This window comes from Amycolatopsis sp. 505, from assembly GCF_031625235.1.
GTDB lineage: Bacteria > Actinomycetota > Actinomycetes > Mycobacteriales > Pseudonocardiaceae > Amycolatopsis.
Map to the genome: position 1 here is coordinate 339065 of NZ_JACKQP010000004.1, position 55353 is coordinate 394417.

The following is a 55353-nucleotide window of genomic DNA, read 5'->3' on the forward strand; positions in this document are numbered from 1 at the left end:
CGGCGTGGAGGACGCCCTTGATCAGCACGGGCAGTTTGGTCTTCGAACGCAGCCACGCGATGTGGTCCCAGTTCAGCCCGGCCGACATGACGATCTCGCGGACGTGGCTGGTGTTCCCGCCGCTGCGGTTTTCGCCGATGTTGCGGAGGTTCTCGACGAACAGGCCCGGCGGCAGGTCGTGGAAGGCGTTGCGGTCGTCGCGTTCGCGGCGGCCGAGCACGGGCGAGTCGACGGTGACGACGAACGCCTTCACCCCCGCGGCTTCGGCGCGCCGCACGATCGCCTCGGTGAACTCCAGGTCCGGCTGCAGGTAGAGCTGGAACCACAGGCCCGGGTCCGGCGCGACCTCCCGGGCGGCCGCGGCGACGTCCTCGATCGCCGTGGTCGAGGCCATGCTGACGATCAGGATCGTGCCCGCCCGGGCCGCCGCCCGCGCGGTGGCGAGCTCGCCGTCGGGGTGCGCGAGCCGGTGGAACGCCGTGGGCGCGACGAGGATCGGCATCGAGGACGGGGTCCCGAGCAGCTCGATGCTCAGGTCCCGTTTGTCGCTGCCGCGCAGCACCCGGGGGACCAGGCGCAGGCGTTTGTAGGCTTCTTCGTTCTCGCGCAGGGTGATCTCGTCCTGCGCGCCGCCCGCGAAGTAGTCGTAGTGCGCCGGGTCGAGACGCTCGCGGGCCGCCGCCTCCAACTCCGCGACCGTGCGCATCAGAGCTCCCGCGTGAAGAAGGCGGTCAGCGGCTCGACGTGCACCTCTTTGTCCCACTCGTTCTCGAGGTTCTCGGTGACGTGGTGGGTGGCGACCAGCTCGCCGCGGCGGTAGTGCCGGACGATCGGGTGCAGGTAGTGCCCTTCGCCGTGGTCGTTGGCCTTGTCCTGGGCGGCGCGGGCGACGAAGTCGAACGGGTCGATCTTGTCGTGGTCCGGGCCGTAGTCGAGGGTGACGACGTAGGCGTCGGCCGGCGGGTTTTCGAGGACCCGGTCGACCGGCACCTCTTCGAGGTAGCGGGCGGTGTCGCCGTCCACGACCAGGACGTCGCCGAGGAAGCCGAACTGCTGGTACAGCGCGGAAGTCCGGTTGATCCGGGTGATCACGGCCTCGGTCAGGGCGTCCGGTTTGGCGGGCAGTTCGGTGTGCGGCCACGGGACGTCGTGGTAGCGCTCGTTCAGCACCTTGGCCAGCGCGCGGACGCCGTAGCGGAAGCCGTGGATGAAGGCGCTGGTGGCCTTCTTGAAGTCGCGGACCTGGGTGATCGTGCCGGCGAAGTGGAGGCCGGGCACGTTGACCGACTCCCAGCTCGCGGTCTGGGCGGGGAACCGGTCGTCGATCGTCAGTTCCGGACGGCAGTCCTCGTCGAAGAGCGAGGCGTCGAACCGGAAGCCGGTGCAGCCGATCACGCGGTCGTAGCGGATTTCCTTGACGACCTCGTCGGCGCGGGCGAAGGCGAACTTGACGTGGTAGCCGTCGGCGTCCTTGCGGACTTCGCGGACGTCGCCGTCGAGGATCGCGTGCTGCAGCTTGAGCTGGTACATGTCGAGGATGCCCGCGTTGTAGGCGCGGAGGTGGCCGACGAAGTGCGTGCGCCAGGCCAGCTTCACCGGCCGCGGGCCGCCGACGTGCACGACGGCGGCGGTTTCGATCAGGTTGTCCGCGGTCTCGAAGGCGGAGTTCCCCTTGCCGAGCACGAGGACGCGCTGGTCGGTGAAGTTCGCCGGGTCGACGTCGACGTCCACGTACTGGTCGATCAGCTCGACGCCGGGGAACTGCGGGAGGTACGGCTTGGTGACGCCGGTGGCCATGATCAGCCGGTGGCCCCGGAATTCGGCTTCCCCCGCGCTGAGGACGAAAGTTCCGCCTTCGCGGCGGATGCGCGTCACCCGGGTGTCGTAACGGATGTTCAGGTGGTACTTCGCCGCGTAGTCGGCGAGGTAGCGGAGGAGGTTCTCGGCTTTGGGGAAGAGCTTTTCGCTGTAGTCGGTGAAGAGGACCGGGTCGTCGTCGCCGTCGGCGAGGATCGAGTTCCAGTCCATCCGCATGCGCAGCTCCGGGTCGGCGTACCCGGTGTGCTTCTTGTTGATGGAGATGAGCGTCCGGTGCCGCGGGAAGGTCTCGAAGAAGTGCCCGGGCGCGGACCCGGCCTCCAGCACGAGGTACCGGTGCCCGGCGTGGCCGAGGTGCTGCGCCAGCTGCAACCCGGCCGGCCCGGCCCCGACGACCAGATAATCGAGCACTTCCTCCGCCACAATGACCTCCTGGAGCTCGGCACCGATCGCATGATCGGCGCCGAGCCTGCTCCGGAGATCTCAGAAAAGCCTCAGAAGCCGTAAGTTACTTCCCGGCGGCGCGAGCCAGGCGTTCCGGGTAGCGCTCCCCCGCGATCGCGTCGGCCGGGGCGGCGGCCGCGATGGCCGCCAGGTCGTCCGCCGTCAGCTCCAGGGATGCCGCCGCCACGTTCTCTTCGAGGTACTTGCGGCGCTTCGTGCCCGGGATCGGCACCACGTCCTCGCCCTGGGACTGGACCCACGCCAGCGCCAGCTGCCCCGCCGTGACGCCCTTGTCCGAAGCCAGCTCGCGCAGCGCCTCGACGATCGCCATGTTGCGCTCGAAGTTGCCCTCGGCGAAGCGCGGCAGACCGCGGCGCATGTCGTCCTCCGGCAGGTCCGCCACCGACGTCACCGCGCCCGTCAGGAACCCGCGGCCCAGCGGCGAAAACGGGACGATCCCGATGCCGAGCTCGCGGCACGTGGCCAGGACCTCGCCCTCGATCCCGCGGGTCCACAGCGACCACTCGCTCTGCAGCGCCGTCACCGGGTGCACCGCGTGCGCGGCCCGGATCGTCGCCGCGCTCGCCTCGGAAATCCCGGCGTAGCGGATCTTTCCGGCTTCCACCAGCGACGCCAGTGCGCCCCACGTCTCCTCGATCGGCGTGTCCGGGTCGACGCGGTGCTGGTAGTACAGGTCGATGTGGTCGACGCCGAGCCGGCGCAGGGACTCGTCGCAGCTCTGCTTCACGTAGGAAGCGTCGCCGCGGGCACCCATCGCGCCGTCGTTCCACACGATGCCGAACTTCGTCGCCAGCACGACCTCGTCGCGGCGGCCGGCGATCGCGCGGCCGACCAGTTCCTCGTTGACGCCGTTCGCGTAGACGTTCGCGGTGTCCAGCAGCGTCACGCCGAGCTCGAGCGCCCGGTGGATGGTCGCGATCGACTCGTCGTCGTTGTCGCGGACGCCGTAGGCCTGGCTCATCCCCATGCAGCCGAGCCCCTGGGCGCCGACTTCCAGGCCGCCCAGCTTCCTGTTCTTCACGCGGAAATCTCCTCCATACCGGGTTCCACACCGAGCACGTTGCGCTCGACCTGGGCGTAGTTCTCGATCTTGTAGTCGAGGATGTCGAGACAGCCCTGCAGCTCGGCGATCCGCTCGGCGACCGACCGGCGCTGCTCGACCAGCAGGGCCTTGCGGCGGCCCGCGCTCGCGACGCCGTGGCGGCGCAGCGACGCGTACTCGCGCATGCTCTTGATGGGCATCCCGGTGGTGCGCAGCTTGGTCAGGAAACCGAGCCAGTTGAGGTCGTCGTCGGAATAGGCCCGGCGGCCCGCGGCGTCCCGCGCGGGCGGGTCGAGCAGTTTGATGCGCTCGTAGTACCGGAGGGTGTCGATGGACAGTCCGCTACGTCGCGCGGCTTCCGCTATCGAGTAGCTCATGGCCCGACAGTACGACCTGGAGTGCACTCCAGGTCAAATCCGCACCCTGGTCATCGATAACACTGTTCCGATACGCTCGGTGCATGGCGCGACCACGCACGCACGACGAAGCGCTCCGGCTCAAGCTGCTCGACCGGGCCGGCGAGCTCCTCGCGGCCGACGGGCCGAAGGCGCTTTCCCTGCGCAAGCTGGCCGCCGACGCCGGGACGTCGACCACCGCCGTGTACTCGCTCTTCGGCAGCAAACCCGACCTGGTGAACGCCCTCTACACCGAAGGCTTCCGCCGCTTCGGCGCCCGGATGGCCGGCACGCCGCTGACCGGTGACGCCGTCGAGGACCTCGTCGCGCTCGGCAGCGCCTACCGCACGAGCGCGCTGGCCGACCCGCACCTCTACGGGATCATGTTCACCAAGTCGGTGCCCGGGTTCGAGCCGAACGAAGACGCCGAGAAGCTCGCCCGCGAAACCCTCAAGCCCCTGGAGCGGATCATCCGCCGGGCGATTGCCGACGGCGTCTTCCTCGACGTCCCGCCCGAGACGGTCGCGGTCGGCTGCTGGGCCATCGTGCACGGCCTGGTGTCCCTGGAACTGGCCGGCAACCTGCCGGAGGAGTTCGACGTCACGACGTCCTACGAAGCCGCCCTCCGGGCGAACGCCTCCGGCTGGCTGCGGCCTCAGAGCGCCGGCACCGAGCCGTCGTAGACGACCGCGCCCTTCGCGTCCCGCGCCGTCACGCGGACCTTGGTTTCCGGGGAGACCTTGAAGTTCTCGGGGTCCCACACGACGACCATGCCGGCCACCACGTGGGCCTCGATCTTCCCCTCGCTCCCGAAGTCGACGACCGCCGTCGTCGCGGTCGCGGGCAGCGCCGCGGCGAACGGACGGCGATCCGTCGCCGGGGGGCCACCCGTTTCGCGGCCCAGGGTGTCCACGATCAGGGGGAACGCCGGCGGTTTCTCCGGTGACGGGCCGCTGGGGAGGGCGCGGACCCGCGACTTCCCCGGCCGCCGGTAGTCCGGCTCGGTGGTGCAGACCACGAACCGGTCGCCGCGGCGGCCGAGGACCACCCGGTAGCCGTCCGAGTCGAGCAGCGGCCCCGGTTCGAACGCCGCGGGATCGGGGATCGCCTCCATCTCCGCCGCCGCCAGGCAGTCGCCCAGCGCGCGGCCCGCCGCCGACGTCCGGTCGGCGGTCACCGGCCGGTCGACGACCGCGAGCAGGGGCGGGGGCGCCGCGGGCAGCCGCACGGCCGGTTCCATCGGCTTGCCGATGGACAGCGTCGTCCGCGCCGGGTCGCTCCGGGTCACGCCGGTGAACTGGCGGGTGACCGGGGAGAACGAAATCCGCGACATGCTGCTCTCCCCGCCCTCGGTTTCCGCGTCGAGGTAGCTTCCTTCCCCGCCCGGGGCGAGGATCCCGCCGACCATCCCGGTCGCGCTGTGGAGCAGGAGGCCCGTGCGCGTGCCCGGGGTGTAGGCGGGGGTGGCGGCCGGGTCCGACAACGTCACCGTCGTCTCGGTGGTCTCGCAGAACATCGGCTTGCCGTCGGCGGTCGCCGCGACCACCGAGTCGGTCTGGAAGACCTCGGTGAACACGGGGACCCAGTCCCGCCGCGGGGGCACGCGGCCGGTCTTGCCCGCCGCCTGCACCGCGGCCCAGCAGCGGTCCAGGGAGGAGGTCGCCACCGCCGCGTCGAGGGTGAGCGGGTTGAAGACGTCCTGGGGCGGCGGCGGGCCGGGCTCGGCCACGGGCTGGTGCCGGAACACCTGCGTCGCGACGACCGCCCCCGCGGCGAGCGCCACGACGGCCGCCGCGGCGGCGACGTACCGGACGCGGGCCGGACGCCGCTTCCCCATCCCCCGGCGGACTTCCTCCCGCAGCCGCGCGCGGACGTCGTCCGGCAGCTTCCGCCGGAGCGGCAGGCCGAGGTCGTCGCTCATTTCTCCTCCAGCAGCGTGCGCAGCCGGGCGCGGGCCCGGGACAGGTGGGCGCGGACGGTGACCTCGGCGACGGCCAGCAGCGCGGCCGCGTCCCCGGCACTCAGGTCGCCGAGCAGGCACAACTCGACGACCTCGCGCTGCGCCTTCGGCAGCGTCCGGACGGCCTCGACGACCGCGCGCAGCCGCTGCTCGCCGTCGAGCCGGTCGGCGACGGCATCGGCGTGGTCGGACACGACCGGCGGGTCCGGCATCTTCCGCAGCAGCCGCAGCCGCCTTCGCGCGCCGCGGTGCTCGTCGCGGGCCGCGTTGCCGGCGACGGTGTAGAGCCACGGCAGCGCGCTGTCGCGCACCAGCGTCACGTCGGCGCGGCGGCGCCAGGCGGTCAGGAAGGTGTTCGACGTCAGGTCCTCGGCGGCGCTCCACGAGCCGGTCAACCGGTAGGCGTGGTTCCAGACGGCCTCGGCGTGCCGCTCGAAGAGCTCGGTGAAGGCCGCTTGGTCACCCTCGGCCGCCCGGTCCCACAGAGCGCGGTCGTCCACCGGCGCCCCCGTCGCTTGGCTGGTCACACCCCTCAGTGGCCGGCCACACCGGAATTGTTGTGCGGCCGATCGGATTCCCTCGCGAACGAGGTCCCTTCGAGGTCGAACTCGTGCTTGCTGCGTTCGAACACCGCCTCGGCGGCGAACCTCGCGTGGTGGAACCGCAGGCCGCCGGTCGAGGAAGTCCGCGCGAAGCGGGCGACGCCGCGGAACTGGGCCCAGGAGAAGAAGGCACCCTCGCCGAAGTCCGACCGGTCGAAGTTCGCCAGCCCGGTGAACTCCGTGCCGTAGAACCCCACCCGCTGGTGGAAGGTGGTCTGCTGCATGTGCACCGCGCCGACGAACCGGGCGTGGCTGAAGTCGGCGGCCTGGACATCGCAGCCGTTGAACCGGAAGTCGACCAGTTCCGCGCGTTGCAGGTCGACGGACAGGCCCGGCCAGAACGCGGGGTCGTCGCGGCGCAGGTGCGTCCGCAGCAGCTCCTGGACGGCGAGCCGGACCTGCAGCTCCGCCCCGTCGTACTCGGGCGTCTCGTCCTTGCGCCGCACCGCGTCGGCACCGCGGATGCCTTCTTTCGGGCCGTCGAACGGCATCCGCAGGTACGCGCACCAGACGTTGACGATGGTCTGGCGCTGCTTCGGGTTGTCCTGCCCGAGCCGCTCGAGCGCGTAGAGCCCGCCGAGCCGCACCGGGGCCTTCTCACTGCCCAGCTGCTCGACGGCCTTCGTGTACAGCTCGGTGACCCGGCGCTCCTCCAGGTCCCGTTCGGTCACGGACGCGACGCGGGTCGTCTCGGCCAGCTGGAGTTCGAGCGTGCGCTGGCGGCGCGTCGCGAGCCACAGCGCGAACACGCCGCCCGCGCCCGCGCCGATGCCGAACGCCGTCTTGACCGCGTCGATCCGGACCGGGGCCTCGGGGCGTCCCGACCAGGCCAGGAACAGCCAGAGCAGGGCCCCGGTGACGGCCGCGACCGCGACGGCGGTCACGGCGATCCACTGCCACTTCAGGACCGGCACCGGCTCAGACGGCGCCGTACTGGCGGTCACCCGCGTCGCCGAGGCCCGGGACGATGAAGCCCGAGTCGTTGAGGCGCTCGTCGATGCTCGCGGTGACGACCCGGACCGGCAGGCCGGTCTTCTCCAGGTGCGCCAGGCCTTCCGGGGCCGCCAGCGCGCAGATCGCCGTGACGTCGTCGGCGCCGCGGTCGGTGAGCAGGCGGATCGTGTACTCCATCGAACCGCCGGTAGCGAGCATCGGGTCGAGCACCAGCACCGGCCGGTCGGCGAGCGACTCCGGCAGCGATTCGAGGTACGGCGTCGGCTTGAGCGTCTCCTCGTCGCGCGCCAGGCCGACGAAGCCCATCTGCGCGTCCGGGATCAGCTTGTGCGCCTGGTCGGCCATGCCCAGCCCGGCCCGCAGCACCGGCACCAGCAGCGGCGGCTTCGCGAGGGAGTAGCCGTCGGTGCGGGCGACCGGCGTGTGGATCTTCTCGATCTTCACCGGCACGCCGCGCGTGGCTTCGTAGACCAGCATGACGGTCAGCTCGTGCAGCGCGGCCCGGAACGCGGCGCTGTCGGTGCGCGCGTCGCGCATCGTGGAGAGCCGGGCCTTCGCGAGGGGGTGGTCGACGACGTGCACATCCATGCGGGTCAATCTAGCTGTTTCGCGAAGCTCTTCACCCAGCCGCGCTGCCAGGGCGTTTCGACGGCTCGCTCGTGGTAGTGCGCTCGTGTCCACGCGACGGCCTCTTCGACGGGGACGCCGGAAAGGATCGCCAGGCAAGCCATCACCGTGCCGGTCCGTCCGGCGCCGCCGTAGCAGGCCACTTCGACGGTTTCGGTCTTCGCCCGTTCGTGGAGGGCCTTGATCTTTTCGCGGGCGTCGGCGGGCCGGGTGGGCAGCAGGAAGTCGGGCCAGGTGACCCATTCGTGCGGCCAGCTGATACCCCCGCCGTGCTTGCGCCGCAGCCGGCTCGTCCCCAGGTAGAGGCCGAAATCGGGCGGGGGCCCGTCGGGGCGGGGGCGGCCCAGGCCACGCCCCTGCACGCGGGTGCCGTCGGGGAATTCCACCATCGGCACAGTGTCCTCCAGAAGATGGACACGCAGGGTGGTTTTCGCCGATAAGCTGCGCCGGGTGAGCGAACTGACGCCCGACCAGATGCGGGCTTCCGACGCGGACCGCGAACGCGTCGCGCAGGTGCTGCACAACGCCCTCGCGGAGGGCCGGATCACGGTGAACGAGCTGGAAGAGCGGCTCACCACGGTCTACGCGGCGAAAACGCTGGGCGAGCTGAAGCCGGTGACGGCGGACCTGCCGTCCTCGTCGGCGGCGATCGAGCCGGCGACCACGCGCGCGCTCGGCTTCCCCGACCAGCGCATCGGCGGCCACCCGGGCAGCCCGGTGTCGATCGGCGTGCTGTCGGGAGCGGTCCGCAAGGGCAGCTGGGTCCTGCCCCCGCAGCACAACAGCTTCGCGTTCTGGGGCGGCGCGGAGATCGACCTGCGCCAGGCCCGCTTCGCCGACCGCCACTGCACGATCACCGCGGTGGCCATCATGGGCGGCATCCAGATCACGGTCCCGGACGACATCAACGTGGACGTCACGGGCCTCGGCCTGATGGGCGGCTTCGTGCTGGAGGACAAGTCGGGAGCACCCCCGGCCCCGCCCACGGCCCCGACGGTGAAGATCAACGGCCTGGCGTTCTGGGGCGGCGTCGTCGTGTACCGGAAGCCGGCGAAGCGGGCCGAGCCGCCGCAGATCGAAGGAGCTTAGAGGAGCCCCTCGCCCCGCCCGGCCCCGAGCGCCCCAATGTGGCGTTCGGTGCGTCAGACGCAACCAACGCCACATTGGGGCGCTTGACGCAGGTGACACGAGAAGCCTGGAGCGTCACACCGGGTGACCCACTGCCGGACGCCGCGCACTGTCGGACCCGCCGCCTAGACTCAGGCGCATGACAGCCACGACCAGCACGTCAGCGGCGCCGGCCACCCCGGCGCCGCTGGTGGACGCGACTCGCGATGACGCGAGCCTGCGCCGCTTCCTGCTCGGGCTGCCCGGTGTCGACCAGGTCGGCGTCGAGCAGCGCGCGGCGGGCCTCGGCACGCGCAGCATCAAGAAGGACGCCAAGCGGTGGGCCATCGACACCGCCATCTCCATGGTCGACCTGACCACCCTGGAGGGCGCCGACACCCAGGGCAAGGTCCGGGCGCTCGCCGCGAAGGCCGTCCGCCCCGATCCGGAACGCCAGGACACCCCGCGCGTCGCCGCCGTCTGCGTCTACCCCGACCTGGTCGCCACCGCCGTCGAAGCGCTGAAGGGCAGCGGCGTGCACGTCGCCAGCGTCGCCACCGGCTTCCCCGCCGGGCGCACCAGCCGCGAGATCAAGCTGGCCGACACGAAGATCGCCGTCGAGGCCGGCGCGCACGAGGTCGACATGGTGATCGACCGCGGCGCCTTCCTCGAAGGCCGGTACATGGCCGTCTTCGAAGAGATCCGCGCGGTGAAACAAGCCTGCGGCGACGCGCACCTGAAGGTCATCCTCGAAACCGGCGAGCTGGCGACCTACGACAACGTGCGGCGCGCGTCGTGGCTGGCGCTGCTGGCCGGCGGGGACTTCATCAAGACCTCCACCGGCAAGGTCTCCCCCGCCGCGACGCTGCCGGTCACGCACATCATGCTGCAGGCGGTCCACGACTGGCACGTCCAGACCGGCGAGCTGCGCGGCGTCAAGCCCGCGGGCGGCATCCGGACCACGAAGGACGCGATCAAGTACCTGGTCGCCGTGCACGAGGTCGCCGGCGAGCAGTGGCTGACCCCGGACCTGTTCCGCTTCGGCGCGTCCAGCCTGCTCAACGACCTGCTGCTGCAGCGCCGCACCCAGGTGGACGGCCACTACAGCGGCCCCGACTACGTGACGGTGGACTGATGCCTGTTTTCGAGTACGCACCGGCGCCCGAATCGCGCGCCATCGCGAACCTGAAGGACTCCTACAAGCCGTTCGTCAACGGCGAGTTCGTCGACGGCTCGGGTGAGCCGCTCAAGACGATCAACCCGGCCACCGAAGAGGTCCTCGCCGAGGTCGGCACCGCGTCGAAGTCCGATGTGGACACCGCGGTGAAGGCCGCCCGCAAGGCGTACGACTCCGTGTGGTCGAAGATGCCGGGCACCGAGCGGGCCAAGTACCTGTTCCGCATCGCGCGGCTGATCCAGGAGCGTTCGCGCGAGCTCGCCGTGCTGGAGAGCCTGGACAACGGCAAGCCGATCAAGGAGTCGCGCGACTCCGACGTCCCGACGGCGGCCGCGCACTTCTTCTACCACGCGGGCTGGGCCGACAAGCTGGCGTACGCGGGCTACGGCCCGAATCCGCAGCCCCTGGGTGTCGCGGGCCAGATCATCCCGTGGAACTTCCCGCTGCTGATGCTGGCCTGGAAGATCGCGCCGGCGCTGGCCACCGGCAACACCGTGGTCCTGAAGCCGGCCGAGACGACGCCGCTCACCGCGCTCGTCTTCGCCGAGATCTGCCAGCAGGCCGAACTGCCGCCGGGCGTGGTGAACATCCTCCCGGGCGCGGGCGACATCGGCGCGTCCATCGTGGAGCACGCCGACGTCGACAAGATCGCCTTCACCGGCTCGACCGAGGTCGGCAAGGCGATCCAGCGCCAGGTCGCGGGCACGCCGAAGAAGCTGACCCTCGAACTGGGCGGCAAGGCGGCGAACATCGTGTTCGAGGACGCGCCGCTCGACCAGGCCGTCGAGGGCATCGTCAACGGCATCTTCTTCAACCAGGGCCACGTCTGCTGCGCGGGCTCGCGCCTCCTGGTCCAGGAGTCCATCGCCGAAGAGGTGCTGGAGAAGCTGCGCTACCGCGTCTCGACGCTGCGCATCGGCGACCCGCTGGACAAGAACACCGATATCGGCGCAATCAACTCCGCCGAGCAGCTGGCCAAGATCCGCGGGCTCGTCGAGTCCGGCGACGCCGAGGGCGCGCAGCGCTGGACCAGCCCGTGCCCGGTCCCGGACCGCGGGTTCTTCTTCGCCCCGACGGTGTTCGCGAACGTCCACCAGTCGATGCGGATCGCGCGCGAGGAGATCTTCGGCCCGGTGCTCTCGGTGCTGACGTTCCGCACGCCGGACGAGGCCGTGGCGAAGGCGAACAACACGCCGTACGGGCTTTCGGCGGGCATCTGGACCGAAAAGGGCTCCCGGATCCTGTGGATGGCGAACCAGCTGCGCGCCGGCGTGGTCTGGGCCAACACCTTCAACCGCTTCGACCCCGCCGCCCCGTTCGGCGGCTACCAGGAATCCGGCTTCGGGCGCGAAGGCGGCCGCACCGGGCTGGAGGCGTACCTGAATGTCTGACCGGATTTCCGTCGCCAAGACGTACAAGCTGTATATCGGCGGCAAGTTCCCCCGTTCGGAGTCCGGCCGGGTGTACCCGGTGACGGACGGCAAGGGCAAGTTCCTGGCGAACGCGGCCCACGCGTCCCGCAAGGACGTCCGCGACGCGGTGGTGGCCGCGCGCAAGGCGTTCCCCGGCTGGTCCGCGGCGACGGCGTACAACCGCGGCCAGGTGCTCTACCGGGTGGCCGAGGTCCTGGAGGGCCGCCGCGACCAGTTCGTCTCCGAGGTTTCGGCGTCGGAAGGCCTCGGCGGCAAGAAGGCCGAGTCCACTGTGGACGCGGCGATCGACCGCTGGGTCTGGTACGCGGGCTGGACGGACAAGATCGCCACGGTCCTCGGCGCGGCGAACCCGGTCGCGGGGCCGTACTTCTCGTTCACGGTCCCGGAGCCGACGGGCGTGGTCGGCGTCCTGGCACCGCAGGCCTCGTCGTTGCTGGGCCTGGTGGAAGTGCTGGCCCCGGTCCTGGCGACGGGCTCGACGGCGGTGGTGGTGTCGAGCGCGGAGCGGCCGCTGCCGGCGATCACGCTGTCGGAGGTCCTGGCGACGTCCGACGTCCCGGGCGGCGTGGCGAACATCCTGACCGGCCGGGCGGCCGAGCTGGGCCCATGGCTGGCTTCGCACGGTGACGTCAACGCGCTGGACCCGACGGGAGCGGCCCCGGCGGACCGCCCGGGGCTGGCCCGCGAAGCGGCGAACACGGTGAAGAGGGTGCTGACGGTCCCGGACGCGGAGCCGGACTGGACGGCAGCGCCGGACCTCACCCGCCTGCGGCGGTACCTGGAGGCGAAGACGGTCTGGCACCCACTGGGCGTCTGAGTCCCGACGGCGGAGGCCACCACTCGCTCCGGCGGGTGGTGGCCTTCATTCTTGTGGTGGATTCTCCGCCGCGCCCGGTCGATCTACGCTCGATGTAATCGGGCACTCACTCGACGTGATCGGGAGCTCCGTGGAGGCTCACGCCGGCTTCACGACGCTGATGGCGCTGCGCGCGAAAGCCGGCGAACTGGCCGCGCTCCGCGCGCTCGTCCGGCCCGCCCAGGTCCGGCGGGTTCAGCCACTGCTGCAGTTCGACCCGGGCCGGAAGAACCCCGCCGATCAGCTCGCCGACGTCGAACAGATCGCCCGCCACCTGCACCGGCTGGGCAGGCGCTGCTGGATCGACGCCTCCGACGTGGCGGACCAGCCCGGGTTCGGCGCCGGTGGTGCCCTCGGACGGCTGGCCGACCACCTGGCCGGTCCGGCCGACCTCTTGGACGAGGACTGGCCGGTCGCGTTCGTCCCGGTGGTGCGCAGCGACGCCACCGAGCAGTCGGCCGCGGCTCTGGGGCGCCTCGGCGCCGAATTGGGGGCCGGAGCCGCCGTCCGGATCCGGCCGGGCACGGCCGACCGGGACACCCTCGGCCGGATCATCGAGCGGCTCGGCCTCGAGCCGGGCGACATCCACATCGTCGTGGACCTCCAGTACGTCGCCGAGGCAACGACCGCCCGGGTCGAGGGAGCCGCGGCCATCCTGACCGCCCTCACCGAGGTGGGCACCTTCGGATCGACGACCTTGCTGACCGGTTCGATCCCGAAGACACTTGGGCAGACCGCGACCTGGGAACAGCCGCGAGCGGAGGAAGTGCTCTGGGAACGCCTGGTGCGTGCCGGTGCCGGGCACCTGCGATTCGGCGACTACGGCGCCGTGCACCCGGTCCCCGGTCCGGGCTTCGGCAGCAAGCACGTCGCGCTGAAGTACACGTGCCCGCACCGGTGGCTCTACTCGCGGGAGCGGATGCCGGACGAGAACGGCGGCGAGCCCGCCCGCGGCCGCGCCCTCCGGGTCGTGTGCCGCCGCGTGACCGAATCGGCGGGCTACGCCGGCCCGGACTTCTCCTGGGGAGACGGCGAAATCCACGCGGTGGCGGCGGGCGCCGGGACGGCTCTGGGCGACACCAGCAAACCGGTCGCGTTCGCGACCTCACACCACCTGGCCTACCTGGCCACCCGCGCCGCTAGCTCATCGTCACCGAGAAGTCCGACAGCGTGAACCGCGCCTTGCCGCCGCCGGTCGAGCAGAACTCGATGCCGTAGCCGATCTGGTTGATCGTCGGGTTGGGTGGGATCAGGCCCTTGCCGATCGCCCAGGCGATCATCGCCTTCAGGTCGACGCTGCCCGAATACTGCGTCGAGCGGGACACGAACGCCACGTACCCCTCGTCGTCCGCCCAGACGTCGTAGGTGAAGCCGCCCGCCGTGTACGTCGTCAGCTTGTCGCCCGCCGGGACCTGCTTGCGGTTCTCCGTCCAGACCATCAGCTCGCTGACGCCGGCGCCGTTGCCCACTCCGTTCAGCCACAGGTCGTACGCCACGTCGTAGATGCCCACCCCGGGGCCGCGGCCGGCGAACGTCGATTTGATCACCGAATAGTCGTTGAACGGTTTGCCGTTCTGGTTGTTGATGTCCTTGTGCACGTTCGGATAGGTTTTCACCGACGTCGAATCGGGTTGGGTGGAATCGACGTACCAGTTGTCGTACGCGCACGCGCGCAGTGTTTCCGGGCCCGCTTCCCCGGCGTTCCACATGTTGTTGTGGACGTAGTAGCCGCCGTCCGTCCAGCCGCCGTCGGGGTCGCTGGTGGTGAACTCCGGGGTGCGGCAGTTCCGCACCGGCGTGGCCGATGGCGGGGTCGGCGTCGGCGGAGGTGCAGGTCGGGACGTCGAAGGCGCCGGCGACGAGGAAGAAGAAACCGGCGCCGGCGACGAAGAGGACGAGGTCACCGGCACAGGCGGCGACGCGGCCGCCACGCCGTCGACGGGCGTGCCGCCGCACCCGGCGAGCACCGGGAAGGAAATCGCCAACAACACGGCCAGCGTTCTTCGTCGCATTTTCCCGCCCGCAGCTGCAATTCCGGCAGAACGAGGCGGAACCCTAACACGGAATACCGGGAAATCAGTCCGGGTCGAGGTCGCCGGAAGTGATCGGACGGCCGGGCAGCTCGGTACCCGGCCGCGCGCTGAGGCCGTCGATCATGATGCCGACGCACCGGCGGGCCGCCATCGCCGCCACCTCCGGCGTCTTCGCGCGCGCCTGACGCAGCAGCGTCGCGAACAGGATCGCGATGTCGCCCGAGCCGACGTCGTCGCGGAGCTTGCCCTCGGCCTGCGCGCCGTCGACGAAGCCGTCGAGGACCGCCAGGATCTCGTCGCGCAGCCGGCGGACCTCCGGATCGCCCTTGAGGATCACCAGCGCGCGGTGCGACACCATCGCCAGCTGCACGCTCAGCTGCAGCTCCACCGACTGCCGCAGCAGCCGCTCCAGCGCGCGCCACGACGACGTCTCCTCGGCCGCGATCATCCGCGCGTCGATCAGCACCCGCTCGAAGTTGTCCATCGCGACCGCGCGGACCAGCGCGTCGCGGTCCGGGAAGCGGCGGTACAGCGTGCCGACGCCGACGCCGGCCGCGCGGGCGATCTCCTCCATCGGCACCTCGGGACCGGAAACGGCGAAGATGGTCTTCGCGGCGGCCAGGATCTGGTCGCGGTTGCGGCGCGCGTCCGCCCGCAGGGTGGTCTCGGGGTCTGCCGTCATGCCGTTCGCCTTCCGCTGAATCGCGCGGGGTGATTCTCGCACGGCCAACCGGCCACACACCGCCTCCTCGAATGGGTAGGCGGCACCTAGTGGACGACTTCCTTCCGCTTCGGTACCTTGGGCAAGAGAACCGGACTGTAATCCTCCGCATACTTTCCGTCCGATTTAGGGGGTCCGAAATGTCTGATCTGGTCGAGCCCGCAACCCGGGACGAGACCTTCCCACTGGCCCGCACCTGCCCGTTCGCCCCGCCGCCGGCGTATGAGGAGCTGCGCGACGCCGGCCCGGTCCACCGCGTCACCCTGCAGTCCGGCCAGGAGGCGTGGGCGGTGACGCGGCTGGAGGACGTCCGGACCGTGCTCAACGACCCGCGGTTCAGCTCCGACCGGTTCAACCCGGGCTTCCCGATCCTGACGCGCGAGGGACGCCCGCAGCGCCGCCGCTTCACCGCGTCCCTGATCAACATGGACCCGCCGGAGCACGGCGCCGCCCGCCGCGAGGTCGTCGGCGAGTTCACCGTCAAGCGCATGAAGGCGCTGCAGCCGCGGATCCAGCAGATCGTCGACGAGCACATCGACGCGATGCTGGCCGGTCCGAGGCCCGCGGACCTGGTCTCGGCGCTGTCGCTGCCGGTCCCGTCGCTGGTCATCTGCGAGCAGCTCGGCGTCCCGTACGCCGAACACGACTTCTTCCAGACGCGCAGCTCCACCCTGCTCAACCGGGAGGTGACGCAGGAAGCGCGCATGCAGGCCGTGGAAGAGCTGCAGAACTACCTCGACGAGCTGGTCACCGAGAAGGAGAAGAACCCGACCGACGACCTGCTCGGCCGCCAGGTCCTCAAGCAGCGCGAAGAGCACGGCGAAGCCGACCACGACTCGCTGGTCTCCCTCGCCTTCCTGCTGCTCCTCGCCGGGCACGAGACGACGGCGAACATGATCTCGCTCGGCACCGTCGCGCTCTTGGAGAACCCGGACCAGCTCGCGATCATCAAGAACGACCCCGGCAAGACCCTCGACGCCGTCGAGGAGCTGCTGCGGTACTTCACCATCGCCGAGTTCGCGACCTCGCGCGTGGCTACCGAGGACGTCGAGCTCGGCGGGCAGCTGATCCGCGCGGGCGAGGGCGTGCTCGGCCTCAGCTACTCCGGCAACCGCGATGCCGAGGCGTTCGAGAACGCCGACGAGCTCGACCTCGAGCGCGCCGCGCGCCACCACGTGGCGTTCGGCTTCGGCCCGCACCAGTGCCTCGGCCAGAACCTCGCCCGGATGGAGCTGCAGATCGTCTTCGACACGCTGTTCCGCCGCATCCCGGAGCTCAAGCTGGCCGCGCCGGTGGACCAGCTGCCGTTCAAGCACGACTCGTCGATCTTCGGCCTCTACTGCCTGCCCGTGACCTGGTGAGGGGGACGCCATGACCGCCGTCCACGAGTTCCCGATGACCCGGACCTGCCCGTTCGCGCCGCCGCCGGCCTACGCCGAGATCCGCGAGGAGGAGCCGGTCACGCGGGTGCGGCTGCCCGCCGGCAAGCAGGCCTGGGTGGTCAGCAAGCACGAAGACGTCCGGACCGTGCTGAACGACCGGCGGTTCAGCGCCGACCGGCAGCACCCGGACTTCCCGCAGCTGGTGCCGGGCCTCCGGCGGCCGGACGACGAGCGCACCATGATCACCATGGACGCGCCCGAGCACGGGCCGGCCCGCAAGGCCGTGCTCGGCGAGTTCACCGTGCGCCGGATGGAGGCGCTGCGGCCGCGGATCCAGGAGATCGTCGACGAGCGGATCGACGCGCTGCTGGCCGGCCCGAAACCGGGCGACCTGGTCGAGATGCTGTCGCTGCCGGTGCCGTCGCTGGTCATCTGCGAGATGCTCGGCGTGCCGTACGCCGACCACGACTTCTTCCAGACCCAGACGGCGAAGCTGATCAAGCGCGACACGCCCCCGCTGGAGCGGCGCGCCGCGGTCGAGTCCGTCCGCGGCTACATGAGCGACCTGATCGCCGGCAAGGAGGACAACCCGCCGGACGACCTGCTCGGCCGGCAGATCGTCAAGCTGCGCGAAGAGGGCACCTACCGGCGGCCCGCGCTGGCCGCGACCGGGTTCCTGCTGCTCCTGGCCGGGCACGAGACGACGGCGAACATGATCTCCCTCGGCACGGTCGGGCTGCTGGAGAACCCGGACCAACTGGCCCTGGTCAAGGACGACCCGGGCAAGACGCTCGACGCCGTCGAGGAGCTCCTGCGGTACTTCACCATCGTCGACGCCGCCACGGCCCGGCTGTGCGTCGAGGACGCCGAGGTCGGCGGGCAGCTGATCCGGGCGGGCGAAGGCGTGCTGGCGCTGGGCTACGCGGCCAACCGCGACGAAGCGGCGTTCGAAAACCCCGACGAACTGGACATCGAACGCGGCGCGCGCCACCACGTCGCCTTCGGCTTCGGCCCCCACCAGTGCCTCGGCCAGAACCTCGCCCGGATGGAACTGCAGATCGTCTTCGACACGCTCTTCCGCCGGATCCCCGGCCTGAAGCTGGCCGCGCCGGTCGACGACCTGCCGTTCAAGGACGACGCGGCCATCTACGGCCTGTACCGGCTGCCGGTGACCTGGTAGAGACGAACTGCCAAACCACCACAGGAGAAGAGGACCATGAAGATCATCGCGGACACCGGCAAGTGCGTCGGCGCCGGTCAGTGCGTGCTCACCGAGCCGTCGCTGTTCGACCAGAGCGAGGAGGACGGCACGGTCATCGTGCTCGACGACCAGCCGCAGGGGGAGCTGGTCGAGAAGGCCCGCGAAGCGGTGCACGTCTGCCCGAGCCAGGCCCTCTCGCTCCAGGAGTGACGCGCGGTGAGGGCCACCCCGGGGTGGCCCTCACCGCTGCCTGCTATTTGACCGCGCCCATCGACAAGCCACGGACCAGGTGGTTCTGCGCGATCCAGCCGACGATCATCACCGGCAGCGACGCCAGCAGCGCCGCCGCCGACAGCTGGGCCCAGTACAGGCCCTCGCTGGTGATGAACCCGACCAGGAACACCGGGACCGTGCCCGCCCGCGCCGCCGTCAGGTTGACCGCGTAGAAGAACTCCGTCCAGGAGAAGATCACGCAGATCAGCGCGGTCGCCGCGATCCCGGGCGCGACCACCGGCATGATGATCTTGCGCAGCAGCGTCGGCAGGTTGGCGCCGTCGATGCGGCCCGCCTCGATCATCTCGTGCGGCACCTCGAGGAAGAACGACCGCATCATCCAGATGGCCAGCGGCAGGTTCATCGACGTGTACAGGATGACCAGCGCCCACACCGTGTCGAGCAGCTCGGTGTTCTGCGAGATCACGTACAGCGGGATGATCGCCGCCACGATCGGCAGCATCTTCGTCGAGAGGAAGAAGCCGAGCGCGTTCGACGTGCCCTTCACCGGCGCCAGCGACAGCGCGTACGCCGCCGGGACGCCGAGGAGCAGCACCAGCAGCGTCGAGAGGATCGTGACGAACGCCGAGTTGGACAGGTACGGCAGGAAGCCGCCGCCCAGGACGTTGCCGAGCTGCTCGAACGTCGGCGTGAAGAACAGCTTCGGCGGGTCGGTGTAGGCGTCCGCCTCCTGCTTGAACGCCGTCAGGATCATCCACAACAGGGGGAAGACGAACAGGATCGCGATCACCCAGGTCGCGACGGTCAGCGACCCCTTGCCGTACGCCCGCTTGCGGGGAGCCACGGTCGTCATTTGATCCCTCCGCTCACCGAGAACGTGCGGAACATCAGGCGCAGCGCGAAGGTCGCGACGATCATCGTCAGGATGACCACGACCACGCCCATCGCCGACGACTGGCCGACGTCGAAGCCCTCGAACGCGCGCTGGTAGATGTAGTACGGCAGGTTGGTGCTCGCCGTGCCCGGGCCGCCCTGGGTCATCAGGAAGATCGCGTCGAAGCTGTTCACGATGTAGATCGCGCCCAGCAGCGTCGCCAGCTGCAGGAACCGGGACAGGTGCGGCAGGGTGATGGAGACGAACGTCCGCCAGCGACCGGCACCGTCCACATTGGCCGCTTCAAGCACGTCCTTGGCCTGGCTCTGCAGGCCGGCCAGGATGAGCAGCATCATGAACGGCGTCCACTGCCACACGATCTGGGCCATCACCGACGCCAGCGGGAACTCCGAGAGCCAGTCGACGTCGGTGCCGAAGACGAAGTGCAGCAGCCCGTAGGTCGGGTCGAACATCGTCGTCTTCCAGAGCAGCGCGCCGGCCGCCGGCAGGATCAGGAACGGCGTGATCAGCAGCGTCCGGACGACGCCGCGGCCGAGGAACTTGCGGTCGAGCAGGATGGCCAGGCCGAGGCCGAGCAGCAGCGCGACGAACACGCACACCACGGTCAGCAGGACCGTGTTGAGCAGCGCGACCAGGAACGTCGTGTCGCTGAAGACGTCGACGTAGTTCTGCAGGCCGACGAAGTGCCGTGACCCCGGCCGGACCAGGTTCCACGACTGGAACGAGTAGAACACGGTGAGCAGGAACGGCAGCTGCGTCACCGCGATGACGAAGACCAGCGCGGGCAGCAGCGGCAGCCGCCGTTTGGCCGCGGTGCTCAGGCCGCGTTTCTCCTCGACCTTCGCCTGCGAGGTGGAGGTGGGGGTGGATACGGAGAGCGTGGACATCACTGCACCGCCTTGTAGGAGTCACCCACGGTTTGCGCGTAGTCCTGGGACTGCTTCAGCGCGTCTTCGACGGATTCGCGGCCGGCGATCGCGGCCGACAGCTGCTGGCTCACCCGGGTGCCCAGGTCCTGGAACTCGGGGATGCCGACGAACTGGATGCCGGGGTAGGGCACCGGGTTCGCCATGACCTTCTGCTGGTTCGCGTCCGCGATGCCGTCGAGCGTCGGCTTCGCGTAGGCCTTCGCCGCGTCGGCGTACTCGGGGATCGCGTACGTCGACTGGCGGACGCCCGGCGGGACGCGGTTCCAGCCGTAGGTCTGGCCGACCTTCTGCACGTACGCCTTGTCGGTCATCCAGGCCATGAACTTCCAGGCCGCGTCCTTGTCCTTGGCGACCTTCGGGATGCCGAGCGCCCAGGTGTAGAGCCAGCCGCTGGCCTGCGTCTTGACGACGGGCGCCGGCGCGTAGCCGGACTTGCCGACGATCTTGCTGCTGGACGGGTCCTCGTTGGTGCCCGCCATGACCGTGGCGTCGTACCACATCGCCGCGTTGCCCTGCGTGTAGCGCGTGCCGCACTCGGAGAACCCGGCGCTGGAGGCCCCGACCTCGCCGTGCTCGCGGATCAGGTTGACGTAGAAGTTCGCGGCCTGCGTGAACTCCGGCGAGGTCAGCTTGGCGTTCCAGTCCTTGTCGAACCACTGGGCGCCGAAGGTGTTCGCCACGGTCGTGAACGGCGCGAGGCTCTCGCCCCAGCCGGGCTTGCCGCGCAGGCAGATGCCCGCGACGCCGTTGGCCTTGTCGTCGAGCTTCGCGGCGAAGTCCGCGATCTGCGGCCAGGTCGGCTTGGCGGGCATGGTGAGCCCGGCCTTCTCGAAGAGGTCCTTGCGGTAGGCCAGGAACGACGACTCGCCGTAGAACGGCACCGCGTACATCTGGTTCTCGTACGACAGCGACGTCTTGATGCTGGGGATGAAGTCGCCTTCGTCGTAGCCCGGGGTCGCGGCCATGTGCGGCTCGAGGTTTTCGAGCCAGCCGTTGGCCGCCCACTGCGGGGCCTCGTAGTTGCTGATCATGACGACGTCGAACTCGCCGCCCTCGGTGGCGGTCGACGCGGTGATCTTCGCGCGGGCCTGGTTTTCCGGCAGGGACACGAACTTCAGCCCGATACCGGTGGCCTTCTCGAACTCCGGCGCGAGCGCGATGGCGTCCTTCATCTGCGGGTTGGACACGATGGCGATGACGAGCGTGCTGCTGCCGGTGCCGAGCGAGCCGGCGCCCGCACAGCCCGTGACCAGCAACGACGTCGCCGCGAAGAGGGTGAGGAGCTTACGCACGGCCACCTCCGGGGAGGACTTGCACCTTGAGGCCCGCGCCGCTGCGCATCTTGGCCAGCGCCTCGGGGTACTGCTCCAGCGGCAGGGTGTCGGTGAGCAGCGCGTCGGTGTCGATCGCGCCGGACGCGACGAGGTCGAGGGCGGCGCCGAAGCTGTGCAGCACGGCCATCGAGCCGACGACGGTGATCTCGTCGTTGTAGATGCGGAACGGCGAAAGCGCGACGCGGGCTTCGGCCGGGGCGACGCCGAAGACGAGCAGCCGTCCCCCGCGCCGGATCGCGTCGAACGCGGCTTCGATGGCGGGCGCGGCGCCGGTGCAGTCGACGGCGACGTCGAACTTCTCGCCGTTGAGGTCTTTTGTATCGGCAGCGGTGGCGACGGCGCCGAGGCTCTTCGCGCGCGGCAGCCGGGCTTCGTTGCGGTCGACCACCGTGACCTGCGCGCCCGAGCGCTGCAGCAGCTGCTGCATGATCAGGCCCATGGTGCCGGCGCCGACGACGAGGAACCGTTCGCCGGCCTCGACACCGACGCGGCGGACGCCGTGCACGGCACAGGAAACGGGCTCGACCAGCGCGCCCTGTTCCCAGGTCATCGCGTCCGGCATGCGGTAGCAGGTGGACGACGGGACGGCGACGTACTCGGCGAAAGCGCCGTTGACCGTGTCGCCGGTGGCGCCCCAGTTCGCGCAGAGGTTGCCGTGGCCGGCACGGCACGGGCCGCAGTAGCCGCAGAACAGCGACGGGTCGACGGCCACCCGGTCGCCGACCTTCCACTCGCCCGGCACGTCCGCGCCGAGCTCGACGATTTCCCCGGCGAACTCGTGCCCGGGGACGATGGGGTACGGGGTGGGCGGGAAGTGCCCGTCCGCGATGTGCAGGTCGGTGCCGCAGATGCCGCACGCTCCGACCTTGACGACGACCTGACGTTCCCCGGGTTTCGGATCGGGCACCTCGCCGACCCTGATCTCACCGGGCCGGTCGACGATGGCGGCACGCATGCCTTACCCCTTCCTCGCCGCTCATATGAGCAACATTGACCTATCGCGTCGAGAACATGTGAAGGCATTACAGGTCTGACGTCGGTATTACGTCAACCTTTCGGCTGGATTTCGCGCTATTATGCTCAGATGAGCGCTTCTCGGAAGAGTGCGTCGCTCACCGAAGCGATGCTGCTGGCCACCGTCGCCCGGCGCTTCTACGTGCAGGGACGCTCCAAGCTGGAGATCGCGGGCGAGTTCGGCGTCAGCCGGTTCAAGGTGGCCCGGATGCTCGACACGGCCATGGAGTCCGGCCTGGTCAGGGTGGAGTTCGCGCTGCCGGTGCCGGTGGACCTGGCGCTGTCGGACGAGGTGCGCTCGGCGTACGGCCTGGAGCGGGCGCTGGTGCTCGAACGCTCAACCGAGCGCGAGCCGAAGGAGGTCGTCCGGGCGAAAATCGGCGCGCTGGCGGCGCGGCTGCTGGAGGACATCGCGGTCCCGTCGGACGTCATCGGGCTGTCCTGGGCGCGGTCGGTGAACGCGATGGCGGAGGCGGTCCGGTCGCTGCCCCGGTGCCCGATCGTCCAGTTGTGCGGGGTGCAGGCCGGGATGGACATGCGCGGCCGTTCGGTGGAGACGGTCAGCCGCGTGACGTCGGTGTCCGGCGGCGACGCGTACCCGATCTTCGGGCCGCTGGTGCTGCCGGACCGGCGCACGACGGAGACGTTGCGGCGCCAGCCGGGGATCGCGGAGACGTTCGGCCAGTTCCGGAACCTGACGAAGGCGGTGGTCAGCATCGGCGCCTGGCAGCCGGGCGAGTCGACGGTGTACGACGCGCTGGACGAGGCCGAGCGGGCGGCGATCGCGGCCCGCGGCGCGACGGCGGAGGTCGCGGCCCGGCTGTTCGACGCGTCGGGAAACGCGCTCTCCACCGGCTTGGCCCACCACGTGCTGGCGATCAGCCACGAGGAACTGATGGCGGTCCCGGAGGTGATCGCGCTGGGGTACAGCCGACCGAAAGCCGCGGCGGTGGACGCGGTCCTGCGGTCCGGCATGGTCTCGACGCTGATCACCGACGCCGCCGCGGCTGTGCCGTTGCTGGCTTTGGCGGCGAAGAACCCGCCGCGCTGATACTCCCCCAGGAGTACGTCCCCACCGGATTCGTACTGCGCCGGAAGCAAACCCGCGTGTCCCGGCTCCGGGACGAAGCCCGGGTCGCGCCCGATGTGCGGTTCCCGCCGCTCGGCGAGCCTGGGACCCATGAAGACCTCTCCCCGCTGGCGCCAGGCCGTCGTCTGGCTGCACGTCGTGTCGTCGGTGGCCTGGATGAGCCAGGCCCTCGCCCTCGTCGTGCTCATGTCGTCGGGTGCGCCCGCGATGGCCGACCGGCTCGACTCCGTCCTGCTCGCGCCCATGGCCAACGTGTCGGCGTTCACCGGCCTCCTGCTCGCCGGCGCGACCGCGTGGGGCTACTTCCGGCACTGGTGGGTGCTCACCAAGTTCGCCCTGACGCTGATCCAGCTCTACGCCGGGATCTTCCTGCTCTCCCGCGCGCTGCGTGACTCCGCGGACACCGGCGCCGTCGCCTGGCAACAGGTCGCCGGGGCGTCGCTGATGGCGAGCGCACTCGCGTTCCAAGCCTGGCTGTCGGTCGCGAAGCCGTGGAAGAAGACTTCGTGGTCGCCCGCCGCGAAGCCGCCGACCGCGCCGACCTGGGTGTTCGTCGCGGGCATCGCCGCGCCGGTCGCCGACGTCGCCGCCGGCCTCGCCCTCGGCTTCCCGTCGCCCCTGGCGGAGCTGGTCATGCTGATCGTTCTGCTCGGCTTCGAGCGGCGAGGACGTCGTCGCCGTGCTCAGCGGCCCAGCGCCCGAAGCCCTCGATCGGCTCCAGCAGCGTCACGCCCAACGGCGTGAGGGCGTACGCGCCTTCGCGCCGCTCGACGAGCCCGTCGGACTCGAGGCGCCGCACGGTTTCCGTGAGCACCTTCGCGCTGATGCCGCCGATGGTGCGCCGCAGGTCGACGTGCCGCCGCGGGCCGTCGCGCAACGCCCACAGCACCACCGGGTTCCATGTGTTGGCGACGAGGTCGAAGGCGAGCCGGGTGCGGCAGTCCGCGAGGAAGTCCATGGTTACCGTTCGGTTCCTTCCCGGGCTCCTACCGTCGTGCTGGTACCAGCCAAGCACAAGGAGGACGCATGCGGATCGGGATCTTCGGCACGGGCGGGATGGCGGACGCGCTCGGCACGCAGTGGGCGCGGGCCGGCCACGAGCTCATGGTGAGCGGCCGTTCGGACCCCGGTGCCCTGGCCGGGCGGCTCGGCGCCGCGACCGGAACCTGGCGCGAGACGGCCGCCTTCGCCGACGTGCTGCTGCTGGCCGTCCCCGCCGGCGCGATCGGCGAAGTGCTCGCCGAGGCGGGCCCGCTCGCCGGGAAGGTCTTGGTCGACTGCACCAACGACCCGAGCCTGGCCGGCACGCCGGTGGCGTCGCGGATCACCACCGAAGCCCACGTGGTGAAGGCGTTCAACCTGGCCCACGTCGACGTCTGGCGGATGACCCCGCCGGTGTTCGGCGGCCGTCCGCTGTCGGTCCCGTTGTGCGGCGACGACCCGGCGGCGCTCGACGCGGTGAGCACGCTGGTCCGGGACATCGGCGCGCACCCGGTCCCCGCGGGCGGCCTCGACCGCGCGGCCCTGCTCGAAGCGACCGCGGCCTTCGTCATCGGGCTGTGGTTCGCCGGCGAGGACGCCCAGGCGATCCTGACGCCGGTGGCGTGACCACCGGGGCGGTCAGTGCGCGCCGACCTCGGTCACCCGGACCACCGCCATCCCGGCCTCGTCCGACGCGGCCAGGTCGACCTCGGCGCTGATGCCCCAGTCGTGGTCGCCCGCCGGGTCGTCGAAGATCTGGCGCACCTTCCAGACGTCCGGCTGCTGCTCGATCATCAGCAGCTGCGGGCCACGCGCGTCCGGGCCGGTGCCGAGCGTGTCGTACTCCTCGAAGTAGTCCTCGATCGCTTCCTGCCACGCGTCGGCATCCCAGCCCGAAGCCGCGTCCAGCTCGCCGAGCGGGAACCACGCCCGGCGCGCGAACAGCTCGACCCGGCGGAACAGCTCGTTGCGGACCAGGACGCGGAAGGCGCGCTCGTTGCGGGTGACGGCCGGCGGCTCGGACGGCGGGCGCGTCGAGACCGGACCTTCCTCTTCCGGGTGCCGCAGCGCTTCCCACTCGTCCAGGAGGCTCGAGTCGACCTGGCGGACGAGCTCGCCGAGCCACTCGATGAGGTCCTGCAGCGACTCGGTCTTGGCCTCGTCCGGGACCGTGTGGCGCAGCGCGTCGTAGACGTCGGCGAGGTAGCGCAGCACCAGGCCCTCGGACCGGGCGAGCTGGTAGAAGCCGATGTACTCGACGAAGTTCATCGCGCGCTCGTACATGTCCCGCACGACCGACTTCGGCGACAGCTCGTAGTCGTCGACCCACGGGTGGCCCTGCCGGTAGCTGTGGAACGCGCCCTGCAGCAGCTCTTCGAGGGGCTTCGGGTACGTGACGTTCTCGAGCAGCTCCATCCGCTCGTCGTACTCGATGCCCTCGGCCTTCATGGCGTTCACGGCCTCGCCGCGCGCCTTGAACTGCTGCTGCGACAGCACCGGCCGTGGATTGTCCACAGTGGATTCCACAACGGACACGACGTCGAGCGCGTAGCTCGGCGACTCGAGGTCGAACAGCTCGATCGCGGCCAGCGCGAACGGTGAAAGCGGCTGGTTGAGCGCGAAGTCGAACTGCAGGTCGACGGTGAGCCGGATGATCCGGCCCTGATCGTCCGGTTCGGACAGTCGCTCGACGACGCCCGCGGCGAGCAGCGCGCGGTAGATCGCGATGGCGCGCAGGATGAGCTTGCGCTGCGACGCGCGGTCCTCGTGGTTGTCCTCGAGGAGGTGCCGCATCGAGTCGAAGGCGTTGCCCGGCCGGGAGATCACGTTCAGCAGCATCGAGTGCGTGACCTTGAAGCTGGACGTCAGCGGCTCGGGGTCGGCGGCGATGAGCCGGTCGAACGTGCTCTCGGTCCAGTTGACGAACCCTTCCGGCGCCTTCTTCCGGACGATCTTCTTTTTCTTCTTCGGGTCGTCGCCGGCCTTCTCGAGCGCCTTGGCGTTCTCGACGACGTGGTCGGGCGCCTGCACGACGACGTAACCGTCGGTGTCGTAGCCCGCGCGCCCGGCCCGGCCGGCGATCTGGTGGAACTCGCGCGCCTTGAGGTGGCGCTGGCGGACGCCGTCGTACTTGGTGAGCGCGGAGAAGACGACCGTCCGGATCGGCACGTTGATGCCGACGCCGAGCGTGTCGGTCCCGCAGATCACCTTGAGCAGCCCGGACTGGGCCAGGGTCTCGACCAGCCGGCGGTACTTGGGCAGCATGCCGGCGTGGTGGACGCCGATGCCGTGGCGGACCAGCCGCGAGAGCGTCTTGCCGAAGCCGGCGGCGAACCGGAAGTCGCCGATCAGCTCGGCGATGGCCTCCTTCTCGGCCTTCGACGTCACGTTGATGCTCATCAGCGTCTGCGCCCGCTCGATGGCCGCGGCCTGCGAGAAGTGCACGACGTAGACGGGCGCCTGACCGCCGTTGAGCAGCTCGGACATGGTCTCGTGCAGCGGCGTCAGCGCGTACCGGAAGGTGAGCGGGACCGGGCGCTGCGCCGACGTGACCACCGCCGTCGGGCGGCCGGTGCGGCGGGTGAGGTCCTTTTCGAAGAAGGAGACGTCGCCCAGGGTCGCCGACATCAGGACGAACTGGGCGTTCGGGAGCTCCAGCAGCGGCACCTGCCAGGCCCAGCCGCGGTCGGGCTCGGAGTAGAAGTGGAACTCGTCGGCCACGACCTGCCCGACCGGCGCGTCGGCCCCGAACCGCAACGCGATGTTCGCCAGGATTTCAGCCGTGCAGCAGATGATCGGGGCGTCCGGGTTGACGCTGGAGTCGCCGGTCATCATGCCGACGTTGTCGGCGCCGAAGATGTCGATGAGCTGGAAGAACTTCTCCGAGACGAGGGCCTTGATGGGCGCGGTGTAGTAGCTGCGGCGGCCCTGGGCGAGCGCGGTGAAGTGCGCGCCGACGGCGACGAGGCTCTTCCCGGAGCCGGTCGGCGTCGAGAGGATGACGTTCGATCCGGAGACGACCTCCATCACCGCCTCCTCCTGCGCCGGGTACAGCTCGATACCCCGTTCGGCCGTCCAGGTCGTGAAGGCTTCGAACAGGGCGTCGGGGTCGGGATCCGCAGGCAGGAGGTCGGTGAGAGTCATCAGGCGTCCATCGTGCCATCCGCTCGTCGCAAAGTCGGCAGGGGCGATCGCATCGCGACCGGTAAACCCGTAGGCTTCGCGGTACCGCGCGTCGACTGGGTGATACTTCCCATCACGCGCGCACACGGGCGGTACTCCGGAGGGCTTAGGAATGGCACAGGACATCATCCCGATCGAACTCGGCCTGCCGCAGGGCGACGTCGTCACCCTGTGGGCGCCGCGCTGGCGGGAAGACGGCGAGGAGTGGGAAGCGTTCCTCGGCGACGAGGACGACCTGTACGCCTTCGCCGACGCAGCGCACCTGGCCGCGTTCGTCCGCACGTCCGAGCGGCACGACCTGCTGGACCACCCGGCGTGGGACGCGGTGCCGTCGCTGAACGTGCCGGAGCTGATCCCGGACGAGGACCACACGTACGACCTCGTCGGCGTCCCGGAGCTGGTCGCCGAGGAGCCGGACGTCTGGCACATCGCGGAGCTGGCGGAGATCGTCGGCATCGTGCGGTCGCTCGCCGACGTCTGCGACCTCGAAGAGGTCCACGAGATCCTCGACTCGACCGAGGGCTTCTCGCTGCTCGACCAGGGCACGCTGCCGTTCACCGGGAGCGTCGGCGTCCAGGTGTGGAACGACCTGTCCGAGACGGTGTCGCAGAAGTGGGACACCGTGCTCGACGCGATCGACGGCCTCGTGACCCAGCCGGAGGTCGACGAGAAGGTCCTGGAGCAGACGGCCGAGGAGCTGGCGGCGTTCCACGAGGAGTCCGCGGAGGCCGAAGCCGGCGCCGAGGGTGAAGAGGACCTCGAGGCGATCTCGGACGACTCCGACTCCGATTCGGAAGAAGAAGAGGAAGAGGGCCCGGTCGGCTTCTGGGGCGAGGTCGGCATCGACCCGATCAAGATCATCACGTCCGGCGCGGAGTACTACACGCTGCGCTGCTACCTCGACGACGCCCCGGTGTTCCTGGGCAGCGAGGGCGAGATCGACGTGTTCACGTCGCCGGGCGCGCTGGCCCGGGCCCTGGCGGACGGCAAGGACCTGGCCGACACGGACCTCGCGGACGTGTCCACGTGGGACGAAGTCCTGGCGAAGGCCACGGCGGGCGAGCTCGAGATCGAGGTCGACACCGAGAACACGTACGTCCTGACGGGCCTGGACGCGGACATCGCGGAAGGCCCCGAGGCGATCGACCCGACCCAGCTGGAGCTGGCGGTCGAGCTGATCACGGACGCGGCGGAGTGGGCGGGCGACGACTCGGCCGAGACGGCCCTGGCGGGCAACGAAAGCCTGGGCTGGCTGGTGTCCTTCGTGCTCCGTCCCGACCCGACACGCCTCGAGCCGTCCGCGCCGTTCGACGCCGAGCAGAGCGCGTGGCGAAAGCTCGTCGAAACTTTCGAGAACCGCCTGACGGTCGCCTGATCTCTGGTCCCACGAAGGCCGCCTCCCGGGTTCCGGAAGGCGGCCTTCGCCGTGTCGTCCCTCCAATCACGCGTGTCGTCCATCCAGGCACGCGTGTCGTCCGTCTGGGTACGCGTGTCGTCCGTCCCGGTACGCGGACCGACCGTACCCAGGCGGTCGGTTGGCGTACCCGGATCGTCGGGTCGCGGTCCCGGCTCGTGATCCGAGGGTCGACACGCGTGATCCGGAGGTCGACTCGCGTGATCCGGAGGTCGACACGCGTGATCAGAGAGTCGACACGCGTGACTGAACGGACGACACGCGTACCCCGGTGGACGACACGCGTGCCTGGGTGGACGACACGGCGTCATGGCTCGGGGTGTTCGGCGCGGACCGGGACCACCAGGACCGCCAGGGCCGGGAAGATCGCCGCCACGCAGAAGGCCAGGGCGTAGCGGCTGTCGCCGATCACCAGGCCCAGGAGGGGTGGGGTGAGGGAGGCCGCGATGTTCTGGCCCGTGTTCTGCGTTCCCATCGCGCGGCCCGACCACGCCAGGCCCGCCAGCTCGGCCGAGGCCGTGAAGCCGAGGCCGTTGTCCGCCACCGTGATGATCCCCGCCAGCGCCAGGGCCAGCAGCACCAGCCACGGCCAAGAAGCGTCCCCGAGAGCCACCAGCAGCATCACCAAACAGCTCAGCACCGCCAAAACCCGCATCGGGCGGAGACGGCTCCCGACCCGGTCCGACCACCAGCCCGACCCCAGCCGGCCCAACGCTCCCAGGACCTGGACCGCCGCCAGGTACCAGCCCGCCGATAGCGCGCTCCAGTGCTGGACCGCCACCAGGTACACCGGCGCGAACGCCGACACCGCGAACTGCGGCACCACCAGCAACGCGCTCGCCCCGTGCACCCGCCACAGCGCCGCGTGCCGGTACGGCGACGGCGGCCGCTCCCCGGAAGCCGGGCGGGGCGGCCGCGGTGGGTCCGTCACCAGCCAGGCCACCAGCAGCGCCACCAGGATCGCCAGCCCGGCCGGCAGCAGGATCGCCGCCCGGAAGCCGTAGTGCGCGGCCAGCGGCGGCAGGCCCAGCGCCGCCACGCCCACGCCGAGCGGCTGGGCCGTCTGGCGGATCCCCATCGCCACGCCCCGCTCGGACTTGGCGAACCAGCCCATCACGACGCGACCGCTCGCCGCGTTCACCGAAGCCGTACAGGCGCCGGCCGCCAAGAACACCCCAAAGAGGAGCCCGACCGGGTGACTTCCTACCCCGGCGTACACGAGGAGTAACCCCGAGATGCCCAGGCCAAGGGCCATGATGAGGCGCTCTCCGTAACGGTCCGCAGCCGCGCCCCACACGATCAGGGTGAACAGCAACCCGATGCTCGGCGCCGCGACGACCGTCCCGGCCTCGGCCAGCGTCAGCCCTTCGGCGGCCCGCATCGCCGGGACCAGGAACGGGAGGCCGTAGAGGAACGAACAGCTCGCGGTCTGCGCGGCGAGGCCGAGCGCGAGGATGAGCCAACGCCGTGAATTCGCGTGCAGCTGACCGCTCTCGACCTGCGTCATCTTCGCCACCGTCTCAAATAATGAGAAGTTGTTCCTACATAGTGAACGATAGTTGGCACAGCTAAGGACCGCAACCACGTTGCGGTCCGAAGCGGGGGAGGTCAGGCGAGCGCGGCGTACCTAGGCTTGATGACGTCGTCGATCAGCGCGAGCCGGGCGTCGAAATCGATGAACGCGGATTTCATCGCGTTGATGGTGAACCAGCGGAAGTCGTCGAGATCATAGCCGAACACCTCGTGCAGCGCGGCGAATTCGCTGGTCATCGTGCATCCGCTCATCAGCCGGTTGTCCGTGTTCACGGTCACCCGGAAGCGCAGCTTGGCGAGCAGCCCGATGGGGTGCTCGGCGATCGAGCGGACCGTGCCTGTTTGGACGTTCGACGTCGGGCAGATCTCCAGGGGGATGCGGCGGTCGCGGACGTACGCGGCCAACCGTCCAAGGTGGACCGTGCCGTCGGCGTCGGTCTTGATGTCCTCGGCGATGCGCACGCCGTGCCCGAGCCGCTCGGCGCCGCAGTGCTGAATCGCTTCCCAAATGGACGGCAAACCGAAGGCTTCGCCCGCGTGAATGGTGAAATGCGCATTGTTCTGACGCAGGTATTCGAATGCGTCGAGATTGCGGGTGGGCGGGAATCCGTCCTCGGGACCGGCGATGTCGAACCCGGCGACGCCGGCGTCGCGGTAGCGGACGGCCAGGTTCGCGATCTCGAGCGCCCGGGCGTGCTGGCGCATCGCGCAGAGCAACGTCCCGACGCGGATGCTGCCGCCGTTCGCGGCCACCCGCCGTGTGCCCTCCGTGAACCCCGCTTGAACGGCCTCGACCACCGCATCGAGTGACAGACCGCGTTCGACGAACAACTCCGGTGCGTAGCGCACCTCGGCGTAGACGACGCCGTCCGCGGCCAGGTCCTCGACCGCCTCCGCGGCGACCCTGACCAGCGATTCCTCCGTTTGCATCACCCCGCAGGTGTGCGCAAAGGTCTCGAGGTAGGACACGAGTGAGCCGGAGTCGGCCGCACGGCGGAACCAGCTGCCCAGCTCGGCGGGGTCCGTGGTGGGCAGACCGGCATAACCGGTCGCGTCGGCGAGCTCGGCGACGGTGGCCGGGCGCAGGCCGCCGTCGAGGTGGTCGTGCAGCAGCACCTTGGGTGCGCGGCGGAGTGTCTCGGTGGGCAGAACAGGGCTTTCGTCAGGCATCCCCCAACGGTAACCTCGTTGTCATTCCCCTACATGGCCGTAACTCTCAGGTTCGGGTTCACCCTCAGCGTTGACGATCATGCGACGAATCGGCCATCCGGGGGGCGGCCTCCGCAATAGCCACTTCACGGGGGCCATACGCACAGCAATTTCGCAATCGATAAGCTTCGTGGCACGTCCCTCCATTTCCCCGCCGACGAAGGACACACAGCAGTGACCACTGACAACCACATTGCCGCCCCGTCCTTCGACCGGATGCGCAACATGCTGGTGCGCGCGGCCGAAGTGCGTGAGAGCGAGCAGCAGCAGATCTTCGACGCGCTCGACGACATCTACGCCCGCCTCGCGCCGGTGGACTCGCTGGGCGCGGTCCGCAAGCGGCTGTCCGAGATGCCCGACCGCACCGAGGTCAGCGTCCTGGCCGAGCGCCTCGACGAGACGATGTCGCGCCTCGAGGCCCAGGACAACGCGATCGCCGCGCTGACCAGGGCCGTCGAGAGCATCGTCGACAAGCTCGCCAAGCCCTTCGCGCAGCTCGACGGCCGCCTCGACGGCGTCGCCGCGCGCTTCGAGGGTGTCGCGGGCCGGATGGACGGCCTCGAGGACAAGCTCCAGAACATCCACCGCCGGCTCGACGAGCTGGGCGGCCACCTCGACAAGCAGGACGCGAAGCTCGAGTCGCTGCCGCAGTCGGTGCACGGCCCGGTCCGCGAGCGGATCGAGCAGGCCGAGTCGTCGCTGCGTGAGCGCGTCGACACGGTGGACCACGAGCTGCGCGGCAAGGTCGACGAGCTGAGCCGCGTCACGCAGGAGCGCGTCGGCGAGCTGGGCCGCACGACGCACGAGCGGATCGACGCCAACACCGAGGCGCTCAAGGTCGCGCTGACCGAGACCGGCGAGATGATCGACGCGTCCGACCGGCTGGAGAACCTGGGCAACCGGCTCGAAACGGTCACCACCCGCCTCGACGACCTGGCCTCCCGCCTCGACAAGGTCGAGGACGGCTTCCTCTCCGGCATCGGCGACCTCGACGGCGCGCTCAAGGCCGGGCTGTCGAAGGTCGAGGGCACGCTGTCGAAGCAGCCGGACACCGACTCGGTCGACACGCTGGTCCGCAAGAGCAACGACGAGAGCGTCCGCCGCATCGGCGGCCAGCTCGACGAGGCGATGGCGACGTTCGCGGAGCTGATGCTCGGCGGCGGCCCGGCGGTGCAGCAGATCGCCCCGCCCCCGCCGGCCCCGCGCCAGCCGCGCCGCAGCTCCCGCAACGGCCGCGCCCCCAAGCCGGCCGACGCCAAGGCCAAGACGGGCGAAGGCGCGGAAGAAGCGTCGGAGTAAGCCCCACGCGTGAAGCAGGCCCCCGCCGGGACCCGGCGGGGGCCTCTTCGTGTCCGACGGGGGTGGCGGCCTCCGGCCCCCGGTTTCCAGCTTACGGGGCACCACCGACAGGTTTCGGCCGCTGCCATCGACGGTCGGCTTCACTCGACCGGGTGATCATCTTCGCGATCATCGTCACATCCGCCGCCGCGCGCTCCGGCATTTCGGGAGACGTCGGCGGCCGGTGATCTTCGCGCCCCTCGGTGTCCGGACCGACGAACGAGGGGACTCACCATGAAGAGACTCGCGATGATCGCCGCGGCCACCGCCGGGTTCGCGCTGGCTGTCCCGGCCGCCGCCGAAGCCGGGACCGCCACCGCCGGTCAGGTCACCCTGGCGACGAGCGGCTACGTCCGCTACTACCGCACCGGCACCTGGATGGTGGCGGCGCCAAGCCGGTCGCCGCCACCATCCAGGTGTCCTAACCCCGGATCGTCTCCACGACGATCGGTCCCGGCTCCGCTGCTGACGCGGCGATCGAGAACCCGCCTTCGAGCGCCGCCAGTGCCGCCGGGACCGCGTCCGGGGTGTCCGTGTGCAGTTCCAGCAGCGGCTGCCCCTCGGAGACGTCGTCGCCCGGCTTGGCCAGGCACAGCACGCCCGCCGCCGCCTGGACCGGGTCCTCCTTGCGGGCCCGCCCGGCGCCCAGCCGCCATGCCGCGACACCCACCGCGTACGCGTCGAGCGAAGCCAGGACGCCCGAGGAAGGCGCCACGACCGTGTGCACGTGCGCGGGCGTGGGCAGCGGCGCCGAAGGGTCGCCGCCCTGGGCCGCGATCATCCGGCACCAGACCTCGTACGCCTCCCCGGAAGCCAGCACGGCCGCGGGGTCGGCGGAAACACCGGCCAGCGCCAGCATCTCCCGGGCCAGCGCCACCGTCAGCGCGACCACGTCCGGCGGCCCGCCGCCCTGCAGCACGTCGACCGACTCCGCGACCTCCACCGCGTTCCCGACCGCCCGCCCCAGCGGGACGTTCATGTCGGTCAGCAACGCCGTCGTCGGGACACCGTGGTCGGCGCCGATCGACGTCAGCGCCGAGGCCAGCGAACGCGCCTGGTCGAGCGTCTTCATGAACGCACCGGACCCGAACTTCACGTCCAGGACCAGGCCGGACGCGCCTTCCGCGATCTTCTTGCTCATGATCGAGCTGGCGATCAGCGGGATCGATTCCACTGTGGACGTCACGTCCCGCAGCGCGTACAGCTTCTTGTCCGCCGGGGCCAGCCCGGACGTCGCCGCGCAGACCACCGCGCCGACGTCTTCCAGCTGCGCCTGGATTTCCGAAGTGGACAGTGCGGCGCGCCAGCCCGGGATCGACTCCAGCTTGTCGAGCGTCCCGCCCGTGTGCCCGAGCCCGCGGCCGGACAGCTGCGGCACCGCCGCGCCGCACGCCGCCACCAGGGGCGCCAGCGGCAGCGTGATCTTGTCGCCGACGCCGCCCGTCGAGTGCTTGTCCACCGTCGGGCGGGACACCGCGAGCGACAGCCGCTCCCCCGACGCGATCATCGCGTGCGTCCAGCGGGAGATCTCGGCCGAGGTCATCCCGCGCAGGAAGATCGCCATGGCCAGCGCGGACATCTGCTCTTCGGCGACCTCACCCCGGGTGTAGGCGTCGACGACCCAGTCGATCTGCTCGTCCGAAAGCGTCCCGCCGTCCCGCTTCGTCCGGATGACGTCGACCGCCGCGAACGCGCTCACGGCAGGTCGTCCGGGCCGAAGGCGTCCGGCAGGACGTCGGACATCGGCAGGATCCCGCTCGGCGTGTCCACCAGGCAGGTGGATCCGCCCAGCTCGAACAGGATCTGCCGGCAGCGCCCGCACGGCATCAGCAGGTCACCGGCACCCGAACGGCACGCGACGGCGACCAGGCGCCCGCCGCCGGACAGCCGCAGCTGCCCGGCCATCGTGCACTCGGCGCACAGCCCGAGCCCGTAGGAAGCGTTCTCGACGTTGCACCCGGTCACGACCCGGCCGTCGTCGACGATCCCGGCCACCCCCACGTGCAGCCCCGAATAAGGCGCGTACGCATGGGAAGCCGCTTCGATCGCCTGGGAACGCAGAGCGTCCCAATCCACAGTAGACACTCAGTCCTCCCCTCGCCGGTACGGCTGCCCGTCGGCCTTCGGCGGCCGCAGCCGCTGCGAAGCCACCGCCAGCACGATCAGGGTCACGAAGTGCGCGGTGTACGGGATCAGGTCGGACGGCAGCGTGTCGTTCGACCAGTAGATCGCGTACAGCACGCCCGCGCCGACGACGCCCAGCCCGGCGGCGATCCACTGGCGGCGGAACAACTGCACGACGACGATCACGGCGACCAGGATCACCGCGCCGTACAGCAGCGCGAGCACCGCTTCGCCGCCGCCGGCGAGCTGGAGGCCGTCCGCGTAGCCGAACAGCGCCGCGCCGCCGAGCAGGCCGCCCGGGCGCCAGTTGCCGAAGATCATCGCCGCGAGACCGATGTACCCGCGGCCGTTCGTCTGGTTCTCCAGGTAGTCCGCGCCGCCGCGCAGCAGCACCAGCGACGCGCCGCCCATGCCGGCGAACGCGCCCGAGATGATCACGGCGACGTACTTGTGCAGGTAGACGTTCACGCCGAGCGACTCGGCCGCCACCGGGTTTTCCCCGCAGGAGCGCAGCCGCAGGCCGAACCGGGTCTTCCAGAGGATCCAGAAGCTCACCGGCACCAGGATGATCGCGAGCATCGTCAGCGGCGCCACCTCGGTGACCAGGCCGCGCAGGATGCCGGCGACGTCGGAGATGCCGACGCGCTGCTGCTTCTCCAGGTCGCCCAGCCAGTCCGAGAGGAACGTCGCCGAGTAGGTGTCGAACTTCGGCACCACCGGCGACTGCCGCGGGTTGCCGGAGATCGGCGCGAAGATCAGGTTCGCCAGGTACTTGGTGATGCCCAGGCCGAGCAGGTTGATCGCGACACCGGAGACGATGTGGTTGACGTTGAACGTCACCGTCGCCACCGCGTGCAGCAGACCGCCGAGGGCGCCGAACACGATCGCGGAGATCAGGCCGGCCCACACGCCACCGTTGTACGAACCCCAGGCGGCGCCCCAGGTCCCGAGGATCATCATGCCCTCGAGGCCGATGTTGACCACGCCCGCGCGTTCGGCCCAGAGACCGCCCAGCGCGCACAGCAGGATCGGCAGCGCCAGGCGCAACGCCGTCTGCGCGGTGTTCGACGACGTCAGTGCGGCGACGCCGGTGGAGTAGGACGCCGTCGAGATGACGGCGATGGCGACCACGGCCCAGATCACGCCGCGCAGCCAGCCGGGGATCCGGCCCTTCTTGCTGCGCTGCACCGGCATGGTCGAGCCGGATTCGGGAGCGACGTCGGTGATCACACCGCACCCCCTTCGGCGACCGAGGAACCCTTGCGGCCGGCGAGCGCGCGGCCCACCCTCCGTTGTTCGGCCGCGAGGTCGGCGCGTCGCACGATCTCGTACGCCACGACGACCGACAGCACGATGATGCCCTGCATGATCGTCGCGATCTCCTTGGACACGTTGATCTGCTCCAGCGACACCGCGGAAGTGTCGAGGAACGCCCACAGCAGCGCGCCGAGCGCGATGCCGCCGGGGTGGTTGCGGCCGAGCAGCGCGACCGCGATGCCGGTGAAGCCGTACATCTGGGTCGCGGTGATGCCGTAGCTGTAGTCGCGGCCGAGCAGCTCCGGCATGGCGACCAGGCCGGCCACGCCACCGGAGAGCAGCATCGCGATCAGCGTCATCTTCTTGGCGTTGACGCCACCCGCGGCGGCCGCGGTGGTGGACTCGCCGGACGCCTTGAGCTCGAAGCCGAACCGCGTGCGGTTGAGCATGAACCAGTAGGCCCCGCCGACGATCGCGGCGATGAACACGAACCCGAAGAGCGTGCCCGAGCCGAGCGGGATGCCGGGGATCCGGCCCGACGGCTCGATCACCCGGGTGCCGATGTTGTTGCCGGTCTGCACGCCGAACTGGTCGGCGTTGATCAGGAACGCGATGATCCCGGCGACGATCGCGTTGAGCATGATCGTCGAGATGACCTCGCTGACCCCGCGGGTCACCTTGAGGATCGCCGGGATCGCCGCGTAGGCCATGCCCGCGACCACCGCGACCAGCAGGATCGCGAGGACGTGGATGACCGGCGGCAGCTGCATCGCGCCACCGGCGATGGCCGCGACGACGGCGGCGAACCGGTACTGGCCCTCGACCCCGATGTTGAAGAGGTTCATCTGGAAGCCGATGGCCACCGCGAGCCCGGACAGGTAGTAGACCGTCGCCAGGTTCACGGTGTCGACCGAGGTCGAGCCCTTGAACATCTGGCCGATCATCGTGCCGTACGCCTGCAGCGGGTCGGCGCCGGAGATGATCAGCGCGATCGCCGACAGCAGCACGGCGAAGACGATCGCCAGCAGCGGCGGCAGCAGTTTCGTGCGCCAGGACGTCATTCTTCGTCACCCTCCCCCGCGCCGGTCATCGCGGAGCCCAGTTCCTGCGGGGTCACCGTGGCGGGGTCGGCCTCGGTGACGAGGCGCCCGCGCAGCATGACCCGGATCGTGTCGGACAGGCCGATCAGCTCGTCGAGGTCGGCGGAGATGAGCAGCACGGCGAGGCCGGCCGCGCGGGCCTGGCGGATGTTCTCCCAGATCAGCGCCTGCGCGCCGACGTCGACCCCGCGCGTGGGGTGCGACGCGATGAGCAGCACCGGGTTGCCCGACAGCTCGCGCCCGACGATCAGCTTCTGCTGGTTGCCGCCCGAAAGCGCGGCGGCCGGGACGTCGATGCCCGGCGTGCGGACGTCGTAGTCGCGGACGATCCGCTCGGTGTCGGCGCGGGCGCCGGCGATGTCGAGCAGCTGGCCCTTCGAGACCGGCTCGCGGGTCTGGTAGCCGAGGATCCGGTTGACCCACAACGGTTGCGTGAGCAGCAGGCTGTGCCGGGTGCGGTCCTCGGCGATGTAGCCGATGCCGGCCTCGCGCCGCGCCAGCGTGCCCGCCTTCGTCAGGTCGCGGGCCTTGCCGTCGGCGTCGACCAGTTCGATCGTGCCGCCGGTCGGCTTGCGCATGCCCATGATCGTCTCGACGAGCTCGGTCTGGCCGTTGCCCTCGACGCCGGCGACGCCGAGCACCTCCCCCGCGTGCACGGTGAAGGAGACGTCGTCGAGGGCGTTGCGGTCCGAGCCCTCGGCGCCGAGCGTCAGGCCGGTCAGCCGCAGCACGTCCCGGTCGGTGACCGTGGACTCGCGGGTCTCCGGGCTGGGCAGCTCCGAGCCGACCATCATCTCCGCGAGCTGGCGGGAGGTGATGGTCTTCGGGTCGGCGGTGCCGACGGTGGTGCCGCGCCGGATCACCGTGACGGTGTCGGCGATCGCGCGGACCTCGTCGAGCTTGTGCGAGATGAAGAGGAACGTGTAGCCGCCCGCCTTCATCTCCCGCACGGTGTCGAAGAGCGCGTCGACCTCCTGCGGGACCAGCACCGCGGTCGGCTCGTCCAGGATGATGATCTTCGCCCCGCGGTAGAGCACCTTGACGATCTCGACGCGCTGGCGGTCGGCGACGCCGAGCTCTTCCAGCAGCGTCTCCGGCTTGGCGTGCAGGCCGGTGCGCTCGGCGAGCTCGGCCAGCCGCGCGCGGGCGGCGCGGCCGATGCCGTGCAGTCCCTCGGCGCCGAGGAAGACGTTCTCGCCGACGGTCAGGTTGTCGGCGAGCATGAAGTGCTGGTGCACCATGCCGATGCCGGCGCGGATGGCGTCCTGCGGGTTGCGCAGTTTCACCTCTTCGCCGTTGATCGCGATGGTGCCCTCGTCCGGCGGCTGCATGCCGTAAAGGATCTTCATCAGGGTGGACTTGCCGGCGCCGTTCTCGCCACAGATGGCGTGCACCTCGCCGGCGGCGACGGTGAGGTTGACGTCGGAGTTGGCCACCACGCCGGGAAAGCGCTTGGTGATCCCGGTCAGCTGGACGGCGGGGGCGCCCCGGTCGGGGACGGCCTCGGCCGGGGCCTCGGCTGTGCTCATGGGCGGGAGAATTCCATATCTCGTGTAAACGCGTGAGGGGCCCGGAGGAGAAATTCCTCCGAGCCCCGGCGCGCACTGAGTTACTTCTGCGGCTTGTCCGAAACGGTGATGGCGCCCGAGATGATCTGGGCCTTGTAGCCGTCCAGGACGTCCTTGATGTCGTCGACCTTGCCACCGGAGGTGGCGTAGCCGACGCCGTCGACCTTGAGGTCGAACCGCTTCGGCAGGCCGCTCAGGTCACCCTTGGCGACGGCCTGCACGTAGTCGAACACCGCGACGTCGACGCGCTTGAGCATGGACGTGATGATGACGTCCTTGTCGGCCTCGACGGTCTTCTGGTTGTACTGGTCGGAGTCGACACCGATGGCCAGCGCGTTGCCCGCCTTGGCGGCGTCGAAGACACCCTTACCCGAGGCGCCCGCGGCGTGGTAGATGACGTCCGCGCCCTTGGCGATCTCGGCGGCGGCCTTCGCGTTGCCCTTCGGCGGGTCCTGGAACCCGGAGAAGTCACCGGCCGGGGTCAGGTACTCGTCCTCGATCTTGATCTTGGACGAAACGGTCTTCGCGCCCTGCAGGAAGCCGGCCTCGAACTTCTGGATCAGCGGGGTGTTGACACCGCCGACGAAGCCGATGTGGCAGTTCTTGCTCTTGTACGCGGCGGCGACGCCGGCCAGGAACGAGCCCTGCTCCTCGGCGAAGACCAGCGGCGTCACGTTCGGGAGCGTGATCGAGTCGTCGTCGACGATCGCGAACTTGGTGTTCGGGTACTTGGCCGCGACGACCTTGACCGACGGCGCGTAGGCGAAGCCGACCGCGATGATCGGGTTCAGGCCCGAGGAGGCCATCTGGTCGAGGCGCTGCTGCTTGGCCGACTCGGCCTCACTGGCGGAGGCGGTGCTCTCGCTGACCGTCGTCACGCCCAGGTCGGACTTCGCCTTGTCGGTGCCCGCGGCGGCGGCGTCGTTGAACGACGCGTCACCCCGGCCGCCGACGTCGAAGGCCAGGCCGATCTTCAGCTTGCTGCCGTCGACCTTCTCGCCGGCCGCGGTCGAGCTGCTCGCGGCGGCGGGTGCGGCCGGCGGCTTCTGCGCGGTGACGCAGTCGGAACCGCCCGTCGAGGCCGCGGTGTTGTTCGAGCTGTTACCACCGCCGGAATCCTTGGCGCACCCGGCCAGGGTGAGCACCCCGGCCATGGCCGCGGCGGCCAGCGCGGTTCCACGCATGCGACGCAACGTGTGTCTCCCTCCCCGCTGATCCAGCGGATGGTCAAGGGCACGACCCGGCCCTACTGCCGGGTCGACCGCCAGACCGTACCCGCCGGACAGGAATGCGCCATAGGAAAGGCACGCTACGTAACACAAACGTTTACTCACGAGTCGCACGCGCGACGAACCGGACACCGAACGTGATCATCGGGCTTACATCGGGCTACTTTCGGGGGGTTGTTTCGCTTTGGGACGGCGAAAATGCCGGTTCGTGTCACTGAGTGTGCCGGGCTGACCGAAGGATGAGCCAGCCCGGTCACTCTGTGAGATGACAGGGAATCAGCCGCAGGTGAGGGTCGGACTCACACGGCGGGCCGGCGGGCGCGCGTCGCGAATGACTCATTGGGGACCTCCGGCGTCCCGAATGAGTCATTCGCGACCTCGGCCGAGCCGGGAGTCAGCCGCAGGTGAGCCGGGCGGCGGCCCAGTCACTCCGGTCGTACGAGTTGCCGTCGCCGCCGTCGGTGACGACCAGCCGCAGGTACTGCGCGCCGTGGAGGTCCGCCGCCAGCGGGACCGCCGGGTCCTGCCACGTCCGGACACCGGTCGACGCCGCGCGAACGCCGTCCGCGTAGACCTCGAACGTGGCCGAGCCCTGTTTGTTCGTCGCCTCGCGCTCGTCGTCGACGCCGACGTCCGCGGTGAACTCCGTGCACCGCCCGCCCAGGTGGAACACGACTTCGCTCGGCGCGTGCGCCCCGAGGCCCTTCGGGTACACCACGCCGTTGATGGTCAGCGGCTTTCCGTCGCCCGCCGGGATGCTGCCGTTGGACATGTCGCGCTCGACCGGGCCGTAGCCGTTCTTCTCCGCGGCCCAGCGCAGGTCACTCGCCCACGCCGGCGTCGCGGGCGGTGCCGCGGGCACGGTCAGCCGCTGTTCACCGGACCAGGTGACCTGCCCGAACCCGGCCGCGCGGTAGGTGACGCCGCCGCGCAGCGCCTCCGTGGAGCCTTCGGTCCCGGCCGGCGGAGTCACCCGCCAGCGTCCGGCCGCCGTCTCGCCGGTGCCGAGCACGACGGCCCGCGGCCGCGCCACCTGCTCGACGCGCCAGCCCGCCGGCGCGGTGAGCGTCACCCGCGGGTCGAACACCGGGACGCGGGCTTCGTCGGTCGCCGACACCGTCACCTCGAAGGGCCGCCCGGCCGGCGTGATCTCGCCCGGGACACCCGGCACCGGCGCGGCCAGCTCGATGCCGGTGCTCACCAGCGGCGCGTTCCGCCACCACGAGCCGCCCGCGTGGACCCGGTAGACGACCGTCGCGTGCGGCGGGACGACCGCGGAGAGCCGGCCCGCCGTCTGGAGGTCGCGGTGGGCCCACAGGTCCCGCGCCGTGTAGCCCGCGGACCGGGGCAGCCCGGCGGCGGCCGCGGTGGTGCCGATCGTGGCGCTCGACGTCGTCTCGTTGAACAGCGCGATCGCGACGTCGCCGCCGGCGAGGGGCTTGGCGAACACCCAGTGTCCGTCCTGGTTGGACAGGACCCGCGCCTGGACGCCGCGGCGGTCCTGGTCGAGCGCGATGACCTCGGTGTTGCGCAGGACGTCGAAGTTCGCCGCCGACACCTTGCGCAGGTCGGCCCCGATGAGCAGCGGCGCGGCCATCATCGCCCACAGCGAGAAGTGCGAGCGGTACTCCTCGGTCGTCATCCCGCCGTTGCCGACCTCGAGCATGTCGGGATCGTTCCAGTGCCCCGGCCCGGCGTACGGCGCGAGCGGCGCGTTCGCCTTGAGGATCTGGAGCATCTTGGCCCAGTTGTCCTTGATGTCACCGGTGGTCCGCCACAGGTGACCGACGTCGGCGCCCCACGTCCACGGCTTGTTCTCGCCCCACTCGCACAGCGAGTACACGATCGGGCGACCGGTCTTCTTCAGCGCGTCGCGCATCTTCGTGTAGCGCTCGAGCGCGGGCCGGCCCTGGTTGTTGCAGTTGTCGTACTTGAGGTAATCGACACCCCAGTCCGCGAACGTCCGCGCGTCGACGTCCTCGTGGTCGAGCGCGCCCGGCTGGGTCTTCGCGCAGGTCAGCGTGCCCGCACTGGTGTAGATGCCGAACTTGAGACCCTTCGAGTGGACGTAGTCGGCCAGCGCTTTGATGCCGCCGGGGAACCGGGCCTTGTTCGCCTGCATGCGCCCGTCGGCGTCGCGCTCCGGCTCGGCCCAGCAGTCGTCGACGTTGACGTACTCGTACCCGGCCGCCTTGAGTCCTTTGTCGACGAAGATGTCGGCGGTGTCGCGGATCAGCTGCTCGTCCACGGCGCAGCCGGTGGTGTTCCAGTTGTTGAAGCCCATCGGCGGTGTCAGCGCCAGTCCGCCGGGCAGCGCTTGCGCGGGCGTGACCGACACCACGGGCAGCAGAGCCGCGACGGCGATCACCAGGCCGAGTCGTCGCACCAGAACGTCACCCCATCGTGAGAGATCCGATGTTTGCCCGAGCGACGCTAGGGACGACACCGCGGTTGGTCAATGACACACGGATACCACCAGCCGTTCGGCGTAGCGCATCAGATATCAGATCCGATAGAGGTCAGATGACCGATGAGCGGGACGGCGGAAGCCGTCGCGCCACCGAGTGCGCTGCACCACACCGCCGGGTGGCGGCGCGGGAGTGCCGGTGTCTGGTCCATCACAGAGGGGAACCCGGAGGTGAGCCGCGTTCCGGGTGCGGGTCTAGCATCCGATTCATCCAGGCTCGATGACGTTGACTCGGCACGGCCGCCGTTCCCGCGGCGGCAGCGGACCTCACCGGCCACCGGGCGCACAGTCAGACGTTGGAGGCCGTTCACCGATGTCCACCACGGCGAGCACTGCCACAGCGGCAGGGGCGAGCGATCGGGCGGGTGCCTCACGCCGGCAGGGGACCTTCTACCGGGGCGACCCCGGCATGTGGTCCTGGGTCCTGCACCGCATCACCGGCGTGCTCACATTCTTCTTCCTGTTCGTGCACGTGCTCGACACCGCGCTGGTGCGCGTGTCGCCGAACACCTACGACCAGGTCATCGAGACCTACAAGACGCCGATCGTCAACCTCCTGGAGGTCGGCCTGGTCGGCGCGGTGCTGTTCCACGCGCTGAACGGCATCCGGGTCATGCTGGTCGACTTCTGGTCGAAGGGCCCGCAGCTGCAGAAGGCGATGACCTGGGTCATCGGCGTCGTCTGGGTCGTCGTGATGGTCCCCGGTGCGTTCTTCATGCTGAAGCGCACCGCCGAGACGCTCTTCGGGGGTAACTGACATGGCCGACCTCGCGCTCGCCAACCCCCGCACCCCGAAGCGCCCGGCCGCGCGCCGGAGCAACTTCGAGCTCTACAGCTGGCTGTTCATGCGGATCTCCGGGCTGGCACTGGTCATCCTGGTGCTCGGCCACCTGCTGATCATGAACGTCCTCGACGGCGGTGTGCACCGGATCAACTGGGGCTTCGTCGCCGGCCGCTGGGCCTCGCCGTTCTGGCAGTTCTGGGACCTGGCCATGCTCTGGCTCGCCGAGATCCACGGCGGCAACGGCCTGCGCACGATCATCGACGACTACGCGCGCAAGGACAGCACGCGGTTCTGGCTGAAGATCCTGCTGTACGTCTCGATGGTGCTGATCCTGGCCGTCGGCACGATGGTGATCTTCACCTTCGACCCGAACATGCCCGCGAACTGAAGCCCGGAGAGCTCCCACCATGCAGTTCCACAAGTACGACGTGGTGATCGTCGGCGCCGGCGGCGCCGGCATGCGCGCGGCCATCGAGTCCGGCCAGCGCGCCCGCACCGCGGTCCTCACCAAGCTCTACCCGACCCGATCCCACACCGGCGCGGCCCAGGGCGGCATGTGCGCCGCGCTGGCGAACGTCGAAGAGGACAACTGGGAGTGGCACACCTTCGACACGATCAAGGGCGGCGACTACCTGGTCGACCAGGACGCCGCCGAGATCATGGCGAAGGAGGCCATCGACGCGGTCCTCGACCTCGAGAAGATGGGCCTGCCGTTCAACCGCACGCCCGAAGGCAAGATCGACCAGCGCCGCTTCGGCGGGCACACGCGTGACCACGGCAAGGCCGCGGTCCGCCGTGCCTGCTACGCCGCGGACCGCACCGGTCACATGATCCTGCAGACGCTGTACCAGAACTGCGTCAAGTACGGCACGGAGTTCTTCAACGAGTTCTACGTGCTCGACCTCATCACCAGCGAGGACGAGAACGGCAACCCGGTCGCGTCGGGTGTCGTGGCCTACGAGCTGGCCACCGGCGAGCTGCACGTCTTCCAGGCGAAGTCGATCGTGTTCGCCACCGGCGGCGCGGGCAAGATCTTCAAGACGACGTCGAACGCGCACACCCTCACCGGTGACGGCCTCGGCATCATCTTCCGCAAGGGCCTCCCGCTGGAGGACATGGAGTTCTTCCAGTTCCACCCGACCGGCCTGGCGGGCCTGGGCATCCTGATCTCCGAAGCCGTCCGCGGCGAGGGCGGGATCCTGCGCAACGCCTCCGGCGAGCGGTTCATGGAGCGCTACGCCCCCACCATCAAGGACCTCGCGCCGCGCGACATCGTGGCGCGCTCGATGGTGCAGGAAGTGCTGCAGGGCCGGGGTTGCGGCCCGAACAAGGACTACGTCGTCCTCGACGTCACGCACATCCCCGAGGAGACGCTGAACGCGAAGCTCCCGGACATCATGGAGTTCTCCCGGACCTACCTGGGTGTCGACCCGGTGAAGGAGCCGGTGCCGGTCTTCCCGACCTGCCACTACGTGATGGGCGGCATCCCGACCAACATCCACGGCGAGGCGTTGCGGGACAACGAGAACGTCATCCCCGGCCTGTACGCGGCGGGCGAGGTCGCGTGCGTGTCCGTGCACGGCTCCAACCGCCTGGGCACGAACTCGCTGCTGGACATCAACGTGTTCGGCCGCCGCGCCGGCATCGCCGCCGCGGAGTACGCGCTGGCGCACGAGCACGTCGAGCTGCCTTCGGACCCGACCAAGCTCGTGGAAGAGCAGCTGGCGGGCCTGCTGTCGGAGCACGGCGACGAGCGCGTCGCCGACATCCGCAAGGAAATGCAGCAGACGATGGACTCGCACGCGTCGGTGTACCGGACCGAGGACACGCTGAAGCAGGCACTGACCGACGTCCAGGCGCTCAAGGAGCGGTACCAGCGGATCACCGTGTCGGACAAGGGCAAGCGGTACAACACCGACCTGCTCGAAGCCGTCGAGCTGGGCTTCCTGCTGGAGCTGGCCGAGGTCCTGGTCGTGGGCGCGCTGGCGCGCAAGGAGTCCCGCGGCGGCCACGCCCGCGAGGACTACCCGAACCGCGACGACACGAACTTCATGCGGCACACCATGGCCTACAAGCAGGGCGCCGAGCTGACGTCCGACATCCGGCTGGACTACAAGCCGGTCACCTTCACCCGCTACGAGCCGATGGAGCGGAAGTACTGATGACTAGCGTTGCCGAAGCTCCCGCCTCTTCCGCATCGGACGAGCACACGCCGATCACGGTCACGCTGAAGATCCTCCGGTTCAACCCGGAGGTCGATTCGGAGCCGCACTGGGAGTCCTACGACGTCCCGGCCCAGCGCACCGACCGGCTGCTGAACCTGCTGTTCTACGTGAAGGACTACATCGACGGGACGTTCTCGTTCCGCCGCTCCTGCGCGCACGGCGTGTGCGGGTCCGACGCGATGCAGATCAACGGCATCAACCGCCTGGCGTGCAAGGTCCTGATGAAGGACCTCCTCCAGAAGGACGGCAAGAAGACCACGATCACGATCGCCCCGATCAAGGGCCTGACGACGTTGAAGGACCTCTACGTCGACATGGACCCGTTCTTCGAGGCGTACCGGGCGATCAAGCCGTACCTGATCACGTACGGCAACGAGCCGACCCGCGAGCGCATCCAGTCCCAGGCCGACCGCGACCGCTTCGACGACACGACGAAGTGCATCCTGTGCGCGTGCTGCACATCGTCCTGCCCGGTGTACTGGAACGACGGCTCGTACTTCGGCCCGGCGGCGATCGTCAACGCCCACCGGTTCATCTTCGACTCCCGCGACGAGGGTTCGGAGGAGCGCCTGGACATCCTGAACGACGGCGAAGGCGTCTGGCGCTGCCGCACGACGTTCAACTGCACGGACGCCTGCCCCCGAGGCATCCAGGTGACGAAGGCGATCCAGGAAGTGAAGCGAGCTTTGCTGTTCAAGCGCGTTTGAGTGGTAGGCAAAAGGCCCTCCGGCAACAGCCGGAGGGCCTTTTGCTTTTCCACCAGGACCAGACGCGGACCGGCGGCCGGGAGCGCAAGGAGACCAACGACGTCACCAGACCTCCCCCGCCCCTCATCCCAGCCTTCTCTTCAGTCGGCGACCGGGTGTGTCAAGGCACGCTTTCCCGCCTTGACACACCCGGTCGCCGACTGAGAATCCCACCGGAGGGGCGGGGGAGGTCGGACCCGCCCAAACCGCGGCAGAAAAGACAAAAGCGTCCTCGCCGGACAGGCAGGCTCCGGGATGACCACCCCTTCGCGCTGTCAACCCACGTTGAGGAGGTGGGCCGCAGGGTGGCCATCCCGTCGCCTGAACTGAGGCCTATCACTTTGAGCCGGGCCCGCAAGCTTGCGTCGTCGGCCCGCTCTGCGCTGTAGGTTGCGGGCCCGGCTCAAAGCGATTTTCACGGCCTCAGGCGACGGGATGACCACCCAGCTCCTCCGATTGCGAGCGCGCCGCGCTCTACCTGCGGATTAGCTCCTCCGCCACCCACTTCGCCACTCCTTCGGGGTATGGACTCCCCAGTCCCAGCACCACATGTTCGAAGCCCGCATCTGCGGCCTCGGCTATCTTTCCGCGGGTCACCTCCGGTCGGTTGTACTCCACTGGCAGGAAGATCGATCGCGTTATCTCCGCCGGGTCGCGGCCGATCTCCCTGCAGTACCTGTCCAGCAAACGACTGCGGCTTGCCAGATCCTCGATGTCGCCGCCGCCCGGGATGTTCCACAGGTTTGCGTGCTCGGCCACCACTCGCAGGGTTGCGCCGGCCCGGCCGCCGATCATGATCGGGGGGTGTGGCTTCTGCACCGGCTTCGGGTTTCCGAATGCTCCCGTCAACGACACGTGCTTGCCCGTGAAGTCGAACGGTTCCGGTGATGTCCACAAGCGGCGGATCACCGTGCACGCCTCCGCCAGGGCCGCGACCGCGTCCTCCTGGCTGTGGTAGGGCAAGCCGTGTGCGTCGTACTCTCGCCGCGCCAGTGGGTGGCTTGGCCGGGAGCCGGCGCCGATGCCGAAGTCGAGCCTTCCGCCCGACACGACGTCGACCGTCGTCGCGATCTTGGCCAGCATTGCCGGTGGGCGGAACCTGTTGCTGGTCACCAGCAGGCCGATGCGCATCCGCGATGTCCGAGCCGCCAGGGCCGACAGGAGGGTCCAGCCCTCGAAGATCGGGCCGGACGGGTCGCCCTCGATCGGCATCAGGTGGTCGAACAGCCACGCGTGCTCGATCTCCGGCACCTCGTCCGCCTCGCGCCACACGCGCAGGATCTCGTCGTACCCCACCTGCATCGGTGCGGTCATGATGCCGAACTTCACCGGCGCCGCCGCAGGGTCGGGTCCAGCAGGGCCGGCGGGGTGTCGAACTTCTCGTCCGGGGCCAGGTCGACGCCGGGCGCGACGATCGAGTCGAGCTCGTCGAGGACGTCGGCCGGCAGCACGGTGTCGGCGGCCGCGAGCTGGGACGTCAGGTGGTCGAGCGTGCGCGGGCCGATCAGTGCGCTCGTCACGCCCGGGTGCGCCGTGACGAAGCCGAGCGCCAGCTGGATCAGGGTGAGGCCGGCGGCGTCGGCCACCTTGACCAGCTTTTCGACGGCGTCGAGCCGGGCCCGGTTGGCCGGGACGTCGAGGTCGAAGCGCTGCGGCAGGACCTTGGCGCGGTTGCCGCTGAACTCCCGGCCCGCGCGGACCGCGCCCGACAGCCAGCCCGAAGCCAGCGGGCTCCACGCCAGCACGCCCATGCCGTACTCCTGGGTCACCGGCAGCACGTGGGCTTCGATGCCGCGCTGCAAGATCGAATAGCTCGGCTGCTCGGTGACGTACCTTCCGAGGTGGTGCTCGCGGGCGGCCCACTGCGCCTGGACGATCCGGTACGCCGGGAACGTCGACGACCCGAAGTACCGGATCTTGCCCGCGCGCTGCAGATCGGTCAGCGCGGAAAGCGCTTCCTCGTCGCTGGTCGTCGGGTCCCAGCGGTGGAGCTGGTAGAGGTCGACGTGGTCGACGCCGAGGCGGCGCAGGCTGTCGTCGAGCGCGGTGACCAGCCAGCGGCGGGAATTGCCGCGGTGGTTGCGCTCCTCGCCGATCGGCATGGTCGCCTTCGTGGCCAGCACGAGGTCGTCGCGGCGGCCGGCGATCGCCTTGCCGACCATCGTCTCCGACTCGCCCTCGCCGTAGAAGTCGGCGGTGTCGATCAGGTTGACGCCCGCCTCGAGGGCGGCGTCGACGATGGCGGTGGCGTCGTCCTGGGTGGTGTTCCCGATGGCGCCGAAGTTCATCGCGCCGAGCGCGAGAGTGCTGACCTGGACACCGGTGCGGCCCAGGGTGCGGTACTGCATGAGAGAGGCCTCCGTGGCAAGATGGAGCAAACGGAACGTTGCTCCGCTAACCATACGGAACACTGCTCCGCTTAGCAAGGAGGATCGGTGGACAAGCCCAAGCGCGCGGATGCCCGGCGCAACGAGAAGGCGTTGCTCGACGCGGCGGCCGCGGTTTTCGTCGCCTCCGGCGTCGACGCGCCGGTCCGCGACATCGCGGCGAAGGCCGGCGTCGGGATGGGCACCATCTACCGGCACTTCCCGACCCGCGCGGACCTGATCATCGCCGTCTTCCGGCACCAGGTGGACGCCTGCACGGAGGCGGCGCCGGCCCTGCTGGCTTCGTGCGAATCGCCGTACGCCGCGCTGGCGCAGTGGATCGACCTGTTCGTCGACTTCCTGGTGACCAAGCACGGGCTCGCCGGGGTGCTCCAGTCCGACAACGCCGGCTTCGAGGCGTTGCACGCTTACTTCCTGGACCGGCTGGTGCCGGCGTGCGGCGAGCTGCTCGACGCGGCGACGGCCGCCGGCGAGGTCCGGGCCGAGGTGGCGCCCCTGGACCTCATGCGCGGGGTCGGCAACCTCTGCATCGGCGCGGACGACCCCCGCTACGACGCGCGGGGGATGGTGAAGCTCCTCGTTGCCGGGCTGCGGTGCGAGACCATGGAGGCATGACGGCGTGGCGGGAGTTCGAGGCGGCGGAACCGGAGTTCGCGGCGCGGGTGCGAGCGTTGTTCGACGCGCACAAGCACAAGACGATCGCGACCCTGCGGGCGGACGGCTCACCGCGGATCTCGGGGATCGAAACGGCCTTCGAGGACGGTGAGCTGACCTTCGGGTCGATGCCTAACGCGCGCAAGGGCGCGGACCTGCGGCGGGACCCGCGGTTCGCGCTGCACAGCGCGACGGTTGACCCGGTCGACGGCGCCGAGGCGCAGTGGCCGGGCGAGGCCAAGATCGCCGGGCGGGTGCGCACCGAGGACGGCGAGCGGTTCGTGGCCGATGTCGCCGAGGTCGTGCACACCCACCTGAACGAGGCGGCGACACTGCTGGTCGTCGAGTGGTGGACGCCCGGCGGCGGCCTGCGCAAGGTCGAGCGCGAGTAGTCCCGCCCTCCGCCCGGAGGTCGCGAATGACTCATTCGGGACCTCCGACGTCCCGAATGAGTCATTCGCGGCACTCGGTGGGCGGCGATTAAGTCAACTGCTTGACTTAACAAGGGATCGTCGCCATCCTCGGGGCAGCGGACATTCACCAACGAGAGGCCCGTCATGACGCCAAGCCACCCCGAATCGCTGCCGCGGTTCCCGTTCGAGGCCGCCACCGCGCTGGAGCCGCCGGCCGAGTGGGCCGAGTTCCGCGAGAAGTGCCCGGTCGCGCGCGTCGCGCTGGCCAGCGGGGACGAAGCCGCCCTGATCACCCGCTACGCCGACGTCAAGACCGTCCTGTCCGACCCGCGGTTCACCCGGCCGACGCCGGGGGACAACGCCGCCCGCGTCGCGGACACCGAGTCGGGCGGGGTGTTCAACAGCGAGATGGCGTCGGTGCTCCCGCAGCACGGCGAGGACCACCTGACGTGGCGCCGCATGATCGGCAAGTGGTTCACCGCCAAGCGGATGAACGCGCTGCGGCCGGGCATGGCGGCGATGGCCGGGCAGCTGATCGACGAGATGGTCGCCAAGGGCGCGCCCGGCGACCTCAAGGCGGGCCTCGCCTTCCCGCTGCCGGTCTGGGTCATCTGCGACATGCTCGGCGTGCCGGACACCGATCGCGACCGGTTCGCCCACTGGTCCGACGTCATGCTCAGCATGACCCGCTACACCCAGGCGGAGTTCGACGCCGCGCAGGCGGAGTTCGGCCGGTACATGGGCGGGCACCTCGCCGCCAAGCGGGCCGAACCGGGTGACGACATCCTCAGCGCGCTGATCGCCGACGGCGCCGGCTGGTCCGACGCGAAGCTGGCCGCCACCGGCATCGGCCTGCTCATCGCCGGCCACGAGACCACCGCGAACATGATCGCCAAGATGACGGCGATGCTGCTGGCCGACCGCAGCCGCTGGGAGCAGCTGCTGGCCGATCCGTCGCTGGTGCGCACGGCGGTCGAGGAGGCGCTGCGGGCGGACGCCAACGCGGGAGTCGGCATGCAGCGTTACCTGACCGAGGACTTCGAAGTCGGCGGCACCGTGCTGCCGGCGGGCACCACCGCGATGTGCAGCATGGCCGCGGCCAACCGGGACGAAAGCGCCTTCGAGAACGCCGCCGAACTCGACCTGACCCGCAGTCCGAACCCGCACCTGGCCTTCGGCGCCGGTGCGCACGCGTGCCTCGGGCAGCCGCTGGCCCGCACCGAGCTGCAGGTCGTGCTGGAAGTGCTGCTGCGCAAGCTGCCGAACCTCGAGCTCGCGGTCCCGGCGGACGAGCTGCGCCGGGTCGAGGGGCTCGCCGTCGGCGGGTTGCGGGAACTGCCCGTCCGCTGGTGACGGCGGCGCGTGGGCCCGGCCGGGGCTGCGCGGCGGCGCCCGGGGTGACCACGGCGGGCCGGGCCGGACGCGCCCGGGCGACCCGGGAGCGGATCTTGGTCGCTGCGGAACGCCTCTACGCCGAACACGGCGTGCTGGCCGTGTCCAACCGGCAGATCAGCGAGGCGGCCGGGCAGGGGAACAACACCGCCGTGGGCTACCACTTCGGCACCCGGGCCGAGCTGGTGCGGGCCATCGTCCGCAAGCACACCGGGCCGGTCGAGCGGCTGCGTGGCCGCCGGCTGGACCGCGGCCAGACCGGGCTGCGGGATTGGCTCGCGTGCCTGGTGTACCCGACGACCGAGCACCTGGCCGAGCTGGGCGCGCCGACCTGGTTCGCCCGGTTCGCCGCCCAGGTGATGACCGAGCCGTCGCTGCGCGAGGTCATCATCGAGGAGACCCTGACGTCCCCGTCGCTGGCGCGGACCCTCACCGGCCTCTACCGGTGCCTGCCCGGACTGCCGGCCGAAGTCCGCGCCGAACGCAACGACAGCACCCGCCTCGTGCTGATGCACGCGATGGCCGAGCGCGAACGCGCCCTCGCCGACGGCACGGGCACCCCGAGGGCCGGCTGGCGCGACACCGCCGCCGCCCTCACCGACGTACTGGCCGGGCTGTGGCTCGCGCCGGTCACGAAGCAACCGCGAGGAAAGGAAAAGCCATGAAGGTCATCGTGGACGAGGCCAAGTGCTGCGGCGCCGGCACCTGCGTCATGCTCGCCCCGGACGTGTTCGACCAGCGCGACGACGACGGCATCGTCATCCTGCTCGACGAGCACCCCGCCGAGGCGCTGCACGCGACCGTCCGCGAGGCGGCGAGCGTGTGCCCGGGGGTCGCGATCTCGGTCAGCGAGCAGGGATGATCGACGACGTCCTGGTCGTCGGCGCCTCGGCCGCCGGGCTCGCGACCGTGGAAGCCCTGCGCCGCAAGGGGTACGCGGGCCGCGTGACCGTGCTGGGCGCCGAAGCGCACCTGCCTTACGACCGGCCGCCGCTGTCCAAGCAGGTCCTCGAGGGGAGCTGGACCCCCGAGCAGACCCGGCTCCGGACCCCGGACGCACTGTCCGCATTGGACGCCGAGTTCGCGCTCGGCGACCCGGCGGTGCGGCTGGACGCCGGCGCGCGGACCGTCCACACCGCGGCCGGGCGGACCCTGACCGCCGACGCGGTCGTGCTCGCCACCGGGCTGCGGCCGCGCACACTCCCGGGGCAGGACGGCCTGGCCGGCGTCCACGTGCTGCGCACCCTCGACGACACGCTGGCCCTGCGTGCGGACCTGGCGCCGGGCAAGCGGGTGGTGGTCGTCGGCGACGGCGTGCTCGGTGCGGAGATCGCCGCGACCGTGTGCGCGGCGGGCGTGCCGGTCACCCTCGCCGGACCTCAATCCGCGCCGCTGGCCTACCAGTTCGGCCCCCTCGCCGCGGGCTTGCTCGCCGAACTGCACACCGCTCGCGGCGTCGAGTTGCGGCTCGGCTCGGCGGTCACCGGGCTCGCCGCGGAAGCCGGCCGGGTGACCGGGGTGCGGCTGGCGACGGGAGAGGTGCTGCCCGCCGACGTCGTCGTGGTCGCCTTCGGAGCCGCGCCGGCGACGGAATGGCTGGCGGGCAGCGGGGTGCTGTGCGACAACGGCGTGGTGTGCGACTCCCGCTGCCGGGCGGCGCAGGGGATCTACGCGGCCGGCGACGTCGCCCGCTGGCACCACGAAGGGCTCGATGCGGTGCTGCGGCTGGAAAACCGGACAAACGCCACCGAGCAGGCGGTCGCGGTCGCGGGGAACATCCTCGGCGAGGACCGCCCGTACACGCCGGTGCCGTACTTCTGGACCAACCAGTTCGACGCCCGGATCCACGTGCACGGAACCCTGTCCGCGGACGCCGAAGTGTCCGTTGTGGAGGGTGACCCGGCCGCGGGGCGGTTCGTGGCGGAGTACCGGCGTGGCGGGGCCGTCACCGGGGTGCTCGGCTGGAACATGCCCAAGCAGGCCCGGCTGCGGCGGCCGGACATCGCCGCGGCGGCCTTCGCCGGGAGAGCCTGAAACCTCGATCTGCCGGGCAGCCCGCACGGCGCCTGGGCGGAAGTGTCACTCGACTGTGACGGATTTCGCCAGGTTGCGCGGCTTGTCGATGTCGTAGCCCAGGGTCAGTGCCGCGTGGTAGGCGAGCAGCTGCAGCGGGATGGTCAGCAGGATCGGGTCGAGTTCCGGCTCGGTCTTGGGCACCACGATCCGCGGGACGTCGAGTTCGCCGAAGTCGACGTCCGCGTGGGTCACCGCCAGGACCGCGCCGCCACGGGCCTTGATCTGCTGGACCGCGGCCAGGTTGCGCTCGGTCAGCTCGTCCGACGGCACGACGGCGACCGTCGGGAGGGCTTCGTCGATCAGGGCCAGCGGGCCGTGCTTGAGCTCGGACGTCTGGTACGCCTCGGCGTGCCGGTAGGAGATCTCCTTGAACTTCTGCGCGCCCTCGCGGGCCACCGGGTAGCCGCGGACGCGGCCGACGAAGAACAGGCTCTTCGCGGCGGCGACCGTCTTCGCGTGCTGGGCGATCTCCGGCTCGAAGTCCAGAATGGACTTGATCTGGCCGGGCAGCGCGCGGACGGCGTCGATGATCCGCTGACCGTCCGCATTGGACAGATCGCGCACCCGGCCGAGCGCCAGCGCGATCAGGGCGAACCCGACGGCCATGTTGGTCAGCGCCTTGGTCGAGGCGACCGCGATCTCCGGGCCGGCGTGCAGGTAGACGCCGCCTTCGCAGGCGCGGGCGATGGTCGAGCCGACCACGTTGACCAGGCCGACGACCCGGCCGCCCTTGCGCTTGATCTCCTCGACGGCGAAAGCGGTGTCGATGGTCTCCCCGGACTGGCTGACCGCGACGTAGAGCGTGTCGGCCTCGATGATCGGGTTGCGGTAGCGGAATTCCGACGCGGCTTCGGCGTCGGCCGGGATCCGGGCGAGTTCTTCGATCATCGTCGCGCCGATCTGGCCGACGTAGTACGCGGAGCCGCAGCCGAGGATCTTCACGCGGGCGAACCCGCGCAGCTCCCGCGGCGTCAGGTTGAGCCCGTCCAGCCGGGCGACGCCGAACCGGTCGTCGAGGCGGCCGCGGATGATCCGCTCGACGGACTCGGGCTGCTCCTGGATCTCCTTGGCCATGTAGTGCGGGTATCCGCCGAGGTCGAGGTCCTCGGCGTCGATGTCGATCTCGGTGGCGGGCTTGGTGGTGTCGCTCTCGTCGACGGTGAAGGTGCGGTAGCCGGTGGCGAAGACGGTCGCGAACTCGCCGTCGTCGAGGTGCGCGACCTGCGAGGTGTGCCGGACGAGCGCGGCGAGGTCACTGGCGACGAACATCTCCCGCTCGCCGACGCCGATGATCAGCGGCGAGCCGTTGCGCGCGATGACCAGCCGGTCCGGGTGCGCGCTGTCGGTGACGGCGATCGCGTACGTGCCGGTGACCCGGGAGACCGCCTCGACGACGGCGTCTTCCAGGGTTTCGGCGGCCGAGCGTGCGATCAGGTGGGCGAGGACCTCGGTGTCGGTCTCGGACGCGAGGGTGACGCCGGCGTCGGCGAGCTGGGCGCGCAGGGTGTCGGCGTTGTCGATGATGCCGTTGTGGACGACGCAGATCCGGCCGTCTTCGGAGGTGTGCGGGTGCGCGTTGGCCTCCGACGCGGGGCCGTGCGTGGCCCAGCGCGTGTGCCCGATGCCGGCCTTGCCGGTGAGCCGCTTGGGCAGCGCGGCGGCGAGGTTGCGCACCCGCCCGACGACCCGGTGGACCTGGGCGGTGCCCTTCGCGCCGAGGACGGCGATGCCCGCCGAGTCGTAGCCGCGGTACTCGAGCCGGGTCAGGCCTTCGAGCAGGATGGGGGCGGCGTTCTGGCCGCCGATGTAGCCGACGATCCCGCACATGGGGAGACCTCTTCCTAGCCGTAGACGATGCGGCGCAGCTGCCGCTCGGAGAGGACGGGCGCGGCCACCAGCCGCCCGCGGAGCTCGCCGGCGATCAGGGGGAAGATCTCGGGGTTCTTCCGCCCCTGGGCCTGCAGCTCGGCGTGCCGGCGGCGCACGTAGTCCTCGGTGGGAGTC

54 protein-coding genes (2 of these 54 only partly in view) are annotated in these 55353 nt (G+C 70.3%); 24 read left to right on the forward strand and 30 right to left on the reverse strand.

All coding sequences use genetic code 11. The features are described 5' to 3' along the window. The 4 genes from H5965_RS17515 to H5965_RS17530 form a co-directional block, all read right to left on the reverse strand. Window positions 1–706, reverse strand: the 5' portion of a protein-coding gene (locus tag H5965_RS17515; RefSeq protein WP_310971069.1) for an alpha-hydroxy acid oxidase. 365 nt of this gene lie to the left of the window's left edge; the window shows 706 of its 1071 coding nt (coding positions 1–706); it begins with the start codon at window positions 704–706; its stop codon lies off the left edge, out of view. Further along, window positions 706–2241, reverse strand: a complete 1536-nt coding sequence (locus H5965_RS17520) for an NAD(P)-binding domain-containing protein (RefSeq protein WP_310971070.1) — start codon at window positions 2239–2241, stop codon at window positions 706–708. The genes H5965_RS17515 and H5965_RS17520 overlap by 1 nt, the downstream gene beginning before the upstream one ends. An 85-nt stretch (window positions 2242–2326) precedes the next feature. After that, window positions 2327–3250: an aldo/keto reductase gene (locus tag H5965_RS17525; RefSeq protein ID WP_310971369.1), complete on the reverse strand. Its 924-nt coding sequence runs from the start codon at window positions 3248–3250 to the stop codon at window positions 2327–2329. A 50-nt stretch (window positions 3251–3300) separates the two neighbouring features. Beyond that, the gene (locus H5965_RS17530; RefSeq protein WP_310971071.1) at window positions 3301–3702 is read right to left on the reverse strand and encodes a MerR family transcriptional regulator; all 402 of its coding nucleotides are present in this window, start codon (window positions 3700–3702) and stop codon (window positions 3301–3303) included. An 83-nt stretch (window positions 3703–3785) separates the two neighbouring features. On the opposite strand from H5965_RS17530, the gene H5965_RS17535 reads away from it, so the two are divergent. Further along, window positions 3786–4403, forward strand: coding sequence for a TetR/AcrR family transcriptional regulator (locus H5965_RS17535; protein ID WP_310971072.1), 618 nt, complete (start codon window positions 3786–3788; stop codon window positions 4401–4403). Here H5965_RS17535 and H5965_RS17540 read toward each other — a convergent pair. From H5965_RS17540 to H5965_RS17560, 5 genes are read right to left on the reverse strand one after another with little or no spacing between them, the layout of a single operon-like run. After that, entirely contained in the window at window positions 4376–5641 is a 1266-nt protein-coding gene (locus tag H5965_RS17540) for a hypothetical protein (protein ID WP_310971073.1), read from the reverse strand. The two genes, H5965_RS17535 and H5965_RS17540, sit on opposite strands and share 28 nt — an antisense overlap. Continuing rightward, window positions 5638–6207 (reverse strand): RNA polymerase sigma factor, encoded by a 570-nt coding sequence (locus H5965_RS17545; RefSeq protein WP_396136911.1) that lies wholly within the window; start codon window positions 6205–6207, stop codon window positions 5638–5640. Before H5965_RS17545 ends, H5965_RS17540 begins: the two co-directional genes overlap by 4 nt. Before the next feature lie 5 nt (window positions 6208–6212). Next, a complete protein-coding gene (locus tag H5965_RS17550) occupies window positions 6213–7196 on the reverse strand; it encodes a pentapeptide repeat-containing protein (RefSeq protein ID WP_310971075.1) in 984 nt (327 codons plus the stop codon). Window positions 7197–7200: 4 nt separating this feature from the next. Then, window positions 7201–7824 carry a uracil phosphoribosyltransferase gene (gene upp, locus H5965_RS17555; RefSeq protein ID WP_310971076.1) on the reverse strand — a complete coding sequence of 208 codons (624 nt, stop codon included), beginning with the start codon at window positions 7822–7824 and terminating at the stop codon, window positions 7201–7203. Window positions 7825–7829: 5 nt separating this feature from the next. Next, window positions 7830–8252, reverse strand: a complete 423-nt coding sequence (locus tag H5965_RS17560; protein WP_310971077.1) for a protein-tyrosine phosphatase family protein — start codon at window positions 8250–8252, stop codon at window positions 7830–7832. An 85-nt stretch (window positions 8253–8337) separates the two neighbouring features. On the opposite strand from H5965_RS17560, the gene H5965_RS17565 reads away from it, so the two are divergent. The 5 genes from H5965_RS17565 to H5965_RS17585 all read left to right on the forward strand — a co-directional run bounded on the left by H5965_RS17565 (window position 8338) and on the right by H5965_RS17585 (window position 13610). After that, on the forward strand, window positions 8338–8952 hold the full coding sequence (locus H5965_RS17565; RefSeq protein ID WP_310971370.1) for a DUF1707 domain-containing protein: 615 nt from the start codon (window positions 8338–8340) through the stop codon (window positions 8950–8952). A 178-nt stretch (window positions 8953–9130) separates the two neighbouring features. After that, window positions 9131–10105: a deoxyribose-phosphate aldolase gene (deoC, locus tag H5965_RS17570; RefSeq protein WP_310971078.1), complete on the forward strand. Its 975-nt coding sequence runs from the start codon at window positions 9131–9133 to the stop codon at window positions 10103–10105. Beyond that, window positions 10105–11538, forward strand: coding sequence for an aldehyde dehydrogenase family protein (locus H5965_RS17575; RefSeq protein ID WP_310971079.1), 1434 nt, complete (start codon window positions 10105–10107; stop codon window positions 11536–11538). The genes deoC and H5965_RS17575 overlap by 1 nt, the downstream gene beginning before the upstream one ends. After that, window positions 11531–12397 (forward strand): aldehyde dehydrogenase family protein, encoded by an 867-nt coding sequence (locus tag H5965_RS17580; protein ID WP_310971080.1) that lies wholly within the window; start codon window positions 11531–11533, stop codon window positions 12395–12397. The genes H5965_RS17575 and H5965_RS17580 overlap by 8 nt, the downstream gene beginning before the upstream one ends. Window positions 12398–12527: 130 nt before the next feature. Next, window positions 12528–13610, forward strand: a complete 1083-nt coding sequence (locus H5965_RS17585; RefSeq protein WP_310971081.1) for a beta family protein — start codon at window positions 12528–12530, stop codon at window positions 13608–13610. Here H5965_RS17585 and H5965_RS17590 read toward each other — a convergent pair. Together H5965_RS17590 and H5965_RS17595 are read right to left on the reverse strand one after the other, a co-directional pair. Then, complete coding sequence (locus H5965_RS17590) at window positions 13576–14448, reverse strand: GH12 family glycosyl hydrolase domain-containing protein (RefSeq protein WP_310971082.1); 873 nt, start codon at window positions 14446–14448, stop codon at window positions 13576–13578. The two genes, H5965_RS17585 and H5965_RS17590, sit on opposite strands and share 35 nt — an antisense overlap. Before the next feature lie 64 nt (window positions 14449–14512). Next, window positions 14513–15151, reverse strand: coding sequence for a helix-turn-helix domain-containing protein (locus H5965_RS17595; RefSeq protein ID WP_310971083.1), 639 nt, complete (start codon window positions 15149–15151; stop codon window positions 14513–14515). Between the two features lie 179 nt (window positions 15152–15330). Here H5965_RS17595 and H5965_RS17600 point away from each other — a divergent pair, with 179 nt between their 5' ends. The 3 genes from H5965_RS17600 to H5965_RS17610 are packed head-to-tail and all read left to right on the forward strand — an operon-like array spanning window position 15331 to window position 17983. After that, window positions 15331–16551: a cytochrome P450 gene (locus H5965_RS17600; RefSeq protein WP_310971084.1), complete on the forward strand. Its 1221-nt coding sequence runs from the start codon at window positions 15331–15333 to the stop codon at window positions 16549–16551. A gap of 10 nt (window positions 16552–16561) precedes the next feature. Continuing rightward, window positions 16562–17752, forward strand: a complete 1191-nt coding sequence (locus H5965_RS17605) for a cytochrome P450 (RefSeq protein WP_310971085.1) — start codon at window positions 16562–16564, stop codon at window positions 17750–17752. A gap of 36 nt (window positions 17753–17788) precedes the next feature. Beyond that, window positions 17789–17983 carry a ferredoxin gene (locus H5965_RS17610; RefSeq protein WP_013222786.1) on the forward strand — a complete coding sequence of 65 codons (195 nt, stop codon included), beginning with the start codon at window positions 17789–17791 and terminating at the stop codon, window positions 17981–17983. A gap of 43 nt (window positions 17984–18026) precedes the next feature. Here the strand turns inward: H5965_RS17610 and H5965_RS17615 are convergent, their stop codons facing one another. From H5965_RS17615 to H5965_RS17630, 4 genes are read right to left on the reverse strand one after another with little or no spacing between them, the layout of a single operon-like run. Continuing rightward, window positions 18027–18860, reverse strand: a complete 834-nt coding sequence (locus H5965_RS17615; RefSeq protein ID WP_310971086.1) for a carbohydrate ABC transporter permease — start codon at window positions 18858–18860, stop codon at window positions 18027–18029. Then, a complete protein-coding gene (locus tag H5965_RS17620; protein WP_310971087.1) occupies window positions 18857–19789 on the reverse strand; it encodes a sugar ABC transporter permease in 933 nt (310 codons plus the stop codon). The genes H5965_RS17615 and H5965_RS17620 overlap by 4 nt, the downstream gene beginning before the upstream one ends. Beyond that, complete coding sequence (locus H5965_RS17625; protein ID WP_310971088.1) at window positions 19789–21129, reverse strand: sugar ABC transporter substrate-binding protein; 1341 nt, start codon at window positions 21127–21129, stop codon at window positions 19789–19791. Before H5965_RS17625 ends, H5965_RS17620 begins: the two co-directional genes overlap by 1 nt. Next, a complete protein-coding gene (locus H5965_RS17630; RefSeq protein ID WP_310971089.1) occupies window positions 21116–22120 on the reverse strand; it encodes a zinc-dependent alcohol dehydrogenase family protein in 1005 nt (334 codons plus the stop codon). The genes H5965_RS17625 and H5965_RS17630 overlap by 14 nt, the downstream gene beginning before the upstream one ends. 129 nt (window positions 22121–22249) lie before the next feature. On the opposite strand from H5965_RS17630, the gene H5965_RS17635 reads away from it, so the two are divergent. Next, on the forward strand, window positions 22250–23230 hold the full coding sequence (locus H5965_RS17635; protein ID WP_310971090.1) for a sugar-binding domain-containing protein: 981 nt from the start codon (window positions 22250–22252) through the stop codon (window positions 23228–23230). A gap of 129 nt (window positions 23231–23359) precedes the next feature. Continuing rightward, complete coding sequence (locus tag H5965_RS17640; RefSeq protein ID WP_310971091.1) at window positions 23360–24013, forward strand: hypothetical protein; 654 nt, start codon at window positions 23360–23362, stop codon at window positions 24011–24013. Here the strand turns inward: H5965_RS17640 and H5965_RS17645 are convergent. Next, on the reverse strand, window positions 23901–24227 hold the full coding sequence (locus H5965_RS17645) for a helix-turn-helix domain-containing protein (RefSeq protein ID WP_310971092.1): 327 nt from the start codon (window positions 24225–24227) through the stop codon (window positions 23901–23903). The two genes, H5965_RS17640 and H5965_RS17645, sit on opposite strands and share 113 nt — an antisense overlap. Window positions 24228–24295: 68 nt before the next feature. Between H5965_RS17645 and H5965_RS17650 the strand changes: the two genes are divergently transcribed. Then, window positions 24296–24877 carry an NAD(P)-binding domain-containing protein gene (locus tag H5965_RS17650; RefSeq protein ID WP_310971093.1) on the forward strand — a complete coding sequence of 194 codons (582 nt, stop codon included), beginning with the start codon at window positions 24296–24298 and terminating at the stop codon, window positions 24875–24877. Between the two features lie 12 nt (window positions 24878–24889). Here H5965_RS17650 and H5965_RS17655 read toward each other — a convergent pair whose 3' ends face one another. Further along, on the reverse strand, window positions 24890–27394 hold the full coding sequence (locus H5965_RS17655; protein WP_310971094.1) for a DUF3516 domain-containing protein: 2505 nt from the start codon (window positions 27392–27394) through the stop codon (window positions 24890–24892). 151 nt (window positions 27395–27545) lie between these two features. Between H5965_RS17655 and H5965_RS17660 the strand changes: the two genes are divergently transcribed. Next, entirely contained in the window at window positions 27546–28808 is a 1263-nt protein-coding gene (locus H5965_RS17660) for a primosomal protein (RefSeq protein WP_310971095.1), read from the forward strand. 346 nt (window positions 28809–29154) lie between these two features. Here H5965_RS17660 and H5965_RS17665 read toward each other — a convergent pair whose 3' ends face one another. Together H5965_RS17665 and H5965_RS17670 are read right to left on the reverse strand one after the other, a co-directional pair. After that, complete coding sequence (locus tag H5965_RS17665) at window positions 29155–30354, reverse strand: MFS transporter (RefSeq protein ID WP_310971096.1); 1200 nt, start codon at window positions 30352–30354, stop codon at window positions 29155–29157. Window positions 30355–30455: 101 nt separating this feature from the next. After that, window positions 30456–31550: an adenosine deaminase gene (locus tag H5965_RS17670; protein ID WP_310971097.1), complete on the reverse strand. Its 1095-nt coding sequence runs from the start codon at window positions 31548–31550 to the stop codon at window positions 30456–30458. Window positions 31551–31763: 213 nt separating this feature from the next. Between H5965_RS17670 and H5965_RS17675 the strand changes: the two genes are divergently transcribed. Then, a complete protein-coding gene (locus H5965_RS17675) occupies window positions 31764–32888 on the forward strand; it encodes a PA containing protein (protein ID WP_310971098.1) in 1125 nt (374 codons plus the stop codon). Between the two features lie 460 nt (window positions 32889–33348). Here the strand turns inward: H5965_RS17675 and H5965_RS17680 are convergent, their stop codons facing one another. The 7 genes from H5965_RS17680 to H5965_RS17710 all read right to left on the reverse strand — a co-directional run bounded on the left by H5965_RS17680 (window position 33349) and on the right by H5965_RS17710 (window position 42591). Continuing rightward, window positions 33349–34626: a thymidine phosphorylase gene (locus tag H5965_RS17680; RefSeq protein ID WP_310971099.1), complete on the reverse strand. Its 1278-nt coding sequence runs from the start codon at window positions 34624–34626 to the stop codon at window positions 33349–33351. After that, entirely contained in the window at window positions 34623–35012 is a 390-nt protein-coding gene (locus H5965_RS17685) for a cytidine deaminase (protein WP_285456011.1), read from the reverse strand. Before H5965_RS17685 ends, H5965_RS17680 begins: the two co-directional genes overlap by 4 nt. Beyond that, window positions 35013–36245 carry an ABC transporter permease gene (locus H5965_RS17690; RefSeq protein WP_310971371.1) on the reverse strand — a complete coding sequence of 411 codons (1233 nt, stop codon included), beginning with the start codon at window positions 36243–36245 and terminating at the stop codon, window positions 35013–35015. A gap of 32 nt (window positions 36246–36277) precedes the next feature. Continuing rightward, window positions 36278–37369 (reverse strand): ABC transporter permease, encoded by a 1092-nt coding sequence (locus tag H5965_RS17695; protein WP_310971100.1) that lies wholly within the window; start codon window positions 37367–37369, stop codon window positions 36278–36280. Beyond that, entirely contained in the window at window positions 37366–38937 is a 1572-nt protein-coding gene (locus tag H5965_RS17700) for an ABC transporter ATP-binding protein (protein WP_310971101.1), read from the reverse strand. Before H5965_RS17700 ends, H5965_RS17695 begins: the two co-directional genes overlap by 4 nt. Window positions 38938–39017: 80 nt before the next feature. Next, window positions 39018–40160, reverse strand: a complete 1143-nt coding sequence (locus tag H5965_RS17705) for a BMP family ABC transporter substrate-binding protein (protein WP_310971102.1) — start codon at window positions 40158–40160, stop codon at window positions 39018–39020. A 439-nt stretch (window positions 40161–40599) separates the two neighbouring features. Then, the gene (locus H5965_RS17710) at window positions 40600–42591 is read right to left on the reverse strand and encodes an NPCBM/NEW2 domain-containing protein (protein WP_310971103.1); all 1992 of its coding nucleotides are present in this window, start codon (window positions 42589–42591) and stop codon (window positions 40600–40602) included. Between the two features lie 394 nt (window positions 42592–42985). On the opposite strand from H5965_RS17710, the gene sdhC reads away from it, so the two are divergent. From sdhC to H5965_RS17730, 4 genes are read left to right on the forward strand one after another with little or no spacing between them, the layout of a single operon-like run. Beyond that, entirely contained in the window at window positions 42986–43429 is a 444-nt protein-coding gene (gene sdhC / locus H5965_RS17715) for a succinate dehydrogenase, cytochrome b556 subunit (protein WP_310971104.1), read from the forward strand. 1 nt (window position 43430) lies between these two features. Then, window positions 43431–43844, forward strand: a complete 414-nt coding sequence (locus tag H5965_RS17720) for a succinate dehydrogenase hydrophobic membrane anchor subunit (RefSeq protein WP_310971105.1) — start codon at window positions 43431–43433, stop codon at window positions 43842–43844. 19 nt (window positions 43845–43863) lie between these two features. Then, window positions 43864–45618, forward strand: coding sequence for a succinate dehydrogenase flavoprotein subunit (gene sdhA / locus H5965_RS17725; protein WP_310971106.1), 1755 nt, complete (start codon window positions 43864–43866; stop codon window positions 45616–45618). Beyond that, window positions 45618–46388 (forward strand): succinate dehydrogenase iron-sulfur subunit, encoded by a 771-nt coding sequence (locus H5965_RS17730; RefSeq protein ID WP_310971107.1) that lies wholly within the window; start codon window positions 45618–45620, stop codon window positions 46386–46388. The genes sdhA and H5965_RS17730 overlap by 1 nt, the downstream gene beginning before the upstream one ends. Window positions 46389–46901: 513 nt before the next feature. Here the strand turns inward: H5965_RS17730 and H5965_RS17735 are convergent. Beyond that, window positions 46902–47756 (reverse strand): LLM class flavin-dependent oxidoreductase, encoded by an 855-nt coding sequence (locus H5965_RS17735; protein WP_310971108.1) that lies wholly within the window; start codon window positions 47754–47756, stop codon window positions 46902–46904. Continuing rightward, entirely contained in the window at window positions 47753–48775 is a 1023-nt protein-coding gene (locus H5965_RS17740; RefSeq protein WP_310971109.1) for an aldo/keto reductase, read from the reverse strand. The genes H5965_RS17735 and H5965_RS17740 overlap by 4 nt, the downstream gene beginning before the upstream one ends. Before the next feature lie 87 nt (window positions 48776–48862). Between H5965_RS17740 and H5965_RS17745 the strand changes: the two genes are divergently transcribed. The 6 genes from H5965_RS17745 (at window position 48863) to H5965_RS17770 (ending at window position 53307) form a co-directional block, all read left to right on the forward strand. Beyond that, window positions 48863–49429, forward strand: coding sequence for a TetR/AcrR family transcriptional regulator (locus H5965_RS17745; RefSeq protein ID WP_310971110.1), 567 nt, complete (start codon window positions 48863–48865; stop codon window positions 49427–49429). Further along, the gene (locus tag H5965_RS17750) at window positions 49426–49860 is read left to right on the forward strand and encodes a pyridoxamine 5'-phosphate oxidase family protein (RefSeq protein WP_310971111.1); all 435 of its coding nucleotides are present in this window, start codon (window positions 49426–49428) and stop codon (window positions 49858–49860) included. The genes H5965_RS17745 and H5965_RS17750 overlap by 4 nt, the downstream gene beginning before the upstream one ends. 165 nt (window positions 49861–50025) lie before the next feature. Further along, on the forward strand, window positions 50026–51234 hold the full coding sequence (locus H5965_RS17755) for a cytochrome P450 (protein ID WP_310971112.1): 1209 nt from the start codon (window positions 50026–50028) through the stop codon (window positions 51232–51234). 95 nt (window positions 51235–51329) lie between these two features. After that, window positions 51330–51938 (forward strand): TetR family transcriptional regulator, encoded by a 609-nt coding sequence (locus H5965_RS17760; protein ID WP_310971113.1) that lies wholly within the window; start codon window positions 51330–51332, stop codon window positions 51936–51938. Beyond that, window positions 51935–52135, forward strand: a complete 201-nt coding sequence (locus H5965_RS17765; protein WP_310971114.1) for a ferredoxin — start codon at window positions 51935–51937, stop codon at window positions 52133–52135. The genes H5965_RS17760 and H5965_RS17765 overlap by 4 nt, the downstream gene beginning before the upstream one ends. Beyond that, on the forward strand, window positions 52132–53307 hold the full coding sequence (locus H5965_RS17770; RefSeq protein ID WP_310971115.1) for an FAD-dependent oxidoreductase: 1176 nt from the start codon (window positions 52132–52134) through the stop codon (window positions 53305–53307). The genes H5965_RS17765 and H5965_RS17770 overlap by 4 nt, the downstream gene beginning before the upstream one ends. Before the next feature lie 45 nt (window positions 53308–53352). On the opposite strand, the gene glmS is transcribed toward H5965_RS17770, so the two are convergent. Together glmS and H5965_RS17780 are read right to left on the reverse strand one after the other, a co-directional pair. Continuing rightward, window positions 53353–55176 (reverse strand): glutamine--fructose-6-phosphate transaminase (isomerizing), encoded by a 1824-nt coding sequence (glmS, locus tag H5965_RS17775; RefSeq protein ID WP_310971116.1) that lies wholly within the window; start codon window positions 55174–55176, stop codon window positions 53353–53355. A gap of 14 nt (window positions 55177–55190) precedes the next feature. Then, window positions 55191–55353: the 3' portion of a hypothetical protein gene (locus H5965_RS17780; RefSeq protein ID WP_310971117.1), read on the reverse strand. 110 nt of this gene lie beyond the right edge of the window; 163 of the gene's 273 nt are visible here — the last part of the coding sequence; the start codon falls outside the window, past its right edge; the stop codon is at window positions 55191–55193.

What these genes read in the sequence shown, in the direction of transcription:
- H5965_RS17560 (WP_310971077.1), bottom strand. Translation starts at nt 8,252, where the DNA reads ATGGTGGAATTCCCCGACGGCACCCGCGTGCAGGGGCGTGGCCTGGGC.
- H5965_RS17740 (WP_310971109.1), bottom strand. Translation starts at nt 48,775, where the DNA reads ATGCAGTACCGCACCCTGGGCCGCACCGGTGTCCAGGTCAGCACTCTC.
- glmS (WP_310971116.1), bottom strand. Translation starts at nt 55,176, where the DNA reads ATGTGCGGGATCGTCGGCTACATCGGCGGCCAGAACGCCGCCCCCATC.
- H5965_RS17535 (WP_310971072.1), top strand. Translation starts at nt 3,786, where the DNA reads ATGGCGCGACCACGCACGCACGACGAAGCGCTCCGGCTCAAGCTGCTC.
- sdhA (WP_310971106.1), top strand. Translation starts at nt 43,864, where the DNA reads ATGCAGTTCCACAAGTACGACGTGGTGATCGTCGGCGCCGGCGGCGCC.
- H5965_RS17700 (WP_310971101.1), bottom strand. Translation starts at nt 38,937, where the DNA reads ATGAGCACAGCCGAGGCCCCGGCCGAGGCCGTCCCCGACCGGGGCGCC.
- H5965_RS17595 (WP_310971083.1), bottom strand. Translation starts at nt 15,151, where the DNA reads ATGACGGCAGACCCCGAGACCACCCTGCGGGCGGACGCGCGCCGCAAC.
- H5965_RS17650 (WP_310971093.1), top strand. Translation starts at nt 24,296, where the DNA reads ATGCGGATCGGGATCTTCGGCACGGGCGGGATGGCGGACGCGCTCGGC.
- H5965_RS17750 (WP_310971111.1), top strand. Translation starts at nt 49,426, where the DNA reads ATGACGGCGTGGCGGGAGTTCGAGGCGGCGGAACCGGAGTTCGCGGCG.
- deoC (WP_310971078.1), top strand. Translation starts at nt 9,131, where the DNA reads ATGACAGCCACGACCAGCACGTCAGCGGCGCCGGCCACCCCGGCGCCG.
- H5965_RS17730 (WP_310971107.1), top strand. Translation starts at nt 45,618, where the DNA reads ATGACTAGCGTTGCCGAAGCTCCCGCCTCTTCCGCATCGGACGAGCAC.
- H5965_RS17590 (WP_310971082.1), bottom strand. Translation starts at nt 14,448, where the DNA reads ATGCGACGAAGAACGCTGGCCGTGTTGTTGGCGATTTCCTTCCCGGTG.
- H5965_RS17720 (WP_310971105.1), top strand. Translation starts at nt 43,431, where the DNA reads ATGGCCGACCTCGCGCTCGCCAACCCCCGCACCCCGAAGCGCCCGGCC.
- H5965_RS17770 (WP_310971115.1), top strand. Translation starts at nt 52,132, where the DNA reads ATGATCGACGACGTCCTGGTCGTCGGCGCCTCGGCCGCCGGGCTCGCG.
- H5965_RS17755 (WP_310971112.1), top strand. Translation starts at nt 50,026, where the DNA reads ATGACGCCAAGCCACCCCGAATCGCTGCCGCGGTTCCCGTTCGAGGCC.
- H5965_RS17525 (WP_310971369.1), bottom strand. Translation starts at nt 3,250, where the DNA reads ATGGGGATGAGCCAGGCCTACGGCGTCCGCGACAACGACGACGAGTCG.
- H5965_RS17665 (WP_310971096.1), bottom strand. Translation starts at nt 30,354, where the DNA reads ATGACGCAGGTCGAGAGCGGTCAGCTGCACGCGAATTCACGGCGTTGG.
- sdhC (WP_310971104.1), top strand. Translation starts at nt 42,986, where the DNA reads ATGTCCACCACGGCGAGCACTGCCACAGCGGCAGGGGCGAGCGATCGG.
- H5965_RS17705 (WP_310971102.1), bottom strand. Translation starts at nt 40,160, where the DNA reads ATGCGTGGAACCGCGCTGGCCGCCGCGGCCATGGCCGGGGTGCTCACC.
- H5965_RS17540 (WP_310971073.1), bottom strand. Translation starts at nt 5,641, where the DNA reads ATGAGCGACGACCTCGGCCTGCCGCTCCGGCGGAAGCTGCCGGACGAC.
- H5965_RS17610 (WP_013222786.1), top strand. Translation starts at nt 17,789, where the DNA reads ATGAAGATCATCGCGGACACCGGCAAGTGCGTCGGCGCCGGTCAGTGC.
- H5965_RS17635 (WP_310971090.1), top strand. Translation starts at nt 22,250, where the DNA reads ATGAGCGCTTCTCGGAAGAGTGCGTCGCTCACCGAAGCGATGCTGCTG.
- H5965_RS17640 (WP_310971091.1), top strand. Translation starts at nt 23,360, where the DNA reads ATGAAGACCTCTCCCCGCTGGCGCCAGGCCGTCGTCTGGCTGCACGTC.
- H5965_RS17605 (WP_310971085.1), top strand. Translation starts at nt 16,562, where the DNA reads ATGACCGCCGTCCACGAGTTCCCGATGACCCGGACCTGCCCGTTCGCG.
- upp (WP_310971076.1), bottom strand. Translation starts at nt 7,824, where the DNA reads ATGGATGTGCACGTCGTCGACCACCCCCTCGCGAAGGCCCGGCTCTCC.
- H5965_RS17615 (WP_310971086.1), bottom strand. Translation starts at nt 18,860, where the DNA reads ATGACGACCGTGGCTCCCCGCAAGCGGGCGTACGGCAAGGGGTCGCTG.
- H5965_RS17530 (WP_310971071.1), bottom strand. Translation starts at nt 3,702, where the DNA reads ATGAGCTACTCGATAGCGGAAGCCGCGCGACGTAGCGGACTGTCCATC.
- H5965_RS17580 (WP_310971080.1), top strand. Translation starts at nt 11,531, where the DNA reads ATGTCTGACCGGATTTCCGTCGCCAAGACGTACAAGCTGTATATCGGC.
- H5965_RS17765 (WP_310971114.1), top strand. Translation starts at nt 51,935, where the DNA reads ATGAAGGTCATCGTGGACGAGGCCAAGTGCTGCGGCGCCGGCACCTGC.
- H5965_RS17565 (WP_310971370.1), top strand. Translation starts at nt 8,338, where the DNA reads ATGCGGGCTTCCGACGCGGACCGCGAACGCGTCGCGCAGGTGCTGCAC.
- H5965_RS17600 (WP_310971084.1), top strand. Translation starts at nt 15,331, where the DNA reads ATGTCTGATCTGGTCGAGCCCGCAACCCGGGACGAGACCTTCCCACTG.
- H5965_RS17695 (WP_310971100.1), bottom strand. Translation starts at nt 37,369, where the DNA reads ATGACGTCCTGGCGCACGAAACTGCTGCCGCCGCTGCTGGCGATCGTC.
- H5965_RS17660 (WP_310971095.1), top strand. Translation starts at nt 27,546, where the DNA reads ATGGCACAGGACATCATCCCGATCGAACTCGGCCTGCCGCAGGGCGAC.
- H5965_RS17620 (WP_310971087.1), bottom strand. Translation starts at nt 19,789, where the DNA reads ATGTCCACGCTCTCCGTATCCACCCCCACCTCCACCTCGCAGGCGAAG.
- H5965_RS17655 (WP_310971094.1), bottom strand. Translation starts at nt 27,394, where the DNA reads ATGACTCTCACCGACCTCCTGCCTGCGGATCCCGACCCCGACGCCCTG.
- H5965_RS17670 (WP_310971097.1), bottom strand. Translation starts at nt 31,550, where the DNA reads ATGCCTGACGAAAGCCCTGTTCTGCCCACCGAGACACTCCGCCGCGCA.
- H5965_RS17645 (WP_310971092.1), bottom strand. Translation starts at nt 24,227, where the DNA reads ATGGACTTCCTCGCGGACTGCCGCACCCGGCTCGCCTTCGACCTCGTC.
- H5965_RS17575 (WP_310971079.1), top strand. Translation starts at nt 10,105, where the DNA reads ATGCCTGTTTTCGAGTACGCACCGGCGCCCGAATCGCGCGCCATCGCG.
- H5965_RS17630 (WP_310971089.1), bottom strand. Translation starts at nt 22,120, where the DNA reads ATGCGTGCCGCCATCGTCGACCGGCCCGGTGAGATCAGGGTCGGCGAG.
- H5965_RS17690 (WP_310971371.1), bottom strand. Translation starts at nt 36,245, where the DNA reads ATGCCGGTGCAGCGCAGCAAGAAGGGCCGGATCCCCGGCTGGCTGCGC.